55 protein-coding genes and 2 tRNA genes (2 of these 57 only partly in view) are annotated in these 57170 nt (G+C 50.7%); 17 read left to right on the plus strand and 40 right to left on the minus strand.

Going from position 1 to position 57170, the window contains the following annotated elements; genetic code table 11:
• The 5 genes from AC0YOA_RS04735 to AC0YOA_RS04755 form a co-directional block, all read right to left on the minus strand.
• A protein-coding gene (locus tag AC0YOA_RS04735) for an ABC transporter ATP-binding protein (RefSeq protein WP_475785632.1) crosses the window boundary here: on the minus strand, positions 1 to 284 show its beginning. 1468 nt of this gene lie to the left of the window's left edge; only the first 284 of its 1752 coding nucleotides appear in the window; its start codon is at positions 282 to 284; its stop codon lies beyond the left edge, outside the window.
• Positions 285 to 765: 481 nt separating this feature from the next.
• Positions 766 to 1968 (minus strand): macrolide family glycosyltransferase, encoded by a 1203-nt coding sequence (locus AC0YOA_RS04740; RefSeq protein WP_475785633.1) that lies wholly within the window; start codon positions 1966 to 1968, stop codon positions 766 to 768.
• A 211-nt stretch (positions 1969 to 2179) separates the two neighbouring features.
• A complete protein-coding gene (locus AC0YOA_RS04745; RefSeq protein WP_475785634.1) occupies positions 2180 to 3187 on the minus strand; it encodes an SDR family oxidoreductase in 1008 nt (335 codons plus the stop codon).
• Positions 3188 to 3421: 234 nt separating this feature from the next.
• Entirely contained in the window at positions 3422 to 4099 is a 678-nt protein-coding gene (locus AC0YOA_RS04750; protein ID WP_475785635.1) for an AlkZ-related protein, read from the minus strand.
• 130 nt (positions 4100 to 4229) lie between these two features.
• A complete protein-coding gene (locus AC0YOA_RS04755; protein WP_475785636.1) occupies positions 4230 to 5153 on the minus strand; it encodes an AraC family transcriptional regulator in 924 nt (307 codons plus the stop codon).
• 233 nt (positions 5154 to 5386) lie between these two features.
• On the opposite strand from AC0YOA_RS04755, the gene AC0YOA_RS04760 reads away from it, so the two are divergent.
• Positions 5387 to 6355 (plus strand): quinone oxidoreductase family protein, encoded by a 969-nt coding sequence (locus tag AC0YOA_RS04760; protein ID WP_475785637.1) that lies wholly within the window; start codon positions 5387 to 5389, stop codon positions 6353 to 6355.
• A 135-nt stretch (positions 6356 to 6490) separates the two neighbouring features.
• Here AC0YOA_RS04760 and AC0YOA_RS04765 read toward each other — a convergent pair whose 3' ends face one another.
• Both AC0YOA_RS04765 and AC0YOA_RS04770 read right to left on the minus strand, forming a co-directional pair.
• Positions 6491 to 7942 (minus strand): hypothetical protein, encoded by a 1452-nt coding sequence (locus AC0YOA_RS04765; protein ID WP_475785638.1) that lies wholly within the window; start codon positions 7940 to 7942, stop codon positions 6491 to 6493.
• Positions 7943 to 8288: 346 nt separating this feature from the next.
• Positions 8289 to 9221: a zinc-binding dehydrogenase gene (locus AC0YOA_RS04770; RefSeq protein WP_475785639.1), complete on the minus strand. Its 933-nt coding sequence runs from the start codon at positions 9219 to 9221 to the stop codon at positions 8289 to 8291.
• A 108-nt stretch (positions 9222 to 9329) separates the two neighbouring features.
• On the opposite strand from AC0YOA_RS04770, the gene AC0YOA_RS04775 reads away from it, so the two are divergent.
• Together AC0YOA_RS04775 and AC0YOA_RS04780 are read left to right on the plus strand one after the other, a co-directional pair.
• Entirely contained in the window at positions 9330 to 9692 is a 363-nt protein-coding gene (locus AC0YOA_RS04775; RefSeq protein ID WP_475785640.1) for a MerR family transcriptional regulator, read from the plus strand.
• A gap of 86 nt (positions 9693 to 9778) precedes the next feature.
• The gene (locus AC0YOA_RS04780; RefSeq protein ID WP_475785641.1) at positions 9779 to 10396 is read left to right on the plus strand and encodes a TVP38/TMEM64 family protein; all 618 of its coding nucleotides are present in this window, start codon (positions 9779 to 9781) and stop codon (positions 10394 to 10396) included.
• Positions 10397 to 10568: 172 nt separating this feature from the next.
• On the opposite strand, the gene AC0YOA_RS04785 is transcribed toward AC0YOA_RS04780, so the two are convergent.
• Both AC0YOA_RS04785 and AC0YOA_RS04790 read right to left on the minus strand, forming a co-directional pair.
• Positions 10569 to 11609: a Gfo/Idh/MocA family protein gene (locus AC0YOA_RS04785; RefSeq protein ID WP_475785642.1), complete on the minus strand. Its 1041-nt coding sequence runs from the start codon at positions 11607 to 11609 to the stop codon at positions 10569 to 10571.
• Positions 11610 to 11626: 17 nt separating this feature from the next.
• Positions 11627 to 12478 (minus strand): sugar phosphate isomerase/epimerase family protein, encoded by an 852-nt coding sequence (locus AC0YOA_RS04790; RefSeq protein ID WP_475785806.1) that lies wholly within the window; start codon positions 12476 to 12478, stop codon positions 11627 to 11629.
• 134 nt (positions 12479 to 12612) lie between these two features.
• Here AC0YOA_RS04790 and AC0YOA_RS04795 point away from each other — a divergent pair, with 134 nt between their 5' ends.
• Positions 12613 to 13515, plus strand: a complete 903-nt coding sequence (locus AC0YOA_RS04795; protein WP_475785643.1) for a helix-turn-helix transcriptional regulator — start codon at positions 12613 to 12615, stop codon at positions 13513 to 13515.
• A 169-nt stretch (positions 13516 to 13684) separates the two neighbouring features.
• Here the strand turns inward: AC0YOA_RS04795 and AC0YOA_RS04800 are convergent, their stop codons facing one another.
• Both AC0YOA_RS04800 and AC0YOA_RS04805 read right to left on the minus strand, forming a co-directional pair.
• Positions 13685 to 13843: a hypothetical protein gene (locus AC0YOA_RS04800; protein WP_475785644.1), complete on the minus strand. Its 159-nt coding sequence runs from the start codon at positions 13841 to 13843 to the stop codon at positions 13685 to 13687.
• Positions 13844 to 14197: 354 nt separating this feature from the next.
• Positions 14198 to 16597, minus strand: coding sequence for a glycoside hydrolase family 95 protein (locus AC0YOA_RS04805; RefSeq protein WP_475785645.1), 2400 nt, complete (start codon positions 16595 to 16597; stop codon positions 14198 to 14200).
• Positions 16598 to 16852: 255 nt separating this feature from the next.
• On the opposite strand from AC0YOA_RS04805, the gene AC0YOA_RS04810 reads away from it, so the two are divergent.
• The 3 genes from AC0YOA_RS04810 to AC0YOA_RS04820 all read left to right on the plus strand — a co-directional run bounded on the left by AC0YOA_RS04810 (position 16853) and on the right by AC0YOA_RS04820 (position 20677).
• Positions 16853 to 18664: a DEAD/DEAH box helicase gene (locus AC0YOA_RS04810; protein WP_475785646.1), complete on the plus strand. Its 1812-nt coding sequence runs from the start codon at positions 16853 to 16855 to the stop codon at positions 18662 to 18664.
• Positions 18661 to 19611 (plus strand): YqhG family protein, encoded by a 951-nt coding sequence (locus AC0YOA_RS04815; protein WP_475785647.1) that lies wholly within the window; start codon positions 18661 to 18663, stop codon positions 19609 to 19611. The genes AC0YOA_RS04810 and AC0YOA_RS04815 overlap by 4 nt, the downstream gene beginning before the upstream one ends.
• A 169-nt stretch (positions 19612 to 19780) precedes the next feature.
• The gene (locus AC0YOA_RS04820; protein WP_475785648.1) at positions 19781 to 20677 is read left to right on the plus strand and encodes a hypothetical protein; all 897 of its coding nucleotides are present in this window, start codon (positions 19781 to 19783) and stop codon (positions 20675 to 20677) included.
• 21 nt (positions 20678 to 20698) lie between these two features.
• On the opposite strand, the gene AC0YOA_RS04825 is transcribed toward AC0YOA_RS04820, so the two are convergent.
• Positions 20699 to 20887: a YqzE family protein gene (locus AC0YOA_RS04825; protein WP_210039538.1), complete on the minus strand. Its 189-nt coding sequence runs from the start codon at positions 20885 to 20887 to the stop codon at positions 20699 to 20701.
• 166 nt (positions 20888 to 21053) lie between these two features.
• Between AC0YOA_RS04825 and AC0YOA_RS04830 the strand changes: the two genes are divergently transcribed.
• Positions 21054 to 21815 carry an N-acetylmuramoyl-L-alanine amidase family protein gene (locus tag AC0YOA_RS04830; protein ID WP_475785649.1) on the plus strand — a complete coding sequence of 254 codons (762 nt, stop codon included), beginning with the start codon at positions 21054 to 21056 and terminating at the stop codon, positions 21813 to 21815.
• Here AC0YOA_RS04830 and AC0YOA_RS04835 read toward each other — a convergent pair.
• From AC0YOA_RS04835 to AC0YOA_RS04845, 3 genes are all read right to left on the minus strand, one after another.
• Complete coding sequence (locus AC0YOA_RS04835; protein WP_475785650.1) at positions 21783 to 22610, minus strand: divergent polysaccharide deacetylase family protein; 828 nt, start codon at positions 22608 to 22610, stop codon at positions 21783 to 21785. The two genes, AC0YOA_RS04830 and AC0YOA_RS04835, sit on opposite strands and share 33 nt — an antisense overlap.
• 136 nt (positions 22611 to 22746) lie before the next feature.
• Positions 22747 to 24381: an MDR family MFS transporter gene (locus AC0YOA_RS04840; protein ID WP_475785651.1), complete on the minus strand. Its 1635-nt coding sequence runs from the start codon at positions 24379 to 24381 to the stop codon at positions 22747 to 22749.
• Between the two features lie 28 nt (positions 24382 to 24409).
• Positions 24410 to 24769, minus strand: coding sequence for a MarR family winged helix-turn-helix transcriptional regulator (locus AC0YOA_RS04845; RefSeq protein ID WP_210039542.1), 360 nt, complete (start codon positions 24767 to 24769; stop codon positions 24410 to 24412).
• Between the two features lie 339 nt (positions 24770 to 25108).
• Here AC0YOA_RS04845 and AC0YOA_RS04850 point away from each other — a divergent pair, with 339 nt between their 5' ends.
• From AC0YOA_RS04850 to AC0YOA_RS04860, 3 genes are read left to right on the plus strand one after another with little or no spacing between them, the layout of a single operon-like run.
• Positions 25109 to 26056, plus strand: coding sequence for a permease (locus AC0YOA_RS04850; protein WP_475785807.1), 948 nt, complete (start codon positions 25109 to 25111; stop codon positions 26054 to 26056).
• A complete protein-coding gene (locus AC0YOA_RS04855) occupies positions 26053 to 26940 on the plus strand; it encodes a TIGR03943 family putative permease subunit (protein WP_475785652.1) in 888 nt (295 codons plus the stop codon). Before AC0YOA_RS04850 ends, AC0YOA_RS04855 begins: the two co-directional genes overlap by 4 nt.
• 39 nt (positions 26941 to 26979) lie before the next feature.
• Positions 26980 to 28878: an LTA synthase family protein gene (locus tag AC0YOA_RS04860; protein WP_475785653.1), complete on the plus strand. Its 1899-nt coding sequence runs from the start codon at positions 26980 to 26982 to the stop codon at positions 28876 to 28878.
• A 192-nt stretch (positions 28879 to 29070) separates the two neighbouring features.
• Here the strand turns inward: AC0YOA_RS04860 and AC0YOA_RS04865 are convergent, their stop codons facing one another.
• The 9 genes from AC0YOA_RS04865 to AC0YOA_RS04905 form a co-directional block, all read right to left on the minus strand.
• Positions 29071 to 29676 carry a pentapeptide repeat-containing protein gene (locus AC0YOA_RS04865; RefSeq protein WP_475785654.1) on the minus strand — a complete coding sequence of 202 codons (606 nt, stop codon included), beginning with the start codon at positions 29674 to 29676 and terminating at the stop codon, positions 29071 to 29073.
• A gap of 22 nt (positions 29677 to 29698) precedes the next feature.
• The gene (locus AC0YOA_RS04870) at positions 29699 to 30337 is read right to left on the minus strand and encodes a pentapeptide repeat-containing protein (protein WP_475785655.1); all 639 of its coding nucleotides are present in this window, start codon (positions 30335 to 30337) and stop codon (positions 29699 to 29701) included.
• 62 nt (positions 30338 to 30399) lie between these two features.
• On the minus strand, positions 30400 to 30819 hold the full coding sequence (locus AC0YOA_RS04875) for a MarR family winged helix-turn-helix transcriptional regulator (RefSeq protein WP_475785656.1): 420 nt from the start codon (positions 30817 to 30819) through the stop codon (positions 30400 to 30402).
• 201 nt (positions 30820 to 31020) lie between these two features.
• On the minus strand, positions 31021 to 31746 hold the full coding sequence (locus AC0YOA_RS04880; protein ID WP_475785657.1) for an N-acetylmuramoyl-L-alanine amidase family protein: 726 nt from the start codon (positions 31744 to 31746) through the stop codon (positions 31021 to 31023).
• Positions 31747 to 32246: 500 nt separating this feature from the next.
• Positions 32247 to 33395, minus strand: a complete 1149-nt coding sequence (locus AC0YOA_RS04885; protein ID WP_210039548.1) for a serine hydrolase domain-containing protein — start codon at positions 33393 to 33395, stop codon at positions 32247 to 32249.
• Positions 33396 to 33564: 169 nt separating this feature from the next.
• Positions 33565 to 34002: an RrF2 family transcriptional regulator gene (locus AC0YOA_RS04890; RefSeq protein WP_475765491.1), complete on the minus strand. Its 438-nt coding sequence runs from the start codon at positions 34000 to 34002 to the stop codon at positions 33565 to 33567.
• A gap of 243 nt (positions 34003 to 34245) precedes the next feature.
• Positions 34246 to 34614 (minus strand): DoxX family protein, encoded by a 369-nt coding sequence (locus AC0YOA_RS04895; protein WP_475785658.1) that lies wholly within the window; start codon positions 34612 to 34614, stop codon positions 34246 to 34248.
• Between the two features lie 313 nt (positions 34615 to 34927).
• Positions 34928 to 35014, minus strand: a tRNA-Leu gene (locus AC0YOA_RS04900).
• An 81-nt stretch (positions 35015 to 35095) separates the two neighbouring features.
• Positions 35096 to 36052, minus strand: coding sequence for a glycosyltransferase family 4 protein (locus tag AC0YOA_RS04905; RefSeq protein ID WP_475785659.1), 957 nt, complete (start codon positions 36050 to 36052; stop codon positions 35096 to 35098).
• 171 nt (positions 36053 to 36223) lie between these two features.
• On the opposite strand from AC0YOA_RS04905, the gene AC0YOA_RS04910 reads away from it, so the two are divergent.
• Entirely contained in the window at positions 36224 to 36622 is a 399-nt protein-coding gene (locus AC0YOA_RS04910; RefSeq protein WP_210039552.1) for a response regulator, read from the plus strand.
• A 133-nt stretch (positions 36623 to 36755) separates the two neighbouring features.
• On the opposite strand, the gene AC0YOA_RS04915 is transcribed toward AC0YOA_RS04910, so the two are convergent.
• Complete coding sequence (locus AC0YOA_RS04915) at positions 36756 to 40094, minus strand: DUF5107 domain-containing protein (RefSeq protein ID WP_475785660.1); 3339 nt, start codon at positions 40092 to 40094, stop codon at positions 36756 to 36758.
• Between the two features lie 171 nt (positions 40095 to 40265).
• On the opposite strand from AC0YOA_RS04915, the gene AC0YOA_RS04920 reads away from it, so the two are divergent.
• Entirely contained in the window at positions 40266 to 40931 is a 666-nt protein-coding gene (locus AC0YOA_RS04920) for a GntR family transcriptional regulator (RefSeq protein WP_475785661.1), read from the plus strand.
• Between the two features lie 21 nt (positions 40932 to 40952).
• Positions 40953 to 42644: a dihydroxy-acid dehydratase gene (gene ilvD, locus AC0YOA_RS04925; RefSeq protein WP_475785662.1), complete on the plus strand. Its 1692-nt coding sequence runs from the start codon at positions 40953 to 40955 to the stop codon at positions 42642 to 42644.
• 97 nt (positions 42645 to 42741) lie between these two features.
• Here ilvD and AC0YOA_RS04930 read toward each other — a convergent pair whose 3' ends face one another.
• From AC0YOA_RS04930 to AC0YOA_RS04960, 7 genes are all read right to left on the minus strand, one after another.
• Positions 42742 to 43848 (minus strand): ABC transporter permease, encoded by a 1107-nt coding sequence (locus tag AC0YOA_RS04930; RefSeq protein ID WP_475785663.1) that lies wholly within the window; start codon positions 43846 to 43848, stop codon positions 42742 to 42744.
• Positions 43848 to 45065, minus strand: a complete 1218-nt coding sequence (locus tag AC0YOA_RS04935) for an ABC transporter permease (RefSeq protein ID WP_475785664.1) — start codon at positions 45063 to 45065, stop codon at positions 43848 to 43850. The genes AC0YOA_RS04930 and AC0YOA_RS04935 overlap by 1 nt, the downstream gene beginning before the upstream one ends.
• A 113-nt stretch (positions 45066 to 45178) precedes the next feature.
• The gene (locus AC0YOA_RS04940; RefSeq protein WP_210039558.1) at positions 45179 to 46111 is read right to left on the minus strand and encodes an ABC transporter ATP-binding protein; all 933 of its coding nucleotides are present in this window, start codon (positions 46109 to 46111) and stop codon (positions 45179 to 45181) included.
• A gap of 156 nt (positions 46112 to 46267) precedes the next feature.
• Complete coding sequence (locus AC0YOA_RS04945; protein WP_475785665.1) at positions 46268 to 46903, minus strand: response regulator; 636 nt, start codon at positions 46901 to 46903, stop codon at positions 46268 to 46270.
• Positions 46900 to 47958 carry a sensor histidine kinase gene (locus AC0YOA_RS04950; protein WP_475785666.1) on the minus strand — a complete coding sequence of 353 codons (1059 nt, stop codon included), beginning with the start codon at positions 47956 to 47958 and terminating at the stop codon, positions 46900 to 46902. Before AC0YOA_RS04950 ends, AC0YOA_RS04945 begins: the two co-directional genes overlap by 4 nt.
• Before the next feature lie 118 nt (positions 47959 to 48076).
• Positions 48077 to 48529: a DUF1801 domain-containing protein gene (locus AC0YOA_RS04955; protein WP_475785667.1), complete on the minus strand. Its 453-nt coding sequence runs from the start codon at positions 48527 to 48529 to the stop codon at positions 48077 to 48079.
• A gap of 81 nt (positions 48530 to 48610) precedes the next feature.
• Complete coding sequence (locus tag AC0YOA_RS04960) at positions 48611 to 49303, minus strand: O-methyltransferase (RefSeq protein ID WP_475785668.1); 693 nt, start codon at positions 49301 to 49303, stop codon at positions 48611 to 48613.
• 118 nt (positions 49304 to 49421) lie between these two features.
• Between AC0YOA_RS04960 and AC0YOA_RS04965 the strand changes: the two genes are divergently transcribed.
• Complete coding sequence (locus AC0YOA_RS04965) at positions 49422 to 50336, plus strand: LysR family transcriptional regulator (RefSeq protein WP_475785669.1); 915 nt, start codon at positions 49422 to 49424, stop codon at positions 50334 to 50336.
• Positions 50337 to 50342: 6 nt separating this feature from the next.
• Here the strand turns inward: AC0YOA_RS04965 and AC0YOA_RS04970 are convergent, their stop codons facing one another.
• From AC0YOA_RS04970 to AC0YOA_RS05000, 7 genes are all read right to left on the minus strand, one after another.
• Positions 50343 to 51266 carry a haloalkane dehalogenase gene (locus AC0YOA_RS04970; protein ID WP_475785670.1) on the minus strand — a complete coding sequence of 308 codons (924 nt, stop codon included), beginning with the start codon at positions 51264 to 51266 and terminating at the stop codon, positions 50343 to 50345.
• A 201-nt stretch (positions 51267 to 51467) separates the two neighbouring features.
• A tRNA-Leu gene (locus AC0YOA_RS04975) sits at positions 51468 to 51554 on the minus strand.
• A gap of 320 nt (positions 51555 to 51874) precedes the next feature.
• Entirely contained in the window at positions 51875 to 52192 is a 318-nt protein-coding gene (locus AC0YOA_RS04980) for a TFIIB-type zinc ribbon-containing protein (protein ID WP_210039564.1), read from the minus strand.
• A 115-nt stretch (positions 52193 to 52307) separates the two neighbouring features.
• Positions 52308 to 52742: a NucA/NucB deoxyribonuclease domain-containing protein gene (locus AC0YOA_RS04985; protein WP_475785671.1), complete on the minus strand. Its 435-nt coding sequence runs from the start codon at positions 52740 to 52742 to the stop codon at positions 52308 to 52310.
• Between the two features lie 81 nt (positions 52743 to 52823).
• Entirely contained in the window at positions 52824 to 53042 is a 219-nt protein-coding gene (locus AC0YOA_RS04990) for a hypothetical protein (RefSeq protein ID WP_210039566.1), read from the minus strand.
• A 104-nt stretch (positions 53043 to 53146) separates the two neighbouring features.
• Positions 53147 to 53467: a hypothetical protein gene (locus AC0YOA_RS04995; RefSeq protein ID WP_210039567.1), complete on the minus strand. Its 321-nt coding sequence runs from the start codon at positions 53465 to 53467 to the stop codon at positions 53147 to 53149.
• A 92-nt stretch (positions 53468 to 53559) separates the two neighbouring features.
• Positions 53560 to 54129 carry a xanthine phosphoribosyltransferase gene (locus AC0YOA_RS05000; protein ID WP_475785672.1) on the minus strand — a complete coding sequence of 190 codons (570 nt, stop codon included), beginning with the start codon at positions 54127 to 54129 and terminating at the stop codon, positions 53560 to 53562.
• A 191-nt stretch (positions 54130 to 54320) separates the two neighbouring features.
• Between AC0YOA_RS05000 and AC0YOA_RS05005 the strand changes: the two genes are divergently transcribed.
• Together AC0YOA_RS05005 and AC0YOA_RS05010 are read left to right on the plus strand one after the other, a co-directional pair.
• Positions 54321 to 55025: a hypothetical protein gene (locus tag AC0YOA_RS05005; protein WP_475785673.1), complete on the plus strand. Its 705-nt coding sequence runs from the start codon at positions 54321 to 54323 to the stop codon at positions 55023 to 55025.
• A gap of 100 nt (positions 55026 to 55125) precedes the next feature.
• Positions 55126 to 56166: a YkvI family membrane protein gene (locus AC0YOA_RS05010; protein ID WP_475785674.1), complete on the plus strand. Its 1041-nt coding sequence runs from the start codon at positions 55126 to 55128 to the stop codon at positions 56164 to 56166.
• Positions 56167 to 56180: 14 nt separating this feature from the next.
• Here the strand turns inward: AC0YOA_RS05010 and AC0YOA_RS05015 are convergent, their stop codons facing one another.
• On the minus strand, positions 56181 to 57170 hold the 3' end of the coding sequence (locus AC0YOA_RS05015; protein ID WP_475785675.1) for an AAA family ATPase. Its footprint extends 2514 nt past the window's final position; only the last 990 of its 3504 coding nucleotides appear in the window; its start codon lies beyond the right edge, outside the window; its stop codon occupies positions 56181 to 56183.

Below are 57170 nucleotides of genomic sequence, written 5' to 3' on the forward strand. Positions count from 1 at the left end.
GTCGCACGCCAGGAGACGTCATTCCCCAGGTAGTCGACCGATACCGTGAACAATTGATTGAGCACGGCAACGACAAGATACAGCCCTGCCAACGACAGCAGGCTGGAGACGCTTCCCGAGCCGTTCGCTTGGTCGATGAACCGTTGGACGATCTGCGGGTTCAGAAGCTGGAGCGCCGTCGTCAATAACAGCAAGAGCATCAGCGCGAGCATCCGCCATTTGACGGGACGCAGGTATTGGAGGAGCCAGGACATGGATTGTTTTGGTTTGCGTGTTTGCGGCATGGTGGCGGAGAGCCCCTTTCTGACTTAAAGCAATCGCGGCGTGACCGTGACCGTGCAGACGGGAACCTGGAGATGAAATATAAAAACTCCAGGCGAAACCGCCTGGAGCGAGGTACATGGGGGAATTAATGCAGACGCACGGCAGGGCCAGCCGATGGATACAAGCCTATGAAGTTGAATTGGATTGGGATAATTGGACTTGCCATCTTGGTGACCTCCTTTATTAGATCATTAATTGGAACTTGAATAAGGAAACTATATCATGGGCTTACGAATAGCGTCAACCAGAATCTGGATGATACTTTTTTTTCCTTAGTCATTTCCGTGCTTGAAACTGTTATTTTTTGTCTCATCTTTTGCGCTTGTGTCCAGATGCAAAAAAACCGCTTGCGCGGCTTTTTTGCATCATCAGTATTGCTTGCTCAAGAAACTTTGGAACTTGATCAATCTCCTTCGAACCCGGGATGCTAGACCGGCCGCTTTATAAGGCCGTAAGGTGCCGCCACTGCATAATGAGCTCCGCCGCTTTCCGCGCCCCTCCCGCTTCGCGGAAGGATGCCCCGATTTTGGCTGCCTGCTGCTTATACGATGGATCGCTCAGCAGCTTCTCGGCCGTTTCGCGCAGCTGCGCGGGAGAGATCTCGCTCAGCTTGAGCGCGATTCCCGCTCCCAGTTCGGCAACCCGCCCGGCCACGATCGGCTGATCCGCCGAGACCGGCACGACGGCAAGCGGCGTATCAAAGAACAGGCCCTCGCTCGAACTATTCATCCCGCCATGGGTAAAGAATACGTCGGAGTACTGCAGCACTTCGAGCTGCGGCACATAATTCCGGACGATAAAGTGATCCGGAATCGACGGGAGGTCGCTCAAATCCGTCTTTTTGCCGACGGACATCACGACGACCGCATCCAGATCCTTGAACGCCTCGAAACACATCTCGTAATAGGCCTTTTGCTGGTTAAATACGGTGCCCATGGAAATAAAGACGACCTTGCGCCCTTTCAGCTCATGCAGCGGAAAATCCGGCGCATCCGCGCGGTCGGCGATGGACGGCCCGACGAAATGAAACGAACCGTCGAACCGATCCGCTTTCGGTTGAAAATACGTCGAAGTATACACGATCGTCATGTCGACCGGGTGGCACATGATTCCCATCTGCTGCTTAAGGAAGCTGAGGTCCAATTGATACTGGGTCTGCATCTGCTTCGACCAGTCATCGATTTTGCCTCTAAATTCCGCAAGCTTGGCCGGCGGAATCAAATCCTTCATCGGATTTTCCCATTCGGGATGAAAGGCGAACGTCGTGCACGAGGCGATTTTTGGCACCTGCATTGTCTCGGCAAGCATCCAGCCGGCCAGAAAAATGTGATCGTAAATGACATAATCGTAGTTTTCGCGCTGCACCTGCGGCAGAATCGACTCGTACAGCCTCTCCGAGTTTCGCAGCAAAAACTCCATGAACATGAACGGGTCCCTGCCCGTTTGGCCGGCCTTGCTCAGCAGCTCTTCAACGAAATCCTCGTATATTCGGACTTCAGCTCCGGCTCCTTCCATTCGCTCCCTGAATTTTTCCGTGCAATAATACGTTACCTTCTCTCCTTTGCTTATAAGCTCCTTAACCAATCCTACCGTCGGGTTGACATGTCCTTCTCCGGGAAAACCAATGAATAAAACATTTCCCATGATCCATCACTCCCTTCCACCTAATGGTAGTCCAAGAAGGAAGGGAGAGTCAAAAAACGGTTCGCAAATATTTCTAAATTATGGTTAATTGAAGAAAAGTTCAATTTTCCGTCACATGATCGATTCCCGCGAACAGGTCTTTTAGCTTTGCAATATTCGCCCGTCCGGAATAATATTTTACTCGTCTGGACAAAGCTCCGGCGGCTTGTCTTTATAGCTTCGACAAAAACGCCTCGTAAGCCGCGATTAAATGATCCATTTTTGCGTTCAGCGCTACATCCACGGTTTGCCGTTCCGGATGCTCGCTGAAATAGGCAATGGATTGACGAATCCCGTGCTCGAACCTGGTTGTCGCCATGTAGCCGGGAACGAAAGCTTTGATTTTGCTGTTGTCCAGAACGTAGCTGTTGCACGTATCGCCGAATAATTGGCTTTTGAATTCCGGCATGGCAAGCGAGATGCATTCCGAGGTGATGTGAATGATGTTTGGTTCCGCACCGACCGCTTGGCCGATGATAGTCAAATACTGATCCCATGTTTTGACTTCATCGGAGGTAATGTGAAAAGATTGGCCGATGGCCTGCGTATTTCCTAACAGCCCTACCAGACCTTTTGCAAAATCGGTATTGTGGGTTATTGTCCAGAGCGAAGTGCCGTCGCCCGGAACTATAATCTTGTTTCCCTTAAGGATGCGGTCCACAAGCGTCCAGGGATGAGCCCCGCTTGAGATCGCAAATGGAATGCTGGTCGGGCCGTAAGTGTGGGAAGGCCTTACGATCGTGATGGGAAAACCCTGTTCCCGATATTCCTTGACAAGCCTTTCCTCACAGGCAATTTTATTGACGGCGTAAGGCCATCCGGGGTTGTGCTGAGGTGTGGATTCATCCAGGATGTAGTAGCCGGGGGGCCTCTGATAAGTAGCGGCCGTACTGATGAAAATATACTGATTGGTTTTTCCCGCGAACAGCTGAATATCTCGCTCAATGCCATCCGGCTCAAAAATGATCCAATTAACCACGACATCAAAATGCTGATTGTTCAAAAGTGCTTCCATTTCCGCACGGTTGTTGATATCTCCATGAAGTACTGTTGTACCTTCAGGCGCCAACTGATCACGGGTTCCCCGGGTTAACAAATAAAGATCAAAGCCCTTCTCGATCGCCAGTTTGGAAGCCGCCGAGCTAATCAGGCCGGTTCCGCCAATAAATAACACTTTCATCCTATACACGCTCCCGTCTGTTCGTTATGAGTGACTCTGACGGCCCGCACCTGCCACCATGGACCGCCGGGATGAGGCTGCACCCGCCCTTCTATTTCATTTTCGTTCTGTTGGGCACTCTCTATATCTGGAATAGTAAACTGTTCGTGATGGGCATATTCAATTCCTTTATTGGCTTGGCTCGGTATCCTCAGCACCATAGAAGTATGAGATAACTGATGGGTTCATTCTGAGCTATCTGCCCATTTCGAGTTTTAATTTTTTCAAGAAAAAAGTAAAGGATTTAGGGGAACATGTTCTTTTTAATTCCGCTATCAGCAGATTCTTTGCAGCCTCAACAGACACATAGTCTTTGCTTCCTTGAATCGAGCTCAACCATATTTCCGAAGGCTGGTAACACATACTGTTCCAGCCTGAATCATTATCACTCTGTTTTGCTGCTCCAGTGATGACTACATCGCCGTAATTCTGAAGTTCAACAAGTGATTTTTCATACTCTTTTTTGTCCTCTCTTGTATTCAATCCTGCCTCTTTCCGTAAATTCCGTGAATCAATATTCTCATGCTCACTCAAGACTTTATAGATTTGATAAGCTTGTCTTGAAATACTACCGTCATTGTATCTTTCATCTACCGTTTTGCCGGAGGTTAGGATGGTCCTGACTGCGGGAAATAAATGCGTATGAATAAAAGAGGCTTTTGTACCAAAAAACTTCCCATATGCAGCATGAGCGTCCTGGACAATACGAATTCGCCATAACCATGGATCCGTATCATTTCCTGTATGCCATTGATTATTTGCAGTTGCAACCGTCAACGATGGATATTCAGGAACAAAGTCCGAAAAGGGCAAAATCTTATATTTCTCTACCAATTGTACAAATTCTCCGTAATTTGATACTTTCACTGTCATCAGCACACCCTTCTTCCATTGAAACTTTGCGATACAATTCTATTAAATTCCCTGCGTGATCCCAGAAGTTTGCGTTTTCTATTCCCGTATATCGTAGAAACCAGTTCCAATATCTAAGCGGACTATTTCCTTACTTTTCTGTGCCCCCAACTGCCCGTATGGCTCGAACATCCCTTAAGGGCGAAAGCCCGAATAGACGTTTGTACTCCCGTATAAACTGTGTCGAGCTTTCATAACCAACCTGCGATGCCGTTCTGGTTACATCAATCGTACCTCCCATAAGCAGTCTTCGTGCCTCTTGAAGTCTAATCCGCTTTTGATATTGAAGCGGCGTCATAGTCGTTACGGCTTTAAATTTGTGATGCAGGTTGGAAACGCTCATGTTTCCCAAATCAGCTAATTGACTGATCGTAAACGGACTGTCGAAATGAGCTGTGATCCAATTAATTACATGGTTTATCCCGGCAGCCTCTTGATGCAAAAGCATTTTACTATAAAAAACATCACCCTCCTCGCCGGTTAAAAGGCGATAAATAAGCTCGCGCTTCGCGGCGGGAGCAAGAAAAGCGACCGCTTGGGCGTCAACGGAAAGCCGAAGAAGCCTTTCACATACCCCAAGCGCTTCAATATTCGATTTCCCAATAAATGCACCGGTGCTTAAGCTTTTATACGAATTGATGTTAACATTTGCCTCCAAAGCAACCGATGATACCTCTTCAGAGGTAAAATTAATTTGCAGCGCAACATATGGTGTTTCTTTTGTGGCTTTCAGAACCTGCCCCTTGATTGGCATGTTGATACTTGAAGCAAGATAATTCCCCGCTCCGTATTCAATTGTTTCCCGCCCGGCATGAAGTACTTTATTTCCTTGTATGACTACACAAACAGAAGGAGCAAGAACCCCTTGCGAGACGGGCGTAGATTTGTTTTCCTTAAGTATGGAGAGAAATGGAATATTCGTATGATAAACTCCATCGTAAAAAGAAAATTGTGAAGTCAGAGTCAAAATTCTACTCAGACAACGTTTAGTATCAGCAGAGATGCTCTCTATCATTTCATCTTCCTTCCCTATCAGTAATTTGCACAAAATAAATACACCGGTGTTTTGATTTATTGGGATTGATAGTTTGCGTTCTCTGATTGTATTATGTCCCTTTTTCGCAGTCTTAGGCAATATTTAAGCACAATCGGACTATTATTGCATCTGAAAATCATTGAAAATAAAGAGGTCAGTGAGCTGACAAACTAAAAAGCAAGCCCATTCCCAGTCTTAAGGAGGAAATCAACATGAAAGCTATGGTTGTCACACAATACGGAGGTCCTGACGTCTTCTCGGAATCCGAAACGCCAGACCTTCATCCAGGACCGGGACAGGTCAGCATTGATGTAACCCACTCTGCTGTCGGATTGATTGATTCTTTCCTTCGCCGCGGTACGATTCCAATTTTTTCGCCGCCCTACGTGCCTGGGTTGGAGGTAGCGGGTACTATCCGTGAATTGGGAGAAGGTGTCACCGACTTTCGAATCGGCGAGCCTGTCGTTACACTTTCTTTGATGAGTTTGGGTGGGTACGCGACTGTTACAGTTGCCGATTCCGCTCTTACCATATCTCTCGATGGATTCAAGATTGACCCGGCGCTTGCCGTGTCGGCGCTCCCGAACGCTGTGACTGCGTATTTGTCCCTGACAAAGGTGGCCCACATTCAAAAAGGTGAGAATGTATTAATCCATGGCGCTATTGGAGGACTGGCATCTGCGTACCCTGCAGTTGCGCGTTCACTTGGAGCATCCCGCATCGTCGGAACGGTTCGAACTGCCTCCAAACTGGAAGCTGCACGTGAATTAGACTATGACGATGTTGTACTGGCCGAAGATTTTCCATCAGCAATAGCAGATGAACAGTTTAATATCGTAGTCGATCCGGTAGGCGGAGATATGCTTGCTTCAAGCTTAGACTTAATGGCTCCACTCGGCCGTGCTCTGCTTGTAGGCAATGCAAGCGAGCATGCAGTGGAAATTTCGAGCAATACATTGTGGTTAAAAAATATAGGGGTTCAGGGATTTAATGTTGGTGGTTATTTGAGTGGAAACCCATCTGCCGGCCGTCCGGCCGCGAAGGCTGTTCTCCAATTACTTGAGGAAGGAAAGATAGATTTTCCGGTGACCCTTCTTCCGCTTCAAAATGCGTCTGAGGCGCATCGAAGGATGGATGCAAAAGAAATAATAGGCAGAATCGTCCTTCGAAATGAATTTTAAAAGTTTCGGAACAGGATCAATTGTGGACAAGGCAGCCGTTTCATTTCGGCTGCCTTTTATGTTTCGTATCAAGCTCATAGTGCCTGGCAGCACGAAGCCTCGTATTTTCGCTGCCAATTGAATAAAGTACGTTGCCTAAGGGGTTTGGCGTATTCGTTTTGCGGTCACAAACAGCAGCATTACGGCGATTAACGCAAAAAGTACATTTCCGATCCAAGCCAAAGAGTCATCCGGCCACAACAATGTTGTCAAAGCAAAGCCCCCCCATGCATATGTCAGCAAAGCTCCGGCAACCAAGGCGAATTGATGCCGCAAGCGCCACTCCTCCTGCCGTGACCAATAGGCAACGAGCGGCGACACGAGGCATAATATGAAGATGCCCATCGTCAGGCCAGCCCAGCTTTCGGGCTTCATAAAAAACAGGCTGGCCGCTGCAAATGCACCCACACCAAGAGGCCATGGCTTTGGCACCGGGCGGGCCGAAGGAACATCAGGACTCCTTTTCTTTTTAATAACAAAGGCGACAGCAATCAGCGCGAGCGCCGCAGAGGCTGCACACATCAACTGTATTGGCGAAGCCAGGAATTTTTCATCGGCGTATATAAAGCTGAAAACAATGGCACAACCCATAAGATACAAACCGCCGGTTATGATCAGACCCGCCTTTCCTAACCAGGGTACCGTCATTCTGGCAGGCGTCATCATCTCTACAAGTGCAACAGGAACGGCGATACTCCATATGACATGCCCCATCACAAAAGCCAGGGTGTTGTAGGCGCTGATCCCCAGCACGGGAATAGGTGTGACTTTCTGGGATTCAAGGTCTAAGAAGGCCTGGTTAAAGAGCGATTGATCCACCAGACCCGCCTCAATAACGCCATATGCCGCAGCCAAGAGGAAGAGGGACGGCCAACCGCGGCCGGTACGACGGACCAGCTCTCGAATGAGCAGGGCACCTCCGCCGTACAGTGGCACAATAAGCGGAAATCCGGGAAGGTTCCGGAGCGGACTGACTCCCAGTAAAAATTCACCCACCCATGGTGCAAGAAGGAGCAGGCCCAGCGCTGGAGCAAGGCGGCGGAGCCGTACTGAAGACAGGATTGAATTGCCGGATGGATTCTTCGTTCCTCTCTCCCGAATCCTGCATGCAACGTTTGCGATCAAGCCAAGACATACCCCTGCCATGAAGCGGACAGCAAGTATTCTGATAAAGATCACGAAGCGAATAACTATCTCTTCCCCTGCCGGGCTGAAGAAATCTTTCAAATTTCCCTTGAGCTCAGGCAAATTATTGTCCATGGTGATCTGATGAGTTACCGCAACAAAAAGGCCCAGCAGCGTACCTAGAACGATAAAGTCATAAAACGGCCTTTTGTTCTTCCGTAACAAGGCAATACCAAGATAGATCACAAACGGACCCGCAGAAAGCGCCTTATATAGAGGCGACTCCAGCGAAAGCAGCTGCAAGTCTTCAATGACCACGCAGGGAATCGCGATTGCAGCCAACACCATAAGCAGCACCAGCGGCATATCTGTACGCAAAGCTGCTATCCGCCGTTTCTTTAACCCCTCTATTTGCTTTTTCATCGGAGTGGATCCCTCCTTCATCACGAAATTTGATTATACATATAATTTTTTGATCGATTAATCAAATAATATTCTCTACAGTTTAATGTGTCAATAGTAAACACACACAAAATCCCGGTTATTCGAAATTTCCCGCTCGTGGTGGATGCCTTTCCTTGGTTAAGGGAAAGTATCGCCTGCTCCCTTCGGCCCTGGAGTGACTCAAGTGCCGGGTCTATAATAAGAAAGGAGCAGCTGTCTGCACAGCTGCTCCACTCTACCCTAAATCCAAATCCGGAATAAACCATGCAGCCACTCCCGGTACCAATGATCATTTCTTCCATTCCAGTGATTGTAAAATGTCATATTAAGAAACAGTAAGCACCGCCTTGCCAGCGATACGACGGTTTAAGAGACTTTGGGCAACCTCAGCAATTTCAGTCCAGGATGACTCCCGGGCCACTTGCGGATGCAATCGTCCCTCAGCAACCATCTGAGCTAATCGGCCGAGATCCTTCGATACACCCTGCCGGTCTCCAATCCCATCAAGGACAAGTACACCATCGGGTACGGACTTTAGCCGGGCTTCTAATGTCATCTCAGGCTCTGTTGCAGCTCCAACGTTAACACAGCGGCCGCCGGATTCAAGAAAAGACGAAACAATGCTTAACGATTTTCCACCCAACGTATCCACGATGAAATCGTAAGGTCCTGATGAATGAGCTGCAGCAGCGTCTTCTCCAACGACTATATTGTGTCTTCCTGTCTTTCGGAGACTCGCGGCGCGTTCTTCGCGCCGTACAAGCGCAGTAACTGCAGCGCCTGCTTGATGAGCCAGTTGGCAGGCAAAATGGCCTACACCGCCCGATGCTCCGGTGACCAGGACATTGCGATTAAGTAGAAACCCGCCTCTCTCCAGAGCATATAAAGCTGTGAGGCCAGCGACGGGCAGCGCAGCAGCTTGAGCAAAAGTGACATTTTCGGGAATCTTCTCTAAAAAGGCCGTTGGAACAGCCACAAATTCTGCCCATGATCCGGAAGGGACCATTCCAAAGACTCTTGTTCCGATTGGCGGTCCAGATCCATCTGCTGCCGGTTGTTCGATTACTCCTGACAGATCCCACCCTGGCCGCCATCCCGCAGCCGCTCTCGTTGAGGTGCGGACCTCGCCAAGATTGAGTGAGACGGCAGAGACACGAACAAGTGCTTCAGATGAAGCAGGGCGGGGCGACTCCACATTGTCAATCTTGAGACGTCCTTCGATTGCAGGACAAACAACAATGGCTCGAATAGTACTCATTATGCATCTCCTTCTCTTCTTCTTGCATTTTGACATGGTGCTGCTGGACGAGTAGAGTATAAACTATAAAGTATAGTTGAAGGTCAATCCTTTTTTGGGGTGATTCTCATGAGAATTAATACGTTGGCACAAAAAACAGGCTTAGCGGCTCCCGCCATCCGATTTTATGAAAAGGAAGGCCTTCTGGATGCAAGCCATGTACAGCGAGGAGAAAATAACTATCGTGAATTCTGCCAGGAGGCAGTTGAGCATCTTCAGTTGATCAAAAAGGTTCAGAATGCAGGATTTACGATAACGGAGATAAAAGAAGTGATTCAAGCCTATGAGGCAAATGAGCTATCCCTATCAAGGAAGGTTGAGATTCTCCGTCAAAAAATGCAGGAGATTGAAAGAAAACAAAACGAATTGGAACAAGTTCAAACGCATATCTCACGAATGCTGGCGAATAAGCTGGCGTTGATGGAAGCTTAGGAAAAAGCCGATTTAATAAGCTCCACAGATATTGAGTTGTACAAAGATAAGATAAACTCAATGCTTCAACCCATAAGGAGATTGCAATGAAATTATGGCAGACCTTACTGATCTATGCGGCCGCAATTATATGCCTGCTGATCTACAGGCAGGAAATAACCGATTGGATGATGTACAGCCGTCCATCTTATCTGACTATGTTTTTGCTCAGCCTGTGCTTTCTGCTGTTCCCCGTGCTGCCCTTCAAGATTATTATCGGCATGCTCGGCTTTATCTACGGACCGCTTATTGGCGCTGCGATCAGTTGGGCTGCGGCTTCCACCGCATCAGTCATTGTTTATCTGGTTGTGCGCATATATTTTCAGAAGAAGGGCAGAGCCTACCTGGCTAAATATAAAAGGCTTGAGAAATGGACGGTTCTGATGGAAAAGAATCCGTTTCTGGTCATCTTCCTGGCCAGAATAATTCCTGTATTTCCGCAAGGCATCGTCAATATCTATCCTGCTTTTCTGTCCATTAATCTCCTCACCTACACGGCCGCTTCCTCTTTAGGCAAAATACCGGCAATGCTGGTATTCTCATACCTTGGAAAAAATATATTCTCCGATCTCTCAAACGCATTCCTGGTCATTGGCATATACAGCGCTTTCCTGCTGCTGGTCTACCTCATATATCGTCTATGGCTGAAAAACCGACTGGTATAGCTTTCAATTGAGAGGATGTTAAGCGCGGAAAATAGCAAAAAAGGCGTTGGAAGTTCAACGCCTTTTTGGAACACCAATAACGTATGAATTTACATCTTTGCACTCCTTGTGGTACTAAAACCGAAGAAACCGGCTGCCGCCGATGGACGGCAGCAGCCGGTTCTTCTTACTATTAAACCTGCGGTGACGGTTCGTTCTTGCTCCTCAGCGTTACCGCCTCTCCCCTGCGGTCGGCAGAGAGGATCTCGGCTTCAATGATTTCAAGCGAACCAAGCGTGCTCGCGGGCTCCGCAGTCGTGATCGGAGTATCGTTCATGACCGATTCCACATAATAACGAATTTCCCGGTAGTAGCCCATATCCGGAGACAGCTCGGCGATGAAGCCGGGAGCGTCATTGGGATTTACTTTCACCTGATTGTTCTCGAATACGATATTGCCCTTTTCAAAATTAACCCTGTACACCATCGAGAAACCGTAATCCCCCTGCAAGGTCCAATCGCACTGGGCATTGATAACTTTACCGTCCGCATAGCTGTAGTTGGTCGATACGATATCATAGCCGCTGCCCGGCACAACATTACGGCTCATGGACAATACCTTCTCAGGCTTGCCGAAAATCCAGTGAATGGCATCCGTGTCATGGATATGCATGTCCAGCATCGCGCCGCCGCTTTTCTCCCCAATCCGGAACCAGCCATCCGGCGTCGCGCCGCCGCGGAAGAAATACCCCCCTGTAGCTGCGCCGAAACGTCCGGAATCCACCGTTTCCTTCAAATATTCATAAGCCGGCCAGAAGCGCAGGCATTGACCAATCATCAATTTCTTGCCGCTTTGCTCCGCTGCTGCAATCATCCGCCTGCCATCCGCGGAATTCAGCGCCATCGGTTTCTCGCAGAGCACATGATAACCGCGGCCCAGCAGATCGCAGGTCAAGTCGGCGTGCAAATAAGTAGGAAGCGTGATACTGACCATATCCAGCTGCTCGCTGCTGAGCATCTCTTCAATGTCCGCATACAGACGGTATTTCGACAAATCGGTGATTTGGGAATCCGTCGCGATATTGCCCTCCACCTTCTGATGTTTCAGTTCCTCGATCAGAAGATCGCAAATGGCGACAAGCTCCACCTCCACTCCCTCTGCCTGAAGCCTTACATAGTTCTCCATATGCATGTGGCCCATAAATCCGAAGCCGATCAGTCCAACCTTTAGCATCGTCTCTTCATCCTCCCTTAAGCTCTTGCCGAATCGTTCAAAATCGCATCTATGGAACGGGACGTATTATAGATAATCTGTGTGGAATGATGAGTATACGAAGGAATCATTTCCGCCGTCACATAGTTCGTATAGCCGATTTCCCGAAGGGCCTCGACCACAGCCGGGTAGTTGACGTCGCCAGCCAGCAAATCCACAAAACCGACCAGGCCTCCAGCCTCTCTGCGGTAATCCTTAAAATGCACCTTCTTGATCCGGCTGCCCAAAATCCGCACCCAATGCTCGGGATAACCGGAATAAACCACATTTCCTACATCAAAGTAGGAGCCGACAAAGTCCGAACCCACGGCATCAATAAAGCCCCTCATTTCCAGCGGCGACAGCAAAAACTTGTTCCAGACATTCTCGATACCGATGTGAACGCCTGCGGCTTCGGCATCCGCGGCCAGCAGCTTAATCGCCGCCAGTGCGCGGTCATAAGCGATATCATAAGGTACAACCGGGTAACCGGGGATAAAATCAACGCCAACGCCGCCCGGAATAACGAGAATAGCGTCAACGCCAAAAGCTGCCGCAAGCTCCAGCTGTTTTTTGCAAATGGAGATCGCTTTGTCACGAATCGCCCCGTCGTCGCTTGTCATGGCATAATCCCAATACAAGCCTGTCGCGAGCCCGCTGATTTCAATACCGGCATCCGCAGCCAATTGGCGGATTTCGCTGATTTTGGCGTCCGTAATGTCAAGACCCAGCTCGCCGCCCTCGGTCAAAGCCAGTTCAATGCCGTCAAACCCGGCATCCTTGGCGATCCGGATGCATTCTGCAATGGGCATGCCGTCCGGAAACGACCAAATATTAATTCCTTTTTTCATCATTAAAACCTCCCATAACCTGTATTTGGACAATACCGTTTGCCAACGAAACGTCATTTATGTTAAATAAGTAATAGCTAAAGCTATTTTAACAATAGAACAGTCTGAAATATTTAGCGAAAGGAGATCAATTTTTGGACAATTCCGGTTTCCTATATCCTCTTCGCAAGCAGGTTCCCTTTCGCGACTGGTCACCCAGCGTGCATTATGCCAAATTTCAAAAAATGCCGGAGGGTCCGCTCGATGGCAGGCGGATCTATGACTTTGAGCTGCTTTATGTCCGCCAGGGACAAGCTGCCACCTGGATCGGCGGCGAGCGCCACGATATTGCGCCCGGACAATTAATCTTTATCCCGGCGGGTGTTTACCACCGCAACGAGGTGCTTTCTTCCTATGCGCAGTTTATGGGCATTCATTTTGATTTTCAGGATGAGCTGGATATTGTGAGCGAGGTGGATATGGTCGTGAACGAAGCGGCCGTCCAGGAGATCAAGTTCGGAGTGGAAGCGCTGGCCGAGGGCTTCGAGCCGCTTTCGGAGAAGCTCGTCTACACGCCTACCCCATTATGCGTCCAGCTGATGGAGCAGATCGTGCATGAATTTACGATGCGCCCGCCAGCTTATCACTTGCTCTGCAAAGCGCTGATGCTGCAGGTATTGGGGCTGCTCCTGCGCTCGCAGAGAACTTACAATCCCGTCAACCTGCCGCTTCAGGGCGACCGGATTCTGGAAATGATGACGGCCATGGAGGCCGACCCGGCTGCTTCATGGTCCAATCCGGTTCTGGCCGAGCAGCTTGCTATGAATCAGGATCATATGATCAAGGTCTTCAAGAAGGTCGCAGGCATGCCGCCGGGGGAATATGTGCAGATGCTCAGGCACAGGGAGGCAAGAAGGCTGCTGCGGGAGACGAATTTGTCGGTAGGAGAGATTGGAGCGCAGGTTGGCTATCCGGATATTCATTATTTCAGCCGCTTATTCCGCAGCAGCGAAGGAATACCCCCGAAGGCTTACCGGAATCTGGCCCGTATTCTGTAGGACGGGGCGGCTTGATGGCAAGGGTACCTCTCTCCAGACCAAATCGGGCTACGCTCGTTATTGCTTCATGCGGCAATATGCTGCCGCCCTGCATCTGAACCACCTTCCTTACAAGGAGAGTGGTTCATTGCATCGCATTGCATTACATTTAACAGAGCATTCGGCTTTATCAATCCACATCCTTATTTGATTTTCCAGTTACTTCCTTCATCTTCCTCCTCTTCTTTTCCTTATGATCCATATAAAACAGAAGCGAAAAAAGCAGCACACCCAGTATAACGATTATCCATCGAACGGTTGGCGGCATCATCAAAAATGAATAAGTCATAATGAAACACCTCCCCTGAATCGTGTATTGATAAACTCAATTTTCACGGCTGCGAAAGTTGAGTTATAAACGTATAGAATTTTTATATGTTCAGCGCTATAAATTTCTATAAGTTTTTTGTCGGAATAACGCGCTTTGCCGTCAAAGGGCGTCGATAGCTGGTTCCTCTTGGATTAATATCCATTATAAAGGTTTTAATTGTAAAAAAAACCTTTATTAAGTTCATTTTTAAAATTTGTCCTTTGAATACAGATTTCGTCCTCCATGGAAGGATTCCATTACAGCCCGGTTTACGTAAAGCAGGCCTTCCCTTTTGAGAGAAGGCCTGCTTTCATCCCAGCCGCTACGCAACCATCAGGAAACAACAGAGCTTTCGACGGCCGTAAGCGTGTACGTTTTACCTGGTTCGGTATCAAATGAAATCAAGCTGCCCGGCATAAGCTCCGCAGCGATTTCTCTGCCATTCTCCGACACAATAACGGACGAGTCTGCATGCACCAGACAACGCCCTCCCTGTCCGGAAGTTATGGCAGCCTCCTTCAAGCGGCCGCTATTCCAAGTAAGATCCACTTCGAAGTCTCCCCTTGCCTTGAGCCCTCTTACCCAGCCGCTTTCCCATACATCCGGCAGCGCCGGCAGCAGGTGAATAAATCCCTTCTGGGATTGCAGCAGCAGCTCCGCAATGCCGGCGGTAACGCCGAAATTGCCATCGATCTGAAATGGCGGATGGGCGTCGAACAAATTCGCATACACTCCGCCATGGTGATAATTCGTATTCTTTTTATCTTCGACCAGACGAAGCAAATTAGAAATCAGGGCAAACGCCCGATTGCCGTCCATGAACCTCGCCCACAAATTCACCTTCCACGCCAGACTCCAGCCGGTTCCATCATCCCCCCGCCGCTCAAGCGAACGCTCCGCTGCGGCGAACCACTCCGGCGTATCTTCTCCAGTGAGCTGACGGCCAGGAAAAACACCGTAAAGATGGGACACATGGCGATGATTCACGTCTTCATCCTCAAAGTCCAGACTCCACTCCTGAAGCTGGCCGTATTGTCCGATCTGCAGAGGCAGCAGCCGCTCGCGCGCTTTGGTCAATTCCTCGCGGAAGGTTTCATCGGCATCCAGCCTCAGAGAAGCCTCGATACAATTGGTGAACAGCTCCCAAATGAGCGCCATATCCATGGTCGACGCCCGGCTGACCCCAGCAAGCGAACCGTCAGGCGCTACAAACTTATGCTCAGGCGAGGTTGACGGGGCTGTAACAAGATTGCCCTGTTCATCTTCAATCAACCAATCCAGGTAAAAATGGGCTGCCTCTTTCAGCACCGGAAACGCGCGGTCGCGCAAGAAAGAATCGTCCTGCGTAAAGCTGTAATGCTCCCATAGATGCTGGCACAGCCACGCGGCGCCCATCGGCCACAACGCCCACAATGGATCGCCATGGCCGTAATCCCCAGCCGGCGATGTCAGGCACCAAATATCCGTATTATGATGAGCCGTCCATCCCCTGGCCCCATAATTGACCTTGGCGGTTGAGGCACCATTGACCGATAAATTCTCAATGATCTGCATTAATGGTTCATGGCATTCCGACAAATTGCAGCTCTCCGCCGGCCAATAATTCATTTGCGTATTGATGTTGATCGTATAATTGCTGCTCCAGGGCGGCCTCACCTCCTGATTCCATATCCCCTGCAGGTTGGCAGGCTGGCTGTCCTGACGGGAGCTGGCAATCATCAAATAACGCCCGTAATGAAACAACAGTTCAACCAGCGCCGGATCAGCGGCTCCGAATTCTTCAATTCGCCGGTCGGTCGGCACACTTGCGGCAGCTGATGAATTCCCCAAATGAATGTCTACACGATCAAAAAGTCTGCGGTAATCATCAACATGGGACTTAAGAAGCTCTTCATATGATTTGATCATGGCAGCGCTTAATTGCTCTTTCGTGATTACTGCCGGATTTCTCCCCTCGACCGAAGGGATCCTGTCAAAGCCCTGAAAGCTTGTTGCGGCGCCAAAGAATAGCGTAACGGAGTCCGCATCCGACACATGCAGCCCGTCGGCATCGGTATGGAGTGTGCCCCCTGTATTTACTGCGCCCAGACGTCCTGTGAAGCTCATCGCTCTGTTCGACGCGCCATCCCCATACACGATTGGCCGGTCGGTTGGATAATAGCTGGGATCCACATTCTCGGGAGCTGTCCCGTGCAGAACATGCTGCTGATCCTCCTGACTCGTACGGGAGCGCAGCTGGCTTGTCAGACTGGCGCTGAAGCTGATCATACCGGGACGGTCGGCCTGCAAACGCATAATGATCGCCTGATCCGGGTAGGAGGCGAAGGTCTCCCTGGTATAGGTCACCTCTCCAATCTGATAGGTCAAACAAGAAAGCGCTCTCTCTATATCGAGGATGCGTTCATATGAACCTGCAATATCGCCATGATAGAATTGAAGATGCAAATCGCCAAGCGGAAGGTATGATTGCGTATACGGGCCCAGCATTTCTCTGGACAGTTTGTAAGCGTCCGTGAATTTCTCTTCGGCGAGCAAACGTCTGACCTCCGGCAGCACTTCCAGCGAATGAGGATTATTGAATTCTCTCGGGCTTCCGGACCATAACGTATCCTCATTCAGCTGAATCCGTTCTTGTTCCACCCCGCTGAAGATCATACCCCCGAGCCGGCCATTTCCTATTGGAAGCGCCTCCACCCAGGAATGAGCCGGCTGCTTGTAATGAAGCTTCTTCATGGTTATTCTCCTTCCTCTCGCTCAATATCATCTAAATCATAGTTCGTTCAGAGTCGGTTTGCAAGAGTAATAACGTCTGCTGATTAAGCTGACTTACGAGACATCATCCGGCTCCGCCGTCCATAGGATTGACGGTGCGGCCCTTGCGCCGGACGCACCTTCTGCCATTATTTCTCCGACCCTCTTATGAATTGCCGGCTTGAAGGTCATACTAAGGACAATCAATCCAATTCCTTCCTCGGAAAGGAGTCCTTCATGGCCCACTCTACAAACCATCCGCAGCAGTCGGAGTCCACTTCCGGTCCTGGTCCTGCAGGCCGCAAACTGCATCCGAATGCTCCGCTTTATTTTGACCGCAGCTGGTTCGATCAGCTTCAGGACAAAGTCGACCGCAACGGTCCATGGGACGACTGGACCATGTATCAGCTGGCTGTCGAAGCCGAGCAGACCAAGCTGATCAGCAGCTTCGACGATCTCCAGTGCATACGCAGCCTGCCCGCGCTTGAGCCGATGCCGCATCAGATCAGCACCGCCCGCAAGGTGCTGCACGAGATGAGCGGCCGTGCCATTCTCGCTGATGAGGTGGGGCTTGGCAAGACGATCGAAGCCGGTCTGATCCTCAAGGAGTATCTTGTTCGGGGGCTCGTCCGCCGCGCGCTTATTCTGGTACCCGCTTCACTCGTTCTCCAGTGGGTACGCGAGCTGAATCAGAAATTCGGTATCGCCGCAATCGCCCAGAAGAAAGAGCATACCTGGCAGCATGACATTGTCGTGGCCTCCATCGATACGGCGAAAAGAGATCCGCACCGGGATATGCTGCTGAGCCAGGATTACGATCTGCTCATTATAGACGAAGCCCATAAGCTCAAGAACAAAAAAACAACCAACTACCAGTTCGTCAATCTGCTCCGCAAAAAGTATTGCCTGCTTCTGACCGCAACGCCCGTACAAAACAACCTGGACGAGCTGTATAACCTGATTACGCTGCTCAAGCCCGGACAGCTTGGCGGTCAAAGCGAATTCGCCAGCAATTTTGTCGTGGACAAGCGTATTCCCAAGAATGAGGGCCAATTGCAAGAAACGCTGTCTACAGTTATGATCCGCAATCGCCGCGGCGACGGCGGAATTAGCTTTACGAGACGGATCGTCAAAAATATCCCGCTTTCGCTCTCTAATGAAGAGCAGGCGCTTTATGATGCCGTGACGAGATTCGTAAAAGAGCGCTATGAGGAAAGCGATGGCGATCTGAGCAGCATGCTTTCGCTGGTCACGCTCCAGCGCGAGGTGTGCAGCAGCCGCGACGCCGTCTTCCTCACCTTGGTGAATATGTTCAAGAAGACGCCGGAGGATTCGCCTAAACGCGCCAAGATCTGGGAGCTGGTCGAAGTCATCCGCGGCATTCAGGCCAACACCAAGGCGGAGAAAACGTTGGAGCTTGTACGCGCCATGGATGACAAGGTCATTGTCTTCACGGAGTACCGCGCAACGCAGGAATACCTGCTGCAGTATTTCCGTTCGCAAAATATTACCGCCGTACCGTATCGCGGAGGCATGAATCGGGGTAAGAAAGATTGGATGATGGATTTATTCCGCGGCCGCGCCCAGGTGCTGATTGCAACCGAGGCCGGGGGCGAAGGGATAAATCTCCAATTCTGCCACAACATGATCAACTTTGATCTGCCCTGGAATCCGATGCGGGTTGAGCAGCGGATCGGCCGGGTCCACAGGCTGGGTCAAACCAGCGACGTGAACATTTTCAACTTGTGTACGCTGGGAACGATCGAGGAGCATATTGTGTCCCTGCTGCATGAGAAAATCAATCTCTTCGAGCTGGTAATCGGCGAGCTGGATCATATTCTGGAACGTTTCGACAAGAAAGAAACGCTCGAACAGAAGCTGGCGCGCGTCATGCTGGAGTCCGGGAACTCCGCGGAGCTGCGCAAACAGATCGACGATCTGGGCAACTCCCTGAACCGGATCCGCAGCGAAGTAGAATCCGAATCGTCCCAAGGGCTTGAAGCCATTGATGCCATGCTGGATGCAGTAGGCCAGGAGGTGAGACCTTGAACGAGCGTCAGGTCCATAAATTTGTCCAGCGTTATCTGGAGGCAACAAATTGTCATGTAATGGAGAAATCGCCTGCTCATTACCTGGTCAAGCTTTCGCCCAAAGCGGACCGGGAGCTCATGAACCGGACCTATTATTGGGGGTTCATCGACCGAACCGGCGCTGAGCCCGAAACAATGTCGCTGCTGCTTGTTACCGACAAGCAGAAATATGACGAGGCTGCCGCGCAGGAGAAAATCCGCACCGAGAAAACTGCCGCTCCATCCGAAGCGGATCAGGCGGCGGAAGCTGCGCTCAGCCGCACGCGCGGCTTCCTTCACGGCACCTTGAATACGGCGGCGAGAGTGCCGCGCGAGGATTTGCATTACGGCTCTCACAAGCTGAAGCAGCTGTTCGATTCCGCCCGGCATAACGGCAGCTACGTCTGTCTGTTCCAGGAGCCCGAGAAGCGCAGCGCCCACCCTCTCCAATCCACGGCTTATACCGCGTGGCTTGGAGTGAATTTGAAAGTGGAATTCGCCTGCGATATGAAACGGGAGGAAATTCACTCCTTTGGCGTTTCACTGGCAACCGGACAATGCGTGGAACGCTTTTACGACCGGATTACGCAGCATCGGATGACACCCAAGCTGCCGCCCAATATACACACCGCCAAAAACGCATTAACGCTTAACAAAGCGGCGACCATCGCGGAACAAACGCTGGAGCGGAAGCTGAAGACCTACGATTACGCCTGGGCGGCTGCAGCCGCGGCAAGGCTCGATGAAGAGCTTGTCACTCTCCATCACTATTATGAGCCTCTGCTTGCTTCCATTGACGAGGAGCAGCGTACGCTCATTACCGAGCAGTTTCAGCGGAGGCAGGATGAAATCCGCTGGCAGTACGAGCCGCGGGTGAGTGTATCCGCCATAAACTGCGGAATCTTCTATCTGGAAGGAATCGGCTGACACCGGAAACGACAGGAAACCGGAGGATCCTTGGTTTCTTCGCAGCAATACGGCAAAAAAAGAACGGAGCTTGTCCGCTTCGGCGCGACAGGTTCCAACACCCTTTTCAGACAGGCTTGATTACAATGACGTTATGACCCAAACCCATGAAAGAAGCAGGTGATAGCTCATGCACAAACGAACTCCGTTATTCGCCGCCATTATTTTGCTCATGGTCAGCAGCCATGTTTCGGCAGCGGCCGCAGCGGAAGCGAATGCTTCTTTATCTCTTGAGAATCCATCACAGCTGCAGACGCAGGTACGAGCATGGATGGATATTTTGTCTGAGCAGCAGCAATTTCATACCTGGAAAAACGCTGAATCCGCCATTGTTCCGCTTGGTCCGGGCACACATGGCTATCTTGTCACGGTCATCCTGGACCGCCAGCCCATCGGCTACATGATCGTCAATGCCACTGAGCAGGGCGGGTATGCCCTCGGTGAATACGGTGTCGGGCGCCACCCAATTTTTGATCCCAATACGCTGTACCTTTCATTGGTACGGCAAGGACTTATTGAATCTTATGCCGAAGCAACAAAAAAGCCGCTCCGGCTGGAACGTATATACGTCCATCCATTGCTGGCTGTTTGGAAATGGGATGCCCCTGATGGACAAGCCTATTATCTGGATGCCTGGACCGGCGGGGCACTTCCGGTCAATGATGCCATGTGGCAGAAGCAATTGTCAGTCAAGCCGCTGGACCTTGCTGCGGACGAGGAGGCAAGCACACTTACAAGCCTGTCCGGGTCCCGTTTAAACAGCGCATTCGATCCCTATGAAACCATGCCGTGGCTGACAAAATCTCCGCTCATGATTGAACAGCCAGGCTCATTGCTTAAGCTTCTGGATGATCAGGCGAAATTACGATACACAGCCGAGCTGTTCGATCAGACTGTTCTCCATGTCTGGCCTGCCGTCGGGTACCACACATGGAATGACCAAAACGTTTACGTGGCTTTCGATCAGCAGGGCACGCGTTATGTCCCGATGGAAATGCTGGTTGGCAATGGCCTTTTCTATCAATAATGGCGGATTGAAGCTTGATTTTTATCTTCCGCTTCGGCTGCGCCACCAGAGCGCGACGCCGAGAGGCGCGATTCCAAACCATTTTGTCAGCCAAGGCTCGCGTGATGCTTTGGCTGTTTGGCGTGATTGTTTGCGTTCATCCTTGGATGTTTCCACGTATTGAACAAACTGCTCGGTCACATATTTGACCCACTCATCGCTATCTGCCATCTTCTTCGCCTCCTTCGTTTATATTCATTCCTGCGTTTACGCCTTCACCGCATGTTCATTCATTACCTTTAGTCTCCCCTTCAATTGTTTCGCCCAAACATGAATGAGTTTCCTTCATCTGTGCCAGTCTAAGGAGAGTGAACCTGATAGTGGAGGAATGACTAAGATGCTCCAACGACCGCGTTATCTGACAAAGAATTATTTCAAAAAATGGCTGTTCCGGGCAACTGCGATCTGCCTGGCCAGCTTCTGCTGCCTCGGTTTTCAACAAGAAGTTTCCGCGGGTGCTGAGCCATTACCTGAAGGGCAAAAGACCGCCGCTGTTCCGGAATACCACAGAGCACTGCCGACTACTGACGTCATTATTGATGTAGGCCATGGAGGCATAGACGGCGGCGCCCATTATGAAGATTTGCTCGAGAAGGATATCAACCTTGCTGTAGCGAAGAAGCTTTATTCGCTGCTGCGGGGCTATGGCATCCGTACCGTCCTTAACCGGGATGGCGATTACGCCTTAAGCGATGACAACCGCTGGCATTCGAGCCGCTCCCGGCATAAGCGCGATTTGTCCCAGCGCAGCCAATTGTCCGGCGAGATTCACAGCCGGCTTATGGTGAGCCTGCATGTCAACTGGACCAGGAATCCAAAACGCTATGGTCCTCTCGTGCTCCATCAGGACCAAGGGGAAAGCGCACTGCTGGCCTTCTGCATCCAAGATGCCCTGAACCGCCAGCAGAATACCAACAGATTGCCCGAGATCGGCAAACCCTTCTATCTGCTCAATGTTGTCAAACAACCGGCCGTCATTGTCGAAATGGGCTTCATCAGCCACGCCGGAGACCGCCGGATGCTGACAGATCCCCGCCGGCAGCAGGAAATTGCCGACGCGATCGCATCAGGGGTGCGGAATTATGTCCTTCTCCGATGAGGGGGTGAGCATCTCGGAAAGCCGGACGAAGTTCATGCTTTGCTGCAGCCTCGGGATGGTAATCTTGAGTACTGCGGCTGTTTTCTTGCCCGGAACACCGACATGCCCGATAGCAACGCCCGTCGCGTGAGAATCCATATGCTTGTGCAGGATGCCCAGCTGCTTGGCGATATGACTTTCCGTATATACATCATCGAGAAAAACATCATTCGAGAGCAGCGGCACACCTAGCTCCGCAGCGATCTTGGGAATTACGGTCTTGTAGGTGGTGCGGCTGTCCAGGAAGAACATCCCGTGTTCCTTCACTACTGTCAGGACGATGCGCATGATATGCTCGTCCGCCGTTACCTTCGATCCCATATGATTGTTCATGCCGATGGCATACGGAACATCCTTGATGGCCGCTTCCGTCCGATGGCGCACCTCCTTGTCGCTTAAGGCCGAGGTAATGGCTCCGGGACCAAGCCATTCCCGTTTGCCGCTGTTCGGTTCCATCGGCATATGCACCAGCACATCATGGCCGCGTTTATGCGCCATTTCCGCGTCATGCCTGGTCATGTGCATGAAAGGCATGACAGCGACGGTGAAATGAACAGGCAAATTCAGCATTTCCTTCGTTCCATCCGATCCATTGCCAAAGTCGTCAATGACGATGGCAACCTGTCTGTCCTCAGGGCTTCCAGCGTCTTGGATTTTTGCCCCTTCAAGCCCATCGGCAGCCGTATGGTAACTCATCTGTACGCTGATCAGCAGCAACAGGATCAGCGACATCCGTTTTATCCGGTTGTTCATCATTATAGAACCGCCTGCTTTCCCTTCGAGTTACACTCATTGTTTGTGTGCGAAGGGCAAAATATGTGCGGATGACGGACGTAAACACAAAAAAAACCCTTCCCATAACTGGGAAAGGTTTTTTTTCCGGACATTTCCTTTAGTGCATCATGGGTGCCGCTTCTTTTCTTTCTTTGCGGGATTTCTTATCCGGCTGCGACAGCTTGATTTTGCCGATCATCAGACTCATCACAACGCCTAATATGATAAAAGCAAGACCGACCCAAAACACATGCTGCAGCGAACTGATCAGCGTGTGCTTCAATATAGGCGATACCTTCTCGACAAAAGACGCCGGCAGCGCTTTGAGAATATCCGGACTCAGCAGCATGGAATAGACGCTTTGCGGATCGCTGTGAATGCCGTCAATCATCTTGGCCGCAGTACCCGTCTGGTCATCCATGCCGGTGAGCACCGGCTGCAGATCCTTCGTCAGAAGCTTGCCTGATTGGCTGTTCATCACGGCGCCAAGCACCGTCATACCAAAGGTCCCCCCGATGGAGCGGAAAAATTGGCTGGAGGAGGTTACGACGCCCAGCTCCGATTTAGGGAAGCTTTCCTGCAAAGCCAGCGTCAGAAGCGGCATTACGAATCCCATGCCGAAGCCCATCACCATCATAATGCCCGATGCGCTGAGCTTGGTTGTATCAATATCCATGGTCGTAAGCAGCATGAATCCTACCGCCATAATAATCATACCAAGGATCATCTGTATTTTGATCCCGATCTTGTATACAATTTGCCCTGCGATAATGCTGGTAATAATCATGGTAATCATGAGCGGCGTCATGACCGTGCCGGATGCGGAAGCGCTGATTCCGACAATACCCTGCATAAACAATGGAACGAACATGATCGCGCCGAACATGCCGACGGACATCAGGAAACCGATCGCGTTGATTGTGCTGAATACCCGGTTTTTGAACAGCTTGAGCGGAAGAATCGGTTCCTGGGCTTTTGCTTCAATCATAAGGAAGGCGGCGATAGCCACAGCAGCCAGTGCGAACAATCCAATGATTTGCCACGAAGCCCAAGCGTAATCCACGCCGCCGAATGTCAAGGCCAGCAGCAGGCTGACAACACCGACAATCATGGTAAGCATGCCCGGTATATCAAAAACAACCTTGCCTTCAGTTTTGTGCTTCGGAAGTGCCAGAGCGATCAGAACGACGGCAAGAAGACCTACGGGAAGATTGATATAGAACACCCAGCGCCAGTTTAGCGAATCTACGATCCAGCCCCCGACCTGAGGGCCAATGACGGACGATAATCCGAATACGGCACCAAAAGCCCCCATCCACTTGGCGCGTTCCTTGCCGGTGAAGATGTCCCCGATAATGATCATGGCCATCGGCATAATAATACCGCCGCCGATACCCTGCATCGCACGGAAAATAATGAGCCAGGTCATATCCTGCGCGGTTCCGCACAAAGCAGATGCCCCGATAAAAACGATAAGGCCAGTTACATAGACGACCCGTCTTCCGATCAAATCCGCCAGTTTGCCTGCTATCGGTACGACAACGGTTGAGGTCAGCATATACGCTGTCGTCAGCCATGCCATGAGACCAAGTCCTCCAAGATCCCCAACAATCCTTGGCATCGCTGTACCGACAATGGTCTGATCCAATGCCGCAAACAGCATGGCAATCATCAAACCGAGAATTAATAATCCTTTTCCCTTTCGGACTGTGTCCGTGGGAGTTTCGCTCTTTACAGCGCCAGTTGTTTCCATTCTTGCTCCTCCTTTTAACCTTGTCAAACTAGTCCTTGATGATCTTCTCAAGCGTAACAAGCATATTCTCTATCTCATCCACACTCAGCTTGCTGAAATATTGCCCGATCAGTTCATTATTCTGCTCTTCAAGCCGCTTGCTCGCAGCCCGGCCGGCATCTGTGATCTGCAGCAAAACAACGCGGCGGTCGTTATGGTCAGGAAGACGAACGACAAAATCCAGAAGCACCAATCTGTCGATCATCACGGAGATCGCGCTCGGCTTGACGCCCATCTGTTCAGCCAATGCGGTTACTTTAAGCGGTCCGTTATCCCGGATTATAAATAAAATAATAGACTGGGGTATGGTCATTTCCGATTTGTAGTTGTTTGCAAATTCATGAGCCATTTTCCTTCTGAGTGTTTGAAGCACACCCCTGAAACGCTCAGCGTGCGCATTCATATTGGTTTCTATAAGTTTTGAACCCCCCGTCAATTTACTTAGGTCATGTAATATTTAAACAATGAAAACTTTAGATAACTTAAGTAATATTAAATCCGAAGCCCAATAAAGTCAACCGGGAATTAAAAAAATAATTTCCAGATGGCCTTTTTTTGCTTTAGCTGACGCTTTGCCTGCTTTTACTCTCATTTCTTGCAATTCTTTTATCCCTATGTTTAAATTACTAACAGTTATTTTTACTATTATATTGAGATAAAGAGACGAGCTTTTGCAGACTCAACAAATATTGTAAGAAACGAAGCCTGGCGGGAGGTACTTGTGAAAACATTTCTGCAGCTGAACACCATATTCCTCAGCATGATTATGGAAGCCATACCGTTCGTGCTGGTGGGGGTCATCGTCTCCGGACTTATTCAGAGCTTTCTGACGGAAAAATGGATCGCCCGCATCATGCCGCGGAACCGTTTCTTCTCCACGCTGCTTGGCTGCGGCATCGGGATTTTTTTCCCGGCCTGCGAATGTGGAATCGTGCCGATTACAAGGCGCCTCCTGGGCAAGGGCGTGCCGCTTAATGCCGGCATCGCTTTTATGCTGACCGGGCCGATTATTAACCCCATTGTGCTGTTCGCTACCTATATCGCATTCGGCAACGACTGGCGGATGGCCGCGATTCGCGCAGGTGCAGCGATTGTTGTCGCTTTCACGGTTTCAATCGCCATTTCGTTCCTGTTTCGCGAGCTGCCGTTCCGCGGCGGCGTTCCGGCAAGCTCACTCGTGGCTGCCGCGATCGAGCAGCCTGCTGCAGCCCCCGCTTGGCCGCCGCTGCATCTGAAGCTGCTCGACGTGATGCAGCATGCGGTCGAGGAATTTTTCTCGGTCGGCAAGTTCCTCGTGCTGGGCGCTTTTATCGCGGCCTCCATGCAGACTTTTATTCCGACCTCGTCTCTTATTCATCTTGGCAGCAATCCGGTTACATCGATTCTTGTCATGATTGTGCTCGCGTTCGTTATGTCGCTGTGCTCCGAGGCGGATGCCTTCATCGCATCCTCGTTCCGCAGTACATTCTCGATCGGATCAATTTCGGCGTTCCTCGTCTTCGGACCTATGATCGATATTAAAAATACGATGATGCTGCTGGGCGTATTTAATGGGAGATTCGTCGCAGCGCTGATCGGTCTTGTGACGGTCAGCACGCTGCTGACCTCCCTCTTGGTCGGGAGGTTGTTCGGATGACGAGCCTGTATGTTTTGGCAGGCTTCGCCCTGATGTTTCTGCAGCTTCACCTGAATGGGAACCTCAACAAATATATCAATATGAAATATGCCTACCTGTCGGTCAGCGCGATCGTTCTGCTCGCGGTCTTGTTTATCTTCGAGTTCTTGCGGTTAAACCGGCAGGAGCGGGCGGAAAAGCGGGCGAAAGCTCATGAGAACAGCCATACCCGCCATGAAGGGCATTCCCATTCGCATCATGACGATCATGGCCACTCTCACGGCGAATCCTCCAGGCTGAAGCGTACGCTCGGCTATATCGTGCTGATCTTCCCGATTTTGACCGGTCTTTTGCTTCCGGTTCAGACTCTTGATTCAAGCTTCGTCAAGGCCAAAGGCTTCTCATTCCCGAGTCTCAATGTTTCGGCAGAAAATCCGGGTTATCATCAGTTTCTAAAGCCGGATACGAGTGTGTTCTATGGTAAAGCGGGCTACAAGAAGGTTTCGCAGGCGGAGTTGTCCAATTTCGCCAATCAACGTAAAATTATCCTGTCCGACCAAAATTATTTGACCGGTTTGGAGGCAATCTATAATTATCCGATAAGCTTTTCGGGAAAATCGATCGGTTTTGACGGGTTCGTGTATAAAGGCGAGCAGGTGGACGACAACCATTATTTCGTGTTTCGCTTCGGCTTCATCCATTGTGTTGCGGACTCCGGCGTCTTCGGCATGCTTGTCGAGTTTCCGAAGGGAACCGTTTTGAAGGACGATGAATGGGTTCATGTGTCCGGCACGCTGACATCGGAGCTGTACCAGCCTTTCAAGCAGACCGTTCCGGTGCTCAGGACCTTGTCCTGGAACGATATAGCGGCGCCATCCGATCCTTATGTTTATCGTACTTTTTAACGCCTATAATAAGCTTTGCCAAAGAGGAGAGGATTGGTTTTGGTTAATCGTTTTCGATGGGGCGTCCTTCTGCAAAAGCCCTTTATTTTCTTTTCCATCCTGATGATTTTGAAAATGCTGCTCGTCTGGAGCGTTGTATTCAAAGAAACCGGCGGCAGCTTCGGCATGACGCTGCTGACCGGCATTCCGTCGATCTGGTTTATATTTTGCCTGATCGAGAGCTTCGCCTACCGGAAGAAGCTGGGTACCTATTTGGCTGTCGATCTCGTCCTGACCATCGTTTATTTTGCGGTGATCATGTATTACAAGTATTTTGGCGTCATTGTCACCTACCACGAGCTTCGCCAGGTAAATCAGGTATCGGAGGTCAACAGCAGCGTCATTTCCCTGATGGACCCTTATTATCTGTTTATCTTCACGGATATTATAGTCCTGTTCATTCTGATGCTGACCAACCGGCGTTTTCGCGCCTGGGGACGGGGATTGTCCGTACGGGAGAGCCGCAGCTGGTTTGCAGCCGGACAGGTGCTCGCGCTTGCCGCATGCGTATTGTCCGTCCTTCCTTACCATGGCGGCATGAATGAGTTCCAGCAGGCCCAAAGCATGGGGATCATCAACTATGAAGCCTATGCGGCCTTTGCCCCCTCCAAGGACCTGAAGATCGAACCACAGTCGGTGACCCCCGCTATGGTTGCGCAGGTGAAGGGCGCCGCGGAGCCGGAACAGCCGGCATTCTGGAGTGCCGCCAAAGGGAAAAACGTGATTATCGTTCAGCTGGAGGCTTTCCAGAACTTTCTGGTCGATCTGAAGATAGACGGGAAGGAAATTACGCCCAACATGAACGCTCTCGTCCACGACCATTTTTATTTCCCGCATTTTTTCCAGCAGGTCGGTCAGGGCAATACGGCCGATGCCGAATTTGTGGTCAACACCTCTCTCTATGTTCCGCCGAACGGCGCGGCCTCTGAGATCTATGCGGACCGGGCGCTGCCAAGCATGCCCAAGCTGCTTGGAGCAAACGGCTATCAAACGGCTACGTTCCATACAAACAGCGTCATATTCTGGAACCGGGATCAGCTGTACAAGGCGCTTGGCTGGGGCAAGTATTATGACGACAAGTTTTTCGGCAAAAGCGATCTGGTCTCGTTCGGTGCCTCCGACGAAGTGCTTTATGCCAAAACTGCCGAAGAGCTGGCTCGCTTCCAGGAGAGCGGCAAGCCCTTTTACGCCCAAATCATCTCGATGTCCGGTCACCATCCGTTCCGCATCCCGGCCGCCAAATTCAAGATGGAGCTGCCGAAGCGCTACAAGGGAACTCTCGTCGGCGATTATATTCAGTCGCAAAATTATGCAGACTACGCACTCGGTCAATTCATTGACGAGCTGAAGAAGAACGGCGTCTGGGACAACAGCGTTATCGTGCTGTACGGCGACCACCAGGGGCTGCCGATCTATTCCCTCAACAATAAGGAAAAAAAGCTGATGAAGGAAATCTACAGCCGCGACTACAGTCTTCCGGATATGATGAACATTCCGCTCGTCATCTCCGTGCCCAATGAACAGCCTCAGGTCTTCCAGCAGGTCGGAGGACAGTCGGATATCTATCCTACAGTGGCGAATCTGATCGGCGTCCCGCTTAAGGATCAGGTGATTTTTGGCCGGGATATACTGAACCAGACCGCCAATGTGCTGCCGGAGCGTTATTACCTACCCTCAGGCTCCTTCATTACGGCCAAAGGCGCATTTGTCCCGGGCTCCGGTTACGCGGACGGCATCACTTACCCGCTGGAAGGCGGTAAGGTCACCAAGCCGCTGGATGCCAAGAGCGAATACGACAAGGCCCACAGGCTCATCAGCATGTCCGATGAGTTCGTCTCTTCCCTGCCTGCTGTCAGCGATAGCGGGGACAAGACGGCTCCAGGTCAGGAAAGCAAATAAGCTGGAGATAACGAAAAGTTTTACGCCGCCAAATAGGAAGAAGCTCACTTTGCCTCCCTTGGCGGCAGAGTATGTTTCTTCCCTCGCAGAGTGCGTTGGGAATTCTAGTTCAAAAAAGCAGCGGGCTCCGATTGGAGGAGCCCGCTGCTTTTTTAATCCGCATGCATATTACGCAATGCTATCTGACAAGCCTCAATCAACCTTGGCGCCAAACGAGCGCAAGAAACCAACGGCCTGCGCGGTGTCCATCCTGGCCCCTTTCACATCCAGCGACTTCCAGTTGACCCCATCCATGATGGCGCCGCGCAAATCGGTCCCGTTCAGCTTCGTTTGCGCCAAATTCGCCCGGGTCAGGTCGCTGTTCCGCAAATCCGCCTTCTCCAGATTGGCGCCGAAGAGATCAGCCTCAAGAAAGCGGATTTCCCGCAGATCCTGTTTATTCAGCTTCGTATACCTCAGATTCGTATAAGACCAATCGCCCCGGAGCAGCGTAATGCCATCCATTTGAGCCTTTGAAAAGTCCGAGCCCGTCATTTTGCAATTGTTGAATTTGGAAACAAACAAATTGGCATCGACAAAATTGCAATTCAAAAAGGCCGATTCCGTATGGATCGAAGCATTCAGCATCGCACCGTGAAAATTGCATTCAATAAACCGGCAGCCGGTGTTCGTCATTTCCTCCATGGAAGCATTCGTGAATATGCAGCGTTCAAATGTGCAGCGCAGCAGCTCGCCGTCCCGCAGATCGCGATCGCTGAAATCCACTGCTTCGTAGTGTTGATCCGTATATTGATACATTTTCTGCCCCCATCATCATTGGCTATTTAATGATCAGGCCCAGAAGGCCCGCAAATGTCGAAGCCTGCCCCGCCGAAATGATGCAGCCCCTCAAGTCATCGATTTCCACCATCAATTCATCGAAATCGCAGTCGCTCAGATCGATCCCCTTGAGCTTGACCCCCGACAGGATTGCCTGATCGATTTTGCAGCGGATGAAGCCGGTTTTGTTCAAAGAAGACTGATAATAGTCGGCGCTGACCAAAGAGCATTCCTCAAACTCAACCTGCTTGAAATTCGCGAACCGGAACAAGGCGTAATCACTCAGGCAGCTGAGAAAAGAAACATGCTGCAGCCTGCTCTTTGTAAAATCCGTACCCATCAATTTGCAGTTTCTGAACTCTGTCCTGTGCAGGAAAGTCCCGGCGAAATCGACATTCGACAGATCGCATTTCTCAAAAATAACGTCCGTCAATTCAGCATTAGGCAATGACGACTCTGCAATGGTCACATTCCTGAACACTATTTTTTCAAATGAAACCCGGGCCGCTTCCTGGCTATGTATGGTGATATCTTCAATGCATCCGTGACTGAATTCATCTTTGGTCATCAGCGCATGCATCCGGTCGGAGATATCTGGCAGGTCTGACGGGATTTTGGGCTGCTCCAGCTTGCTCTTCATACTGTGCATACACCTCCGCAGTTAAAATAGTTGATTCACCAGCCGCTTGTCCATAACCTGGATTAGTGCACATTCTCCCGAATCTTGGCAAGCAGTCTGCGCAGCTCCTGCATCTCATGATCTGCTATTCCTTCGACTGCAAGACGCGGAATATGGTCCACAATAGGGAATATGTCCCCAGCAAGCCGCAACCCTGTCTCCGTTAAAGAGACGATAAAATACCGGCGGTCATTCTCCCGGACCCTCCTGCGGATAATCCGCTTTTGTTCCAGACTTATGATCATTCTCGTTATACTTGATTTATCCTTGTTTAACCTGCCGGCAATCTCATTCTGGGAAAGCTTGTCCCTTTCCTTCAGAAGGATCAGGATCAACGCCTGCTCGGGCGTAATCCCGTAAGGAGCCAGATCTTTCTTGATACGAAAGGCAATTTCCAAATTGACATCATGAATCAATTTCACAACATTATCAGGCAGAACCATATTAGCTGATCACCTCCTGCCCATCAAGAAGCCCATTAGTTGATATGTTAACTATTATAAGGCAGCAATGCAGCACTTACAAGAAGAATGAGTTATCTCCGCTCTCCCGCGGCAAAGCCAAGTGAAACCTGTACATACTGAAACTTATAAGAAAAAGACCCCCGGCTGCCATAAGCCGGAAGGTCGGGAAGGTCGACTTCATCAGGGAGCCTGTCCGCCAAAATAATCCTTGAGTCCGTCTATAATCCCTTGGGCGATATGGGCTTGTCCGTCATGATCCAGCAGCAGAGCTTCATTGCTTGCGTTGGACAAGTAGCCGACTTCAGTCAGGATGGCCGGAACCTCGTTAAGCCGAAGAACCTTCAGATCATTATAGCGCACGCCCCGGTCCTTAAAGCCGTTGGCCGCGAGAATATGCTCCTGGATGACATCCGCAAGCTGTATGCTGCTATCGGAATAATAATAGGTTTCCGTTCCGCTGACTTCCGGGTCATCATAGGTGTTCCCATGAATCGATATGAAGGCATCCGCCTCCAAGTCATTCGAAAATTTCGCCCTGTCATCCAATGAGACGAATGTATCGTCGCTGCGGGTCAGATAAGGATCAAACATCGGGTCCTGCTTCAGCTGATCATATACCTCCTGCGCAAGGGCAAGCGTATAGGCTTTCTCCTCTAATCCGCTGATTGTGGGAGCTCCAGGATCATGCCCGCCATGGCCTGGATCAATGACAATTTTATACTTCCCCGTTTGCTTGTCAACAACTGAAGATGTGGCGGACGGTGATTCGGGACCTGCGAGCATCCCTACGACCTTGGATGAATTATGATTGATTTCATAGATTGCAAATGTGCAGAACAGCAGGAATAATATGAAGATAGTAACGATTCTGCGTCCTGTGCGAGCCGGCCTCATCGGTTTTTGCATGTCAGCCACCTCATTCATGCAAATAGAGCGAAGCTCTATGATGGATCAGATTTGCTATTGCTGCCACGCCGGGGTCGGACACTATCATGAATCCTGTCAGAAATAATCCGGTTTTTATCATGCTGTCTTCCTCTCCTTGTTCCTTGTCTCTTCGCTATCACCTGCTCTCTTAGTTATAAAAGATGGATATAGACAAATCTTCTGAAAATTGTAAACAAAGTGTATCGACTTGTATCCATTTAAAATCGTATAAGCAAACATACTTCTTGATCTGGAAAAAAAGCGGTCAGCCTGACATGCGCACCAGCTCCCCCGGAACCGTATAGAACGCTCTGAACCGCCCGGAAAAAATAAAAAACCAGTCCTATCACGGATTGAACGTGATAGACTGGTTTTTGGATTTTGCTGTTCTATTACCATATAGTATCTATTGCGTGGAGTGTTGAAGTCACATTGAAACAGCACTTGTCAAAGTGCCGCACTGTCGGCTATATTTCCTGCTACAGCGCTCCGTATATAACGGCCCGCAGCCTTGGATGAAAATAAGGCTCGCGGCTTGGCAGCATTTGCTGCATATAAACGACGGACAATTCCTCGTGCGGATCAATCAGCGTCCATGAGCCAGCCAGACCTGCCCAGCCGAACTCACCGATCGTGCCGTTGTTTCCGCCCGCCGCCGGATCCATCAACACGCGGACTCCAAGGCCGTAACCGTATCCGTTCATATGCGCCCAGCTGAAATCCTTGAGCTGCTGCTGACTCAAATGGTTGGTCCGCATCAGCTGAATCGTCTTCGGACTGAGAAGCCGCACGCCATCCAATTCGCCGCCCCTCGCCAGAGCCTGCGCAAACCGGCTGTAGTCGCCGGTTGTCGACAGAAGGCCGCCCCCGCCGCTTTCGTATCTGCATCCTGGCTGAAAAGGGGTATCCATCCTGTCGTTGACGGTCAGCTTGCCGTCTTCTGCACTGTCATACATCACGCATAACCTGTCCCGCTTGTCATCTGAGATTCTGAACGAGGTATCGTTCATCCCGAGCGGTCCGAAAATTTCCTGCTTCAGAAACTCTTCAAAGGTTTGGCCGGACAGCACCTCGATCAAAGCGGCCAGGACGTCATGGCTTGTGCCGTATTTCCAATGCGTGCCGGGATCAAAAGCAAGAGGGATGGCCGCAAGCTGCTTGGACAGCTCCCGCATATTCATCGTGGCGGCGGCGTTCTCCATCATAACGCGGGTCTGCCGTTCGGTTTCCGTCCCAATCCCGCCATATGTAAGACCGGACGACATGGTGAACAGATCCTTGACGCGAATCGGGTTGGCCGCGGGAGATACCGTCATATCGCCAAATTCGTTGTAGCGGTACACCATCGGATTTTTGAACTCGGGCAGATACTCCTCAAGCGGATCGTTCAACAGATAGTGTCCTCTCTCGTAAAGCATGAGCGCCGCGGTGCAGGTAATCACTTTGGTCATCGAATAAATTCGGTAAATGGTATCCGTGCTGATTTCCTTCTTCTTCTCCAGATCCGCATAACCGAAGCTGTCCTGGTATAATACTTCCCCGCGGCGGACAACGGTTAAGGCGCAGCCGGCCGGTCCTTTTTCCACAAAGCTCTTAAGGATCGGAGTCAATCGTTGTATCCGGTTCATTAATGCATCCCCTTTCTGAAAACGTTTACCATCATAGTAGCACATGGTTTTGGCAGGTGTAAATTAAGACGGGGCCCCCTTCCCAAAAAAAATTGGGTCCTCGTGCATGAGTAGCCCCAAACGTGCTTCTTGTTGATCGTGCCGGACTTATTATTTGGTGTGATATACCCTAAACGTTGAAGAAGTCGACCCTGGACATGACATGATCAATGGTGAATTGATGAAGATACTGAATAGTGTTCTGTTCCGCATTGTGGAGAATTTTTTCCAGCTCCAGATCCAGAAACTCCCCGGCCTCCCCGCAATCCGCTTCTTGAGCGGGCTCTTTTCCTCCCGTGTTGACTGCATCATATATATCTCCGAGCGTAAGCGCGGCAGTATCTTTTTTGAGAATATATCCTCCCTCACGACCACCCTTGGATTCCACGATTCCGGCGCTGGCCAAGGCTTGAAGAACTCTTCGCAGGAAAGTGGCATGGGAATCCACCTGGCTGGCAATCATGGCACTTGATAAAATGCCCCTGCTTTGGGCTAGCCAGACAACGGCATGAATGGCGATTTTGAAATGCGGCGGCCCGAAATCGATTCGTTTATTCGCTGTGCTCATTACCGCTCACTCCCTTCTTCATTACAGCATGTCAGAATTTCAATATGTGTGTAATATAGGCACATTATATGTTTTTTACCCGTCTGTGGCAAATTCTATTCAACCTGTTGCCTTTGGTGCATCTATTAGAAAAAGAGAGCCAGTCGTGATTGGCTCTCTTTGATTTGACTTCTATAGTATCGCCTGTACACATCTGCCTGTTGAAGCTGACGATTGATAATTTGGATGCCCGAACAACCGTCATTAACCCGGGAAATTCGCAAGCTCCGAGCTTTGCAGCAGAGTAACCGCAACGGATAGAATCAGCAGCACGATTACGGGCAATAACGCGGTTACCGGATCCTTGACCCGGATATGAGCGGCGGCAGCGCCCAGCATGATAAATCCAAGCCAGATGCCAGCCCACGCCGACCAGCTTGGCTCCCAGAAGCCGATGACCAGCGCGATCACCGCTATATACTGGGTCAGACCGGTAAAGACCCGAAACCATTGCGGCAGCTTCAAATGGGCAAAACTATCCACCTGCATTTTGGTGCCAAAAACCTTCATTGAACCCGCCATCAGAAACACTAGACCTAATAGGATTTCAATAATCATGGCTAAAACGTCCACATCCATCTCTCCCCGTATGCTCTTTTTTTAACACAATGTGCATGACCATGGCTGTAATCATAAAGCATAATACATCAATATTCATCTCTCCTTGCCAGCCTTCAGCAATCCTCAGATTTAATTGCAACTGGTGTAGGCACATTATAGAACGAAAGCTTGATGAATGCAATACTGAATTAAAATATGAGATAGTCTCCAAATGTATGCCTTTCATGAAGTGGAGCAAAACGCCAAGAGCAGTAACCGGACGAAGCCGGTGCTGAACAAACAAAAAAACCCTTCCTTTGAGAAGAGTTAGTTTAGTTTAAAGGTATGGTGCGGTCGAGAGGACTCGAACCTCCACGGCATTGCTACCACTGGAACCTGAATCCAGCGCGTCTGCCAATTCCGCCACGACCGCATATTAGCGAGAAAATCATTTTCGCTCAATATTCAATACTATACCGTTTATCTATGAGAATGTCAACATTATTTTCCTTAATTATTGAATCAGCAACAATATGATGGAGAATAAACCGGTGCAAATATTGATTAAATACAGGAAGGATACCACCTGAACCGGTTTCATGCCTGTTTTTAACAATACATAATGCGCCTGGGAAGCGTCTGCCTTGTAGAAGGGAACGCCCTTCATCATCCTCCAGATCACAACACGGACATTGTCCAGGATCGGAACGCTGAGCGCAAGAATCGGAATGAACAAGGACAGGACTGTCGCCTGCTTGAAGGCTCCGTCAAGCGCAATAACGGCAAGGATGAAGCCAAGAAAAGTAGCTCCTGCATCGCCCATGAACACTTTTGCCGGCGGCCGGTTGTATCTCAGATAACCCAGGGATGCGCCTACAAGAATCGTAGCCATCATCGCCGACTCGCCTTGTCCCATTACAAGCGCGACCACCAGAAGCGTTGTTCCCGATATAGCGGATAATCCGCTGGCCAAGCCGTCAATCCCGTCTGTAAAGTTAATTACCGTTGTTACGCCAAAAATCCATAAGACGGTGAAGAGGAACTGGAACAACTCGGGAAGTACGTAATAGCTTCCTGTGAAGGGATTCTCAAAGCCGCTGAATACAATCCCCGAGCTGTAGACCAGAATGGCAGCACCCATCTGAACCACAAATTTTGGCAGCGAGGCAAATTCCTTGCCATGCGTCTTGTACCAGTCGTCAACAAGGCCGATGATCAGAATGATCAGGCCGCCTCCGAGAATAGCCCCGGTCTTGATCCAATTATCGTGAACAAATATCAGATATAAAATGACAAAGGCAGCATAAATCGCAATGCCTGCGGTCAGCGGAATCGGTTCCCGGTGAATTTTGCGTTCGTTGTTGGTTTGGGGCTTGTCCACAAATCCGATCCTGAGTGCCAGCTTGCGAAGCGGCGGTATAAGTGCGATAACAATAGCAATAGCAAACACAAAAGCGATAATATAATTCATATCATTCTCCTTATCGATCATGATAACCTATCTGAAATTATAATCATCCCCCCGCTTAAATGCAATCCTGACACAGGAGCTTGCGCTGTTCACGCTTTTTAGCCAGCGGTCCGTTCAGTTTTTGTTCAGACTGCCCTGATATGATCGGCTTAAGACAAGGAGGCGATGACCATGAATGGAATCAAAGTAATGGTAGTCGACGATACCGCATTTATGCGCATGATGATGCGCGGCCTTCTGGAGAGTCTGGGTCTTGAGGTTGTAGCGGAAGCCGGCAACGGCATTGAAGCTGTTAATCTCTATAAAAGAGTAAGACCCCAGCTTGTGACCATGGATATTACGATGCCCGAAATGGACGGAGTCAGCGCCCTCAAAAATATCAAGCAGGTCGATCCGGCAGCTAAAATTATTATGTGCTCCGCGATGGGACAGCGGGAAATGGTCCTTGAGGCCATTCGAAGCGGCGCATGCGATTTTGTCGTCAAACCGGTGCAAAAGGAACGATTGGCCGAGGCGATATCCAATCATTTCCAGACCTTCGCAAATTCAGCCGGAGGTGGCCATATTTAGTGAATCTCCAATGAAAAAGCGGCTGAACAGATTATTTTCTGCTCAACCGCTTTTTATGTTACTCTCCAGCCCACTTTGAATCTTAAGGTGAAGATATCACTTTCTTGCCTTTCTCCCCTGCCATTATTCTCGTTTACTCCGCGGTTTGCAAATGAATGATTGCCCCTTGATGATTGGGTTCAAGGCGGAGCACTTCCTCCAATTGAGCCTGCGATTCAGCCAAGCGGCCAAGCCCCAGATGGCCGAGGCCGATCATATAGCGGCAGTGGATTTCATTGCGTCTGTTCAGATCGTCATCGAACACCAGAAAATCGGGAAGCGAAACAGCAAAATAATCGAGCTTAACCTTGTCAAACAGATGGGTTTCCCCATAATCAATCAGTTTATTGAAGCGGGAAGCCGCTTCCTTATCCCCTTGCAGCCTGGACCAGGCAAGCCCCTGGTAGAAAATCGTATCCGGCGGCTGATCATTATAGAACATCGCTCCCGCAGGCTCATCAATACCCTGCGAAGCAAGGCGGAATGCCTTCTTTGCTTCTTCATTGCGTCCATCCGCTTCCAGCGCACATCCCAGGTAATAGTAAATATTGTTCTCCTGTGCGCCGGCCAGCTTCCCCTCGCCCAGATTATCCGGATACACGAGCGCGCGCAGCAGCACTTTCTCCGCTTCCTGATATGCCTGTTCAGCAAGAAGCTTCTTGCCCAGCTCCACATGCGCCAGCACATACTGACCGGTAACCTTGCCTTCCCCACCTTCCCATGGATGGAATTTGCGGGAATTCAACAGGCCGATCGCTTCCTCATGCCTGCGTACCGTGTTATGCAGAGTGACATACTCTACAAATAAATCATCGCGCATTCTCACCTGATCCGGATGGCTGCTCAAATGATCAAGACGCTCCTGCGCGCTGATGCCGAGCTTTTTGTACAGCTGGTCGAGCTCGTACAGCACCCGCGCGTCGCTCTGGTCTGCGGCATAAGCAAGCTCCAGATAGGTCCGGGCTTTCCCGGGATCGTTCTGTTTATTGAAATAGGCCAGCGCCAGATTGCGGTGGGACGTTGGAAACGAAGAATCCAGCTCTGTTGAGGCTTCCCAATGCCGGATGGCCTCCTGATGCCTTTTCTTATCATATAACAAGTTGCCCAGATAATAATGAGCCCGTGCATCGCCAGGGTTTTGCCCCAAAGCATATTCCAGCACCTGCATGTCGAGCAGGCTGTTAGGGAAACAGTATGCTGAAGAGGCTGCCTGCCCCGCCCGTAACTGTTTCGCGGAATCATCCTGTCTTCCAAGCTTCCCATATAAATATCCCAATGTGTAATGCAGCATTGGATATACATCCCCGGCTTGATCCGGCAGGGCTCCATGCAATACGTCAGCTGCTTCCTCGTACAGCCCGCAGCCCACATAGTCAGCGGCCAGCTGCAAATAATTATGCGCATCGCCGCGCAGCAAATACCTGAAATTGTCCAGGGAGGCAGCCGCTTCTTCATGCAGGCCCCTTGCATCGAGGTTTAAATATTTTTCATAATTTGCGCCGAAGTCTGCAACATCAAGGTTCAATGTTTCCACTGCCGCGCTTACAGCCGCTTCATACCTGCCAAGCTTCCGCAGCAGCGCTGTTTTCAGATGGCGCGCCTTATAATTCCGCGTATTGCGGATAAGCGAGCGCTCTGTCAGCTCCAGCGCTTCCTCATAGGACTTTCTGGCGCCGGCGATTTGAGCGAGCGTAAAATATCCACTGTCCTGCCACGCGGCGGACCATACCGATTTGTACAGCGCTTCGAAGGCTTCTTCGTGACGTTCCTGCAGCTTGAGCGAAACGCCCAGCTGGTAATAGGCCTCGCTGTCGTACGGATTGGTATTGCGCGCCGTCAAGGTCTTGATTGCGCGCCGGAAATGCGTCTCCGCCTCTGTGAACAGGCCTCTGCGCAGCAGAAGCGTGCCATAGGCAACATTGATGCGGATATCGCCGGCACTGCGCTTCAATCCTTCCAGATAATACTCCTCCGGCTCGAATGTCGCATGGCGGTACTGCTCCAGATGAAGACCGGCCAGCAGCAGCTCTTCCACCGTCAGCAGCTCCTGCGGTGCAGGCATCGGCTGTGCGGCCTCAGGCATTTTCTCGATTGCCGGTTTTTTGGGCTGATAGCCGACCAGCGTACGTCCTGCCGCATCGCGTACAGTAAGCATGAGGTCGTGGGCCTGATCGTCTTCATGAAGCTGCATCGTCTGCGTGAACGATTCAAGCGGCGACAGGCTCACGCTCAGCAGCAAATAACGGCTGCGGGCGCTGGACAGTTCTACCGTGGCATTTTCGAACCGGGACGTCGCATAGACCTGTATCCGGATGCTGCGGTCCGCGGAATCCACCTCCAGGTTGACTGCGGCATCCCTGGAAGCATTTTTCACGACGCCAATCTGCTTGTAAGGCATGAAATATTGGGTGAAGGATTTCTCCTCATAAGGCTGAAGCCAGGTGAAGTCGGGCTGGTTATCGGTGTAGACTCCCGTCATAAGCTCAATGTAAGGACCATCCTCGTCTGTCAGATTGCGGTCCCACGCCTGGCCGAATTCCCCATTGCCCCATGTCCACTGTTTTTTGCCCGGCGAAATATGATGGTTGGCGACATGCAGCAGACCCGCCTGAACCGCGTGATCGTAACCCCCGACAAAATTATAGTCGGAATGATATGCCATGTACGAGGTGGGAACCGGAATGTTGGCATACCGGGAAATATCGACCCCGGCGGAATAATCCATTTTGTAATAGGTTCCAGTCGCTATAGGAAAACGGGATACATCGCGCTTGCCATGATCGAATACGGCATGGACGTCCGGTGGGAATACCGATTGGGTGTGGTCATTGACCGCTACCGCCGGATTGGCCCACCACAGGAATGTTTGCGGCTCCGGTGTGCGATTGTACAGCTGCGCATTGATCTCCAGATAGGCCGCTCCCGCATGGAGCGTGAATCCGGCAGTCATCTTGGTGCCGTACATCCGGTCAATCTCGCTGACCCATACCGTTGCGCTGCCGTCCTCATTTTCGCCAAACGTACATTCCACCGCTCCGTACGTATTGGGCCTGTGATGCTGCGGCCAGTTAAATTCAATCCCGCCTGAAATCCACGGCCCCGCCAGGCCGACCAAGGCAGGCTTGATGACCCGGTTATAATAAACAAAATCATAGTTATTCGTCTTATCTACTGCACGGTAGATTCGTCCGCCGATTTCCGGCATGATTTCAATCCGCAGAAACTCATTCTCCAGAATAATCATCCGGTAAGCCCGCAGTTCCTTGTCATCGTTTATTTTATCAATTACCGGATGGGGATAGACCTTCCCCGAACTGCCCTGATAAACCCGTTTCTCCAGAAACATCGGGTTTTTATCCGGCTTGCCGACCCCGTAAGTGGGGATTTCGACTATTTCCTCACGGACTGTTGCCTGTGGAATCTTCTTGTCCATTGCCTCGCGCCCCTTTCCTGATATGCTTTAACTTTACAAGGGAGCAAGGGAGAGAACAATTGACCATTGACGGTTTATGATGGACAATATTCGGCTCCATCCCGATTTCACTTGCAATCGATATATGTATGCGATATATTGCATATAACATTATGAATAAGGATGATGCAAATGCCCATACCTGAGAATTTCTCCTCTCCCATTCGAATGTCCGCCAAAGAAAGAGCCTTCTCGCAAATCCAGCGATGGATCATTGACGGGACCCTTGGACCGGGCGAGAAATTAATCGACGCCGAGCTGGCAGAATCTCTGGCTGTCAGCAGAACGCCGATCAGGGAAGCTTTTCAGCTGCTGGAAGTCCAGGGACTGGTTTCCATGCATCCCGGCAAAGAAACCAGGGTTACCCGTATCGAGAAGGACGATATTCTCAAAATGTATCCGACTCTTGCCGCGCTGCATGCGCTCGCTGCCGAATATTCGTCAAGACTCCTATTGCCGCAGCAGATTGAGCTGCTAAAGGAGCTTAACGGACAGTTCGCTCATGCCATCGGGATCGGCCAGCCATACCAGGCGATGGAGCTTGACGAACAATTCCATAATCTGATCGTTGAGGCTTCGGACAACGCCTACATCGCTTCCTTCAGCGCATCGCTCCAAATTCACATCAGAAGGTTCAAATATGTCTTTTTGAAGCAGCCGGTCGCCGCGACCTTAACCTCGGTGGAAGAGCATGCCTCCATCATTGCAGCCTTGGAGAAGCAGGATCCGGACAAGGCTTCCGCAATGATGAAACAAAACCTGATCAGACCGATGCATGAGCTGTATGCGTTAATCTGACGACGAGAGGAATGAACAAGAATGGCAGACAAAAAAGATTTGAGAATTCGCAGCAAAGTCATCAGCGAGGGCGTGAACCGCGTCCCTAACCGCGCCATGCTCCGGGCAGTCGGATTTCAGGATGCGGATTTCAAGAAGCCCATGATCGGCGTGGCAAGCACCTGGAGCGAGGTCACTCCGTGCAATATCCATATTAATGACTTGGCCGTCCAGGCGAAAAAGGGAATTCAGGATCATGGCGGCGCCCCGCTGATATTCAATACCATTACCGTTTCGGACGGGATTTCAATGGGACATGAAGGCATGCTGTATTCGCTGCCCAGCCGTGAAGCGATAGCGGACTCCATTGAAATCGTAACGAACGCGGAACGGTTTGACGGCCTGGTTGCCGTTGGCGGGTGCGATAAAAACACCCCTGCTTGCCTCATGGCCATCGGGCGCATGAATTTGCCGGCTGTCTATGTGTATGGAGGAACGATCCAGCCTGGGAAGCTGGATGGCAAAGATATCGATATTGTCAGCGCCTTCGAAGCAGTCGGCCAATATCATGACGGCAGAATGACCGATGAAGAACTGCATAAGGTCGAGTGCAATGCCTGTCCCGGAGCCGGTGCCTGCGGCGGCATGTATACGGCCAACACCATGGCCTCAGCCGCCGAAGCAATGGGAATGAGTCTGCCCGGCTCTTCTTCCACCCCGGCTGTCTCCGCCAATAAAGCGGTGGAATGCGAGGAAGCGGGACGAAGCGTGCTCGAGCTCCTGGAGAAGGGAATTTATCCTCGTGATATCATGACCAAGAAGGCATTCGAGAATGCGATCACCGTTGTCATGGCTCTAGGCGGTTCAACCAACGCGTTCCTCCATCTGATCGCCATTGCCCATTCGGTGCAGGTTGATTTGACCTATGACGATTTCGAGCGCATACGAATCAAGGTTCCTCATCTTGCGGATTTGAAGCCGAGCGGCAAATATGTCATGCAGGACCTTAATGATATCGGCGGTGTTCCCGGTGTGATGAAGCTTCTTCTCGACCAGGGCTTTCTTCACGGGGACTGCATGACCGTTACAGGCAGGACATTGGCTGAGAACCTGGCGGAGGCTGCGCCTTTGCAGGAGAATCAGGATATTATCCGTCCGTTCGATAACCCTCTGAAGCCAAGCGGCCCCTTGGTCGTGCTGCGTGGAAATTTGGCGCCTGAGGGAGCCATTGCCAAGATGTCCGGGATGAAAAAGCTGCGTTTTACCGGCCCTGCCCGGGTATACGACAGCGAGGACGCGGCAACAGCCGCGATTTTGAACAATGAAATCCAGAAAGGGGATGTGCTGGTCATCCGGTACTGCGGTCCCAAGGGCGGACCGGGCATGCCCGAGATGCTGTCCGTCACGGCTCTGATTGTCGGAAAAGGTCTTGGCGGTGAGGTTGCCCTGATCACCGACGGAAGATTTTCAGGCGGATCGCACGGCTTCGTCGTGGGGCATGTTGCGCCGGAAGCGCAGACAGGCGGCCCCATTGCCCTGCTGCAGGAGGGGGATACCGTGACTATCGACAGTGAAACACAGGACATTTCATTCCAGGTTACCCCGGAGGAGCTGGAGAAACGGACCCGCGAATGGACTCCGCTGCCGCTGAAATTTACGACAGGCGTGCTTGCCAAATACGCGCGGCTGGTATCGTCGGCATCCAAAGGCGCGGTCACGGATTTATTCGAATAGCTCATTCCATATTGCCAAAAGATCCTCAACCGCATCGGTTTTGAGGATCTTTTTTTGCATCGTGCAGTTATTATGGCTCACACGGTCATCACAACGATTATGCCCTTTGGCGTTCCATTAAATTAATTCCCACTCCAAGGCATACCACGCCTATCAACAACAGCTTGGCGGCAGGCATCAGCACATCGGACCATCCATCCTCATAAATTGCCACTCCCGTTAATGCCTGCAGTGCATGGGTCAGCGGGAAAATCTGCGCCAAGCCAAGAATGATTGGATTCGTGAGTGTGCCGGGCGGGACATACACTCCGCCAAGCATGGGCATAATCGGGACGATGGCCGGCAGCACCGAGTTGAATTGCTCCGGTGTTCTCAGTATCCCTGCAAGCAGCATGGCAAACGCCACCATTGCAAAGGTATACAAGGCCCCGAGAATAAGCAGCATGCCGAATTGCTCGCCCAGCTGATAGCCGAATCCATAACGGAAGACGAGAAAAACAATTGCAATTTGCGCGAATCCGACCAGAGAGCTGTATAGCAGATGTCCCAGGTACATTTCCGTTTTGCGTACAGGCGACAGAATGACCCGGTTCCATATGCCGGAGGCTTTTTCAGATGTCAGGGAACTGACCTTGAATCCGATGGTAAAAATGACCAGGAACAAGGTGAAGCCGAATAAATAATGTACGCTCATATCATACTTGGCGATAGCTTGCCCGTTCAATGACTGTGTCCGCAGCGTAAGAGCCGGCTGCTGGAGATCACGATCCGCTGCCTGCCGGAATCCGCTTGCGTCCTCTGCCAGTCCTGCTGCAGCGCGCAGCTTCAGCTCCTTCTCGAAGACCGCGTGTACTTGTCTTTCCACGATTTCAACATTAGGACCGTCAACCGCTGCAATCATCCGGTAATCCTCCGCCATGAGCTTGACCGCGACATCCGCCCTTCCTTCGCGGACGTCCAGCCGGGCCTGTTTTTCGTCCCGGAGCTTGAACTGATAAGCCTCACTTTGATTTAACCGGTCTATCCATGACTCGGCTTCCGCTTTAGTGAGCCCTTGATCGCCGAAGACATCGATCTTCATTTTATTGGAGCCCATCAAGCTGCTGGATAGAAGAGTAGCCCCAATGCTGATCGCAAGAAAAACGAGAACCAGAACCGGGGACCGCCTGTCTTTGATCCATTGCGCCAAAAATACCGGAAACATCAGATCCGCCCCCTTCTCGGAAACAGCAAGCATCCCAGTACAATCAACATGATCGAGAAAACCGCCAACTTCAGAAATGGCATCGTCAGAACAGTAAACGAATCCTGCCCGATCCACTGGATGAAGACGGATAAGGAAACGCCGTTAGGCGTCCATTCTCCGGCCTGTTTAAGCCAATCGGGCAGAATGTATTTGGGAATAAAGCTCCCTCCGATCGTCCCCAGTATTCCGATGATAAGGGAAAACAATCCGCTTGCCGCCGAGTCTTTCATCCGAAAGGTCATAGAGGTGAACAATGCGGAGAAAGCTGCCACGCTCAGGGAGGTCGCTATCGTAATCAATGCCATACCCGACCAAAATTGAAGCGAGCGTCCCGGGAACAAATTGAAAATAAAGTGGGACAGAAGAATAAGGATCGATAATTGCAGCAGTGACATACAGAAGGTCGATCCAACTTTCCCGGCCAGATATTGGAACGGGTGACTGCCTGCCAGCAGGATTCGCTGAAACACATGCTCCCTCTTCTCGGTTATTGCTTTCACAGCGGTTGTGATGGAGATAAACAGGGCAAACACGATACTGATTGCGATGGCATAATATTGAAATGAAGTGAGCGGCTTTACACCGGCTATCGTCTCCAGTCCGCCAGCCGGAGATACCGCTTCAGTCAGGTCTGGCGCTGCTGTACGCGTATCCAGCGTATGATCGATCGCAGATTGCAGATTCAATGATTGCATAAATTCGTTGATCAGATCCTGCAGCACGTCAATCCGCATCGATGAACGGTGATCCGCCGTTAGCGTGATAGCGGCGCCGCCCCCTTCATTCAGCAGCATCTTGTTCAGTGCCGCCAGAGTGAAGCCTTCGGGAATGGTAATTATCGCTTCTATATCTTTATGCTGCAGCCGGTTACGGGCGGTCTCGCTATCCATCACATGGGTTGTGATGAAGGATTGTTCCTCCATCCTTTGCATCAGCAGTGAGGCCGGCAGTATTTGTTCAGGCTGATTCTCAAGCGACGATACGAATTTCCCAGGCAAAGATAGTGATGCGGATGAACTCCGGAATTGTGCCAGAGCAGCCGCTTCGTTGTCTTCATTGACGATGGCCACGGTCATTTGCAGCGGAGCATCCGATTTTTCCACCCAGGATGACGTAGTGAATCCCAGAATGACAATAATGACGAGAGATGTCAGGATTGAGATGATCATTTCCATGCGGTCTCTCCACAAAACCAGGAAATCCTTTCTAATAAATGGTCCCAACCAGGTCCCCTCCCTCACGTTTTGCAGCAGCAAACTTTCCTTCGCACGTTTATTCTTATGAGAAGCTAATCCCTTAATTTGCGGCCGGTCAGATGCAGGAATACATCTTCCAGACTTGGTGTGTGTACGTGGATGTTTACAATCTGCACATGCTGCCGCTCAGCCTCTTTGACCACCTCGGAGAGAATGCCGCTCTGTTTCATGACAATCAGCTTCAGCCCTTTTTCCGTTTCTTCGGCCATCCTGACCGGCTTCAATGCCTGAAGCTCCCGGGCAAGCTCCGGGCTCGGCTCGTTAAGCTCGATAAGCAGAGTATCTTCCCCGGATAAAATGCGCCGCAATTCCTCCTGGGTGCCCGAAGCAATAATCCGGCCATGATCCATGATGTATACGCGGCTGCATAATTGTTCGACCTCTTCCATGTAATGGCTCGTATACAGAACGGTCGTGCCCTTCTCCCTGTTCAGCAGCCGGACGGTGTCCAGAATGTGATTGCGGGACTGCGGATCAATTCCGACAGTCGGCTCATCCATGATCACAATCTGCGGATCATGCAGCAGGGCAGCGGCAATATTGATACGACGTTTCATACCGCCCGAGAACGTTCTGATCAATTCCTTCTGCCGCTCACGAAGACCGACCATCTCCAGCACTTCTTGAATTTTCAGTTCCAGCCCGCTGCCTCTCAGCTTATAAATGCGGCCGAAAAATTTCAGATTCTCATAGGCCGACAGCTCTTCGTACAAGGCGATTTCCTGCGGCACCACTCCCAGCACCCTGCGGATATCCTGCGGATGCTTCACGACACTTTTCCCGTTCAGCCTCACGTCTCCGCCCGTTGGTCTCAGAAGTGATGAAATCATTGAAATAGTCGTCGATTTCCCCGCTCCGTTTGGTCCGAGCAGACCGACCGATTCGCCTTGATCCAGATACAAGCTGACTTCGTCGACAGCGGTTTTCCCCTTGAAAACCTTGCGCAGCTCCACCGTTTCCAGCATGTTGCTTGCCCCCTTTCGAGTTATGGCGATCCTTCATCCGTTAAAGCACTCATTATTATCCCGATGGCATACTTAAAGTTTATATACAAAAAGACAGTGCTCCCACTGCCTTCGGTCATTTCAAGTTTGGCAAACCATGACTTGCGTCACTTTTATTCAAACGATACCGTGCCGGATCGCATAGATGGCCAGCTGCGTCCGATCGCGCAGGTCCAGCTTATCCATGACCTGACTGAGGTGATTCTTGACCGTACCGACGGATAGCCCCAGGTCGCTTGCGATTTCCTGATTGCTCCGTCCGACCCCGACCTGGCGGATGATCGCCAGCTCACGGGGTGTTATGGATGCATCGATCTGCTGCTTTTCTCCGGTTCCCCTGAGCAGCTGCGGAATGATCTTGGCCGCCACGTCGTCCTGCAGGGCAAGCCCGCCGGCCAGACAGCTTCTGATGGAGCGGATGAGCGCTTCCGGCTCGGCATCCTTGAGCATATATCCGTTTGCCCCAAGCTTCAGCGCCTCCAGCGCGTACTGTTCATCGTTGAACGTGGTAAGCATGAGCACCTTGCACTGAGGCCAGCGTGTCCGGATTATTCGCGCCGCCTCCAGACCGTTCATTTCCGGCATGCGGATATCCAGCACGATAATGTCGAAGGCCCGGGACTCGCACAGCTTCACAGCATCCTTCCCGCTGCCGGCCTCACCGGTGACCCGCATTTCGCTGTCGGTTTCGATCATCATTTTGAGTCCTTGCCGTACCATTGCCTGATCCTCGGCGAGCAGAATTCTGATCATGCCTCCACCTCACCCTTTTTAACCATCGATAATGTCCCCCGCACGATAAACTGCTCTTCATAGGCAAGGATATCCAGCTGCCCTCCGGCAGACTCGATTCTCTCCCGCATGGAGCGGAGTCCGAAGCCTTCCCGGAAAGGCTTATTTTCTTTGCGTGTATTGATAATTTCAAATCTGAATACGCCTCCGCCGGGCGCTTCAAACAATATATCGGCATCGCGGGCATTGCTGTGCCTCATCATGTTCGTCAGAGCCTCCTGCACAGCGCGGTAGACGGCAATGGACTGCGTATTGCTCAAAGGCGCCGAAAGAGCGCCATGCTTCACAGAAAAATTAACCCGGATGAAGCTCTCCGCTTCCAGCTTGCGGATCAAGCTCAGAATGGCGGCCAACCCGCCTGCCTCATGCTGCTTCAAGGCTTTGACCGCATTGCGCGTCTCCTCGAGACTTTCCTTGGCCAGAACCTTCAGCGCCTGCATGCGGCCCGCTGCTGCAGGATCTGCCTCCATGCGGAATACCTCCAGCTGCATTAACAGCGCCGTCAATTTATGCCCGACAGAATCGTGAATATCCCGTCCGACCTGTACCCGCTCCTCCTGACGCGCCGCTTGCTCGTCTGAGACGATACGCCGCTTCATTTTACGATATTCGCTCAGCAGCGCTTCATTCCGGGCAGTCATTTCCTCTTCATTCTTCCAGATTCCGCGAAAGACCATAAAGGCTGCACCGTGCAATAAGCCATACAAGCCAATAAACAGCGGTGAAAAGGTTGAATAGCCCCAGTAACCCGGTGAAATCGCCCCAATCAACAGAATAACACTAATTACCGATGCGTGAGGGCCAGGAAGCCTGTAAACCGCCTCCCCTGCGATCAGTGAGAAAACAAGCAGCGGATATGGATTGGGGGATCCTCCGCCTTCCGGCCAAAGCGCAATGACAGCCATTATGGCGGCAGCGCTTAAAATTACCGTCAGTGCAATTGGCTTCTCCCGGAAGAGAGGAGTTATGAAATACAAGGCGAAGAACAGTGCGCTCATAAGGATACGCCAAGGCATTTCCGCGGGGCTCATTGAAAAAGAAGCAAAATTGCAAATCCAGACAATCGCCAGAAACGAAAACCAAACCCAATATGAGCGCATGCTACACCCCCTGCCCTAAACCATCGTCCCATTATCATTTCCGCGGGCTCGTCACTTCCAGCCATTTCATTACAAGCTCCACCAGCTTTTCTTTCTTGGCTTCCACATCATTCATATCAGTAAACCTCACGAGCGCCCTGTCACTGGCAGCCCAGTCCAATAATCCTGTGGCATCCTCAAACAAAGACTTCTGCGCAGTGTCATCTTTTACCTTGGCCCCGCAATGAAAAACAAGCCGGAAAAATCCCTTTCCGTGAAGATTAAACGTCATTCTATCCTCATCCTCATAACAGAAGCTCGGCGCATTCCACTTTATCTGTTCGCTGATTTGCTTATCCACACCTAATATGATTGTTCGTACTGCCTCGATTTCCTTCTTCAGGGGATGCTCGAGATTGTTCATATATTCATTAACCTGCTGATGGCCAGACAATGCCATTGCCTTCTTCCCGTTGGTTCCCGATTGGTTCTTGTTGGTTGTCTCCATTTCTTCCCCCCGTTAAATGGTCGAGCCGCAGCTGTACATTCTATGCGAATGAGATTCTCTATAGCAATAGTAGCATATAATTTAACCCGCGGTTTCTTCCGCATTGCGATTCACAATCCCTATTGCGAACCCGTCATAGCCTTTACTTCCCACTGTCTGAATGGCAGTAGCCGTAATTCCCGGTTCTTCAGCCAGCAAATCATAGAATTCCCTTACTCCTATGACGCGCGGATCGCTGCTATTTTCATTTATGATTTCTCCATCACGGACGACGTTATCACCAATAATGACCGTTCCCTTCCGTGAAAAATGAAGCGCCCACTTCAGATAGGCGGGGTTGCTTGGCTTATCAGCATCGATAAATATTAGGTCGAATGGCGCTGCCTGCTCTTTCTCCAACAGGGCCAATTGCTCCAGCGCGTCCCCTGCCCGAAGCTCTACCCTGTCATCCAGCCCGGCAAGCGAGATGTTGATACGAGCTGTTTCGGCGTGATGGGGATCTAATTCTATCGTGACCAAATGTCCGCCGACCGGCAGCGCTCTTGCCAGCCAGATTGTACTGTAGCCGCCCAATGTGCCGATTTCCAGAATCCGTTTTGCGCCTTGCATTTGAGCCCAAATGTTCAATAACTTTCCCTGATTTGGCGTTACGTCAATCGCCGGCAGCCCAGCCTCATGATTGGCGGCCAACACCTTTTCCAGAACGGGATCATGCGGAATAAGACGCTCTGTAATATACCGGTCTACTTGGGTCCACGTGTTCATTTGATTCATCTTTATCACTCCTTTTTATTTTTCAACTCCATTGTAATTGAAGTATAATCATAGATATAATATATCTTTTTAGACATTTTATAATTTAAATATATGAATTGAGAGAAGGAGTGCCGCTATGAATCTTCACGCCCTACGTTTATTTCATCTGATAGCTGCGACCGGAAGTGTGACTCGTGCCTCGGAATTACTGAACATAAGCCAGCCGGCCATTACCGCCCAGGTTAAAAAATTCGAAAAAGAATTGAATCTCACCCTGCTTAAACCGCATGGCCGGGGAATTGCTTTAACCGATGCGGGAGAAAAGCTTGCTCTTCTCGCCAAGAGACTTTTTGCGGTTGAACAGCAGATCGAACAGTTCTCCCAGGATTACCGTACAGGCGCCAAAGGTCACATCCGGTTGGCTGCGACGTATTTGCCTGCCCATTTTTTGATCCCGGCCTGGATTGCCAATTTCAAACAGCAGTATGAAGAAGTGGAAATGACGATTACGACAACCAACTCCAGCGATGCCCTGAAGCAGCTTTTGAATGTGGAGGCGGATTTGGCGATTTATGGAGGTTTGCCGGAAGAATATCCGGATACGGTTCAGACCGAGGAATTGTTTCAGGACGAATTATGGTTCGTCGTGGCGCCGAATCACCGTTTTGCGAATCAGTATATTTCTTTACTGGAGATGATGAAGGAGCCGTTTGTTATGCGCGAGGAGGGAAGCTCCACACGCGAGAGATTATTTGCCTTATGCCGGACATACATCTCATCGGCTCCGCGGATAGCATTGCAGTTCAATGGATTGCATGAGTCAATCACAGCGGTTATTGCCGGATACGGCGCTAACTTCGTTTCTTCATTGGTCGTCCGCGATCATGTGGCGCGCGGGGAGTTATGCCGCGTGTATGTAGAAGGAATCCACCTAGTTAACAGCATTGCCATCTGTACCCGCAAAAACGAACCCTTATCCGCTGCCGCATCAAATCTCATTCAGATGATCCGCCGCAATCCTTATACCAAAACTTATTCTGATTTTATTTAAATCCCATTACAGCACCCGATGGGAAACCTCGCTCATCTGACGAAACCATCTGAGAAGCTCTTGTCCGATCGCATGCGGGTTCTCCTCCAGCAGATGATGGAAGCCCGTGCCGATATGGAACAGCGACAAGTTCCGCAGATTAGAGAGGCACCAATTCACTTGAGGCTCGCGTACGGTGCAGCCGGGCGTTGCATAGAACAAAATTTTCGGAATGTCACTGCCTGTAAACCACACGTTGCGCTCCTCCACGGCTTGTACAACATCGCTTGGCTCGCCTTCAACGGGAATTTGATTCGGGAACACCCACATCGGCTTCCGCTCATCCGGATTTCGGAACGGTTCCCGATACTGCTCATGTTCTTCCGGCGTTAGCGTCCGGTTGATGATAATATAAGGCATGCCTTCGATAAATACACTGTTATCCCGCATGAACGCCCACCCCTCCTCAGGATCGCGCAGCTTCTGAAACAGCTCTCTGGATTCCGGCGGGGAGAAATCCGACCAGGACGCATTCGGATACAAGGCTTGCGGCTCGATCATCGCTACGGCTTTCACATTATCCGGATGGTTGGCCGCCACCTGCAAACCAATTGCCATTCCCCAATCATGACCCACCAGGACGATATCCTCCAATCCGAGCTTTTCGATGAAGCGGCTTATATAATCGACATGCTCCAGAAAGGTGTAGCCGATATCCGGCTTGTCGGATCGGCCCATTCCGATCAGATCAACCGCAATGCATCTGGCGGATTGCTGCATATAAGGGATCACATTCCGGAACGTGTAACCCCAGGTGGGATTCCCGTGGAGAAAAACAACAGGTATCCCGGCCCCCTGATCGATATAATGCAGCTGATGACCATTCACATCAAGATAACGGGATTCGAACGGAAAATCTTCTCCAACAGGAAGCTCTTCAAGATTGGACATTTGTGATGCAGCTCCTTTATTCTTGAGTTCTGCTGTTATCTTAACATCCTTGCCCGAAGGCTCATTGTAAAAATGCGACACGATCGAATCGAAAAAAGAAGTATTCCCCGCTCCGCTGTCAGGGAATACTTCTTCAATGGTTCTTCGGTTTCTATTACATATAAAAAAACTCTTCATCAAGAAGAGTTTGGCTTGAGGGTTTGGTGCGGTCGAGAGGACTCGAACCTCCACGGCATTGCTACCACTGGAACCTGAATCCAGCGCGTCTGCCAATTCCGCCACGACCGCATAAGTTGGTATTTCTTGTGGCATATCTCTTAACCACGAGACTTATCTTATCATCCGTACAATCCGAAGTCAATCATCCGGGATAAAGTTCCACAATTCGAAATACTCAATAATTAATAGCTTTTACGCTGTTAATTCCTCCCCTCTAAAAAGCAAAAAACTCCAGCCAACTTGCCGGAGTCTTATTATCGTCATGTTACTTAAACAGTATATATAGTTATGATTCACAAAGGATCATGCAGCGGGTTCATTTCCAGGCTTTTAAAAAAGCAGGCCCCCGCAAAGCCGGGAAGCCTGCTATTGAATTCCTGTCATTTGACTCATTCAAACAAGTCGCCGAACACGTCCATCATGTTTTTCTTCTTTTTATAAGGTTTGCCGTTCTTGTCGTAGCCTCTTGAACCGTAAGCATCGTTCGAGTGATCATCCTGCCTGTAGCCGCGGCTGTCTTGATTATCATAGGAGACCTGACGCTCCAAACGGTCATATTCGCTGCGGACCTCGCGAATTCCATTCGTCAGCTTGTCCAGTTCACCGCGGTCAAGCCAAACGCCTTTGCATTCGGGACAGACATCGATGACCACGCCGTTCTTCTCCACCTCACGCATACGCGCATCATCACATACGGGACATTTCATTATGAATATCCTCCATTCGATTCATGTCGTTGCTCGGTCTTTTCTACGTTTGAATGGGGCTGAGGTTTCATGTTTTGTCCTGCGCAGCATAAAGAAGATGAATCCAGCGAGCGTTCTATTCCATAATGAACATCACCGTTGCCCCGTCCGGATAGTCCTCCAGCTGATTGCTGACCCAAGCGCCCGCTCCCCGGTTATCCGATGGGGTTATGTAGGCAATATCGGCATTCTCGCCGCCTTCCGCACACATGGCCATCGGCCACTCGTCGCGGTCAAAACCTTTTTTCGTCTCTATGCCCTTCAGAGAGGCTTTTCTATTCTCATCCGCTCCATCCCTGTCAATGGTGCAGACCCGCGACTTCCCCGCTTCAATAGCCTCTTTGATATGCTTGGCTGTCTTCGGAAAACGGTCGGTAGGAAAATGAATGGAATAATCCGCTTCTCCGTATACCGGCGCTTCCGTCTGTTCCTTCAGAAAATCCAGACGGGGAATAATAAATAGGACGATAACTGCTAATAATAGGGCGAATATGCTGCTCTTCCGTTTCAAAGTCTGAACTTCCTCCTGATTGTGCTCAATGATGCTTACTGCCACGGAAAAACTGCAATCCTGCCGGATACCATTTTGGCTTTAGACTTCCCAATTGCTGCTCCGGGGCTCAGATGCCGGCTCGATGATATAATTCCGCTTCACCTTCACGATCCGTCTGTTCGGCCGGCGGATTGCTACAACTTCATCATCCCAGGCCACTACAATTCCGATCACGTCATTGTCTTCTATGCCGTCACGGACCACACGAATCCGTGTGCCTTCCACCCGATATGCATCCAGTTGTTCCTCTGATATCACGGTTTTCGTTTGCCCCCTAACGCTCTCATCATGTATCCCTATATGTAAAAGACCCCAATGCCCAAGTTTGCTCATTGAGGTCTCTTACCCAATCTATGCTGTTGTCAGCTCACCGTTTCGTTCGAATCAATAGTTTCATACCATTCATCAAGTACGCGCGACGACATGACACGACTTGAAATATAATCAGCCTGCTTGGCTGTGAATTGTGTTTTCCAATCCATCTCAAGCTCTTCGGACAATTTGACAATGGTTAATAACTCGGACCAGGCAACATAGCGTTTGTACCAAAAAAATTGTGGATGCTCGATCATATAAGGATACAAGTCATCGAATTCCGTATGCTTGCAATCGAGTGCACGCTCAAAGTGATTCTTGGCGTCGGACAACTTGGTTTCTAAAAAATCTGCAGAAAGATTCCCCATGCTCTTGTGCCTCCCCTCGGTCAATAAGAACATTATAAGGCAAAACGGCTGAATCGAAAAGGTACTGATTGCGGAATATTTCGTTCATGAAGCTACAGGAACTGAATATGCCCGCCTTCCAAGGAGGCAATCTGAACAAGCGATTCCACACGAATCCCTTGCTCCCGTATGGTTCGCGCCCCGGCCTGAAAGGATTTCTCAACTACGATTCCAAGACCAGCCAGCTTCGCGCCGGAACGTTCAATTATTTTTATGAGTCCGCGGGCTGCATCGCCATTGGCTATGATATCGTCTATGAACAGGACCGTATCGCTCCCGGTCAGAAATTGGCGGGATACCATAATATCCGTTACAATTCCTTTCGTAAATGAGGGCACCCGCTCCGTCAGCGCATCCGGATCGGCGATCAGCGTCTTCTTCCGCCTTGCAAAAAGCAGTGGAACACCCAATGCCAGGGCGGTTGTAAATCCAACCGGTATGCCGGAAGATTCAACCGTAATCACTTTTGTAATCGAATGCTCCGCATAACGTCTGGCAAATTCATTGCCCATCGCCATCGTCAGCTGAGGGTCAACCTGATGATTCAGCAGTGCATCGAGCTTTAACACATCATTGTTGATGACGGAAGCCTCGCGTAAAATCCGTTCTTTTAACAGTTCCATCGCTTTCCCTCCACCAAACACCTTTTTACGTCTAAAGTACCATATGCAAGGCCAACTCCGCAAGCTGGACAAGCAGGAAGGATTCAAATTCCACAAGCTTTAATGCAACTTTTTGCCAGGTTTTTACGTCTAATAGTTGTCGGATGCTTTAGGGCCACTAGAGCATCAAAATGCAGGAGGTGTACGTACAATTGAATAACCCGAGATCCCGCAAGGCTGCGCGCGGGGCGGCTGTCGCTTTGCTCTCCATTGTCATTGCCGGATGCCAGATGCAGTCAGGCAATCCGTCCTCCACCGGCGACAGCGCCGCCCAGCCTCAGGGACAAGCTGACGGAAACTCTTCAGAACGCACGAACGGTCCGCAGCAAACCTTCAATCAGGACAAGAACAACGGAGATAGCCCTGTTGTTCCTGCTTCCGGTGATGACGCGAAATCCGAAGCGGATGCCACAACCGAATCAACCGCTTTAAAGAATACGGCCAAAGAAGGAAAGGCCGAGTTGAAATGGGATCCAAAGGCACCCAAGCTGCGCCAGATCTCCATCGCCGATTCCCAGGCTTCCCTGGACAAATTGCTCGGCCAGCCTTCCGAGAGCTACAGCCTGGATGATGGCGGCGATGAACTGACGGTCCACGAATATAAAGGCTACTCCATCGGCTTCGACGCAAGCAAAAAAGTAAAATTCATCGAAGTGTTCGAAAGCGATGCCGTCACCGATCTCAACGGACTGCGCGTCGGAGACAGTGAGAAAACAGCCCTGACGCTGCTTGGCAAGCCGGAAACACACACCTCAAGCGTTATCGCCTACAAAGCATCTGGCGCCCTCTTGAAGCTTGATCTGGACCCCGAAAACAACCAAATCATTTCCATTAAGCTATTTGCCGATTCCGAATAAAACCCGAACAAGACGATTTTCATGCCGGGACTTGTCATGCCTGTCCTTCTTCTCACATATCTTGTAGATAAGTGCGAACGAGAGGCAGGTCGGAACCGTCATGAAACAATTTGGAAAAGTCTTGCAGATTGCGTTCACGTATATGGGCACCATAGTTGGTGCCGGCTTCGCGACCGGACAGGAAATATTGCAGTTCTTCACACGTTTCGGCTACTGGGGCGCAGCCACTATTCTCCTGGCAACCGCCATGTTCATCTGGCTTGGAGCTAAAATGATGCTGATTGCAAGCGACATATCCGCCAAGTCATACGAGGATGTCAACAAAAAGCTGTTTGGCCCGCGTTTCGGGCGTTGGGTCAGCCATTTTATGCTCATTGTACTTCTTGGAGTCAATGCTGTTATGCTAGCCGGCGCGGGGACAATCTTCACAGAAAACTGGAATGTTTCCTATCAGACCGGACTGCTTGTGACGCTGATCGGCTGTTTTTTTCTTGTCCGCAAAGGAATGAGCGCCATACTGACAATCAATTCGATTGTTGTACCGCTGATGCTTGTTTTTACGCTGATTATCGTTGTAGACACGCTGAATACGCCTGGCTCAAGCCGCTGGATGCTGCTGACCAGCGATTATTCTCCCTTTGCCGTGTGGGCATCGCCCCTGCTGTACGCCGCATTCAATTTGTCCATGTCGCAGGCTGTGCTTGTTCCTCTCGGAGCGCAGGTGAGGGACCGCAAGACCATCATCGCCGGTGCATGGATAGGCGGAATCGGGATTGGCTTCATGCTGATTGCCGGACATATGGCTTTATCCCTCTATATGCCTGGTATTCAGCAGTATGCCATTCCGATGGGCGGGATCGCCCGCGAGCTTGGACATGGCATGCAGTGGATCTATATCGGCCTGATTTTTGCCGAGATCTTCACCACATTGGTCGCAGATATCTATGGACTGACGCTCCAGCTTAAAGAACGGATGAAGATGTCGCATACCTCGATCACCTTAATCGTACTCGTTATCTGTTATGCTGCCAGTCAAATCGGGTTCGGACCGCTGCTGTCCACGCTTTATCCGATATTCGGCCTTGTCAGTCTCGGGTGGCTCGCACTTCTGATCAAGCAGTCTGCTCCCCTGGGCAAATAGACCCTGTTTATCGTTTAGGATAAGTGGACAAGCCTGGCACTGGAAAGCCGCTCCATCAGCTTGTCCCGAATGTGATCATGACAGGTAAGCAACACAAGCTGTCTGCGGCTGGACAGCTCTCCAATGATATCTATGGCAGCCTCCAGCCGGGAGCCGTCAAAATTGACGAATAAATCATCCAGGATCATCGGCAATTCCGTCGTCATCGCCGCTTCATCCGCAAGAGCAAACCGCATGGACAGATATAACTGCTCAGCCGTCCCCCGGCTGAGAAAGATGCTGTCGACGAACTGACCGTCCGGCGTCTCAAGCCGAATCGTCTGTTCCCCCTCCGGCACGGAAATCCGGGTGTATTTCCCCTTCGACATCTTTGCCATATAGCGAGAGGCTTCCTTCAGAACGGCGGGCTGCCGCTGCTCCTCCATCAGCCGTTTTGTTCTTCGTATCATGGTCATGCTCAATGCCGCTACCGCATACCTGTCCATCAACTGCTTCAGCGCCGCTGAAGTCACTTCCCGCTGCGCCAGAAGACGTGTACGGCTGCCGGCTTGCATCAACTGCTCCATCGTCTGGCGCTGGCGTCCGCTTGTTTCCAGCAGCTCACTTCTCAGCCGTTCTCCATTTGTCAAGGCCGATTCCGCTTCCAGTTTCATCGCCTCCAGCCGGGCGGCATCGACAAATTGAAACCACTGCTCCAGACGCTCTCTCTGGGCAGAGGTGACTCCCGCATCCAGCTCTGCCGCAAGCTTGTACAGCTCCGGCTCAATTTCCTGCATCCGCTCGGATTTCTTGACCGCTTCCAGAAAACCGCGTTCATTGTCCGCGGAAACTGCCGCAAACCACGTCTCCCGCTCATCATCCAGCTTGTTAAGTGCTTCCACAAGCGAGGTCTCTGCGGTGCGAAGCCTCGCAATTTCCGTTGTTAATTCGTTCAGTCGCGCACGTGCTGCCGTTTGCTTCCCCGCTTCGCTGTGCATCAGCTTCAAGGCAAGTCCAGGTTCCGC

Source organism: Paenibacillus sp. JT22N12, from assembly GCF_056269365.1.

What these genes read in the sequence shown, in the direction of transcription:
- AC0YOA_RS04740 (WP_475785633.1), bottom strand. Translation starts at nt 1,968, where the DNA reads ATGGGAAATGTTTTATTCATTGGTTTTCCCGGAGAAGGACATGTCAAC.
- AC0YOA_RS04745 (WP_475785634.1), bottom strand. Translation starts at nt 3,187, where the DNA reads ATGAAAGTGTTATTTATTGGCGGAACCGGCCTGATTAGCTCGGCGGCT.
- AC0YOA_RS04750 (WP_475785635.1), bottom strand. Translation starts at nt 4,099, where the DNA reads ATGACAGTGAAAGTATCAAATTACGGAGAATTTGTACAATTGGTAGAG.
- AC0YOA_RS04755 (WP_475785636.1), bottom strand. Translation starts at nt 5,153, where the DNA reads ATGATAGAGAGCATCTCTGCTGATACTAAACGTTGTCTGAGTAGAATT.
- AC0YOA_RS04760 (WP_475785637.1), top strand. Translation starts at nt 5,387, where the DNA reads ATGAAAGCTATGGTTGTCACACAATACGGAGGTCCTGACGTCTTCTCG.
- AC0YOA_RS04765 (WP_475785638.1), bottom strand. Translation starts at nt 7,942, where the DNA reads ATGAAAAAGCAAATAGAGGGGTTAAAGAAACGGCGGATAGCAGCTTTG.
- AC0YOA_RS04770 (WP_475785639.1), bottom strand. Translation starts at nt 9,221, where the DNA reads ATGAGTACTATTCGAGCCATTGTTGTTTGTCCTGCAATCGAAGGACGT.
- AC0YOA_RS04775 (WP_475785640.1), top strand. Translation starts at nt 9,330, where the DNA reads ATGAGAATTAATACGTTGGCACAAAAAACAGGCTTAGCGGCTCCCGCC.
- AC0YOA_RS04780 (WP_475785641.1), top strand. Translation starts at nt 9,779, where the DNA reads ATGAAATTATGGCAGACCTTACTGATCTATGCGGCCGCAATTATATGC.
- AC0YOA_RS04785 (WP_475785642.1), bottom strand. Translation starts at nt 11,609, where the DNA reads ATGCTAAAGGTTGGACTGATCGGCTTCGGATTTATGGGCCACATGCAT.
- AC0YOA_RS04790 (WP_475785806.1), bottom strand. Translation starts at nt 12,478, where the DNA reads ATGAAAAAAGGAATTAATATTTGGTCGTTTCCGGACGGCATGCCCATT.
- AC0YOA_RS04800 (WP_475785644.1), bottom strand. Translation starts at nt 13,843, where the DNA reads ATGACTTATTCATTTTTGATGATGCCGCCAACCGTTCGATGGATAATC.
- AC0YOA_RS04805 (WP_475785645.1), bottom strand. Translation starts at nt 16,597, where the DNA reads ATGAAGAAGCTTCATTACAAGCAGCCGGCTCATTCCTGGGTGGAGGCG.
- AC0YOA_RS04810 (WP_475785646.1), top strand. Translation starts at nt 16,853, where the DNA reads ATGGCCCACTCTACAAACCATCCGCAGCAGTCGGAGTCCACTTCCGGT.
- AC0YOA_RS04820 (WP_475785648.1), top strand. Translation starts at nt 19,781, where the DNA reads ATGCACAAACGAACTCCGTTATTCGCCGCCATTATTTTGCTCATGGTC.
- AC0YOA_RS04825 (WP_210039538.1), bottom strand. Translation starts at nt 20,887, where the DNA reads ATGGCAGATAGCGATGAGTGGGTCAAATATGTGACCGAGCAGTTTGTT.
- AC0YOA_RS04830 (WP_475785649.1), top strand. Translation starts at nt 21,054, where the DNA reads ATGCTCCAACGACCGCGTTATCTGACAAAGAATTATTTCAAAAAATGG.
- AC0YOA_RS04835 (WP_475785650.1), bottom strand. Translation starts at nt 22,610, where the DNA reads ATGATGAACAACCGGATAAAACGGATGTCGCTGATCCTGTTGCTGCTG.
- AC0YOA_RS04840 (WP_475785651.1), bottom strand. Translation starts at nt 24,381, where the DNA reads ATGGAAACAACTGGCGCTGTAAAGAGCGAAACTCCCACGGACACAGTC.
- AC0YOA_RS04845 (WP_210039542.1), bottom strand. Translation starts at nt 24,769, where the DNA reads ATGGCTCATGAATTTGCAAACAACTACAAATCGGAAATGACCATACCC.
- AC0YOA_RS04855 (WP_475785652.1), top strand. Translation starts at nt 26,053, where the DNA reads ATGACGAGCCTGTATGTTTTGGCAGGCTTCGCCCTGATGTTTCTGCAG.
- AC0YOA_RS04865 (WP_475785654.1), bottom strand. Translation starts at nt 29,676, where the DNA reads ATGTATCAATATACGGATCAACACTACGAAGCAGTGGATTTCAGCGAT.
- AC0YOA_RS04870 (WP_475785655.1), bottom strand. Translation starts at nt 30,337, where the DNA reads ATGAAGAGCAAGCTGGAGCAGCCCAAAATCCCGTCAGACCTGCCAGAT.
- AC0YOA_RS04875 (WP_475785656.1), bottom strand. Translation starts at nt 30,819, where the DNA reads ATGGTTCTGCCTGATAATGTTGTGAAATTGATTCATGATGTCAATTTG.
- AC0YOA_RS04880 (WP_475785657.1), bottom strand. Translation starts at nt 31,746, where the DNA reads ATGCAAAAACCGATGAGGCCGGCTCGCACAGGACGCAGAATCGTTACT.
- AC0YOA_RS04885 (WP_210039548.1), bottom strand. Translation starts at nt 33,395, where the DNA reads ATGAACCGGATACAACGATTGACTCCGATCCTTAAGAGCTTTGTGGAA.
- AC0YOA_RS04890 (WP_475765491.1), bottom strand. Translation starts at nt 34,002, where the DNA reads ATGAGCACAGCGAATAAACGAATCGATTTCGGGCCGCCGCATTTCAAA.
- AC0YOA_RS04905 (WP_475785659.1), bottom strand. Translation starts at nt 36,052, where the DNA reads ATGAATTATATTATCGCTTTTGTGTTTGCTATTGCTATTGTTATCGCA.
- AC0YOA_RS04910 (WP_210039552.1), top strand. Translation starts at nt 36,224, where the DNA reads ATGAATGGAATCAAAGTAATGGTAGTCGACGATACCGCATTTATGCGC.
- AC0YOA_RS04915 (WP_475785660.1), bottom strand. Translation starts at nt 40,094, where the DNA reads ATGGACAAGAAGATTCCACAGGCAACAGTCCGTGAGGAAATAGTCGAA.
- AC0YOA_RS04920 (WP_475785661.1), top strand. Translation starts at nt 40,266, where the DNA reads ATGCCCATACCTGAGAATTTCTCCTCTCCCATTCGAATGTCCGCCAAA.
- ilvD (WP_475785662.1), top strand. Translation starts at nt 40,953, where the DNA reads ATGGCAGACAAAAAAGATTTGAGAATTCGCAGCAAAGTCATCAGCGAG.
- AC0YOA_RS04930 (WP_475785663.1), bottom strand. Translation starts at nt 43,848, where the DNA reads ATGTTTCCGGTATTTTTGGCGCAATGGATCAAAGACAGGCGGTCCCCG.
- AC0YOA_RS04935 (WP_475785664.1), bottom strand. Translation starts at nt 45,065, where the DNA reads ATGGAAATGATCATCTCAATCCTGACATCTCTCGTCATTATTGTCATT.
- AC0YOA_RS04940 (WP_210039558.1), bottom strand. Translation starts at nt 46,111, where the DNA reads ATGCTGGAAACGGTGGAGCTGCGCAAGGTTTTCAAGGGGAAAACCGCT.
- AC0YOA_RS04945 (WP_475785665.1), bottom strand. Translation starts at nt 46,903, where the DNA reads ATGATCAGAATTCTGCTCGCCGAGGATCAGGCAATGGTACGGCAAGGA.
- AC0YOA_RS04950 (WP_475785666.1), bottom strand. Translation starts at nt 47,958, where the DNA reads ATGCCTTGGCGTATCCTTATGAGCGCACTGTTCTTCGCCTTGTATTTC.
- AC0YOA_RS04955 (WP_475785667.1), bottom strand. Translation starts at nt 48,529, where the DNA reads ATGGAGACAACCAACAAGAACCAATCGGGAACCAACGGGAAGAAGGCA.
- AC0YOA_RS04960 (WP_475785668.1), bottom strand. Translation starts at nt 49,303, where the DNA reads ATGAATCAAATGAACACGTGGACCCAAGTAGACCGGTATATTACAGAG.
- AC0YOA_RS04965 (WP_475785669.1), top strand. Translation starts at nt 49,422, where the DNA reads ATGAATCTTCACGCCCTACGTTTATTTCATCTGATAGCTGCGACCGGA.
- AC0YOA_RS04970 (WP_475785670.1), bottom strand. Translation starts at nt 51,266, where the DNA reads ATGTCCAATCTTGAAGAGCTTCCTGTTGGAGAAGATTTTCCGTTCGAA.
- AC0YOA_RS04980 (WP_210039564.1), bottom strand. Translation starts at nt 52,192, where the DNA reads ATGAAATGTCCCGTATGTGATGATGCGCGTATGCGTGAGGTGGAGAAG.
- AC0YOA_RS04995 (WP_210039567.1), bottom strand. Translation starts at nt 53,467, where the DNA reads ATGGGGAATCTTTCTGCAGATTTTTTAGAAACCAAGTTGTCCGACGCC.
- AC0YOA_RS05000 (WP_475785672.1), bottom strand. Translation starts at nt 54,129, where the DNA reads ATGGAACTGTTAAAAGAACGGATTTTACGCGAGGCTTCCGTCATCAAC.
- AC0YOA_RS05010 (WP_475785674.1), top strand. Translation starts at nt 55,126, where the DNA reads ATGAAACAATTTGGAAAAGTCTTGCAGATTGCGTTCACGTATATGGGC.